The sequence below is a fragment of the Sporosarcina highlanderae genome, from assembly GCF_030433715.1.
Lineage (GTDB): Bacteria > Bacillota > Bacilli > Bacillales_A > Planococcaceae > Sporosarcina > Sporosarcina highlanderae.
Map to the genome: position 1 here is coordinate 1 of NZ_JAROCC010000004.1, position 57,671 is coordinate 57,671.

Annotated in this window: 64 protein-coding genes (1 of these 64 running past the window's edge); 7 read left to right on the top strand and 57 right to left on the bottom strand. The window is 41.5% G+C overall.

Annotated features, from left to right (window positions below; genetic code table 11):
* Positions 1–84 precede the first annotated feature (84 nt).
* The 3 genes from P5G49_RS06000 to P5G49_RS06010 form a co-directional block, all read right to left on the bottom strand.
* The gene (locus P5G49_RS06000; RefSeq protein ID WP_301242589.1) at positions 85–993 is read right to left on the bottom strand and encodes a deoxyribonuclease IV; all 909 of its coding nucleotides are present in this window, start codon (positions 991–993) and stop codon (positions 85–87) included.
* On the bottom strand, positions 983–2,284 hold the full coding sequence (locus P5G49_RS06005; RefSeq protein ID WP_301242590.1) for a DEAD/DEAH box helicase: 1,302 nt from the start codon (positions 2,282–2,284) through the stop codon (positions 983–985). Before P5G49_RS06005 ends, P5G49_RS06000 begins: the two co-directional genes overlap by 11 nt.
* 83 nt (positions 2,285–2,367) lie before the next feature.
* Positions 2,368–2,667, bottom strand: coding sequence for a hypothetical protein (locus tag P5G49_RS06010; RefSeq protein WP_301242591.1), 300 nt, complete (start codon positions 2,665–2,667; stop codon positions 2,368–2,370).
* On the opposite strand from P5G49_RS06010, the gene vrrA reads away from it, so the two are divergent.
* Positions 2,598–2,858: a VrrA/YqfQ family protein gene (gene vrrA / locus P5G49_RS17480; RefSeq protein WP_363322167.1), complete on the top strand. Its 261-nt coding sequence runs from the start codon at positions 2,598–2,600 to the stop codon at positions 2,856–2,858. The genes P5G49_RS06010 and vrrA overlap by 70 nt on opposite strands.
* 64 nt (positions 2,859–2,922) lie before the next feature.
* Entirely contained in the window at positions 2,923–3,903 is a 981-nt protein-coding gene (locus tag P5G49_RS06020; protein ID WP_301242593.1) for a 4-hydroxy-3-methylbut-2-enyl diphosphate reductase, read from the top strand.
* Between the two features lie 60 nt (positions 3,904–3,963).
* Here the strand turns inward: P5G49_RS06020 and P5G49_RS06025 are convergent, their stop codons facing one another.
* The 9 genes from P5G49_RS06025 to ccpN all read right to left on the bottom strand — a co-directional run bounded on the left by P5G49_RS06025 (position 3,964) and on the right by ccpN (position 12,862).
* The gene (locus P5G49_RS06025; protein WP_301242594.1) at positions 3,964–5,082 is read right to left on the bottom strand and encodes a Nif3-like dinuclear metal center hexameric protein; all 1,119 of its coding nucleotides are present in this window, start codon (positions 5,080–5,082) and stop codon (positions 3,964–3,966) included.
* Positions 5,079–5,777 (bottom strand): tRNA (adenine(22)-N(1))-methyltransferase, encoded by a 699-nt coding sequence (locus P5G49_RS06030; RefSeq protein WP_301242595.1) that lies wholly within the window; start codon positions 5,775–5,777, stop codon positions 5,079–5,081. The genes P5G49_RS06025 and P5G49_RS06030 overlap by 4 nt, the downstream gene beginning before the upstream one ends.
* Positions 5,778–5,913: 136 nt before the next feature.
* Positions 5,914–6,288, bottom strand: a complete 375-nt coding sequence (cccA, locus tag P5G49_RS06035; protein ID WP_301242596.1) for a cytochrome c550 — start codon at positions 6,286–6,288, stop codon at positions 5,914–5,916.
* Positions 6,289–6,451: 163 nt separating this feature from the next.
* A complete protein-coding gene (locus P5G49_RS06040; protein WP_301242597.1) occupies positions 6,452–7,591 on the bottom strand; it encodes an acyl-CoA dehydrogenase in 1,140 nt (379 codons plus the stop codon).
* A gap of 96 nt (positions 7,592–7,687) precedes the next feature.
* The gene (locus P5G49_RS06045; RefSeq protein ID WP_301242598.1) at positions 7,688–8,104 is read right to left on the bottom strand and encodes a hypothetical protein; all 417 of its coding nucleotides are present in this window, start codon (positions 8,102–8,104) and stop codon (positions 7,688–7,690) included.
* Positions 8,105–8,164: 60 nt separating this feature from the next.
* Positions 8,165–9,340, bottom strand: a complete 1,176-nt coding sequence (rpoD, locus tag P5G49_RS06050; protein ID WP_301242599.1) for an RNA polymerase sigma factor RpoD — start codon at positions 9,338–9,340, stop codon at positions 8,165–8,167.
* A gap of 35 nt (positions 9,341–9,375) precedes the next feature.
* Positions 9,376–11,190: a DNA primase gene (gene dnaG, locus P5G49_RS06055; RefSeq protein ID WP_301242600.1), complete on the bottom strand. Its 1,815-nt coding sequence runs from the start codon at positions 11,188–11,190 to the stop codon at positions 9,376–9,378.
* 189 nt (positions 11,191–11,379) lie between these two features.
* Positions 11,380–12,192: a pyruvate, water dikinase regulatory protein gene (locus P5G49_RS06060; RefSeq protein WP_301242601.1), complete on the bottom strand. Its 813-nt coding sequence runs from the start codon at positions 12,190–12,192 to the stop codon at positions 11,380–11,382.
* Between the two features lie 40 nt (positions 12,193–12,232).
* The gene (gene ccpN, locus P5G49_RS06065; protein ID WP_435877193.1) at positions 12,233–12,862 is read right to left on the bottom strand and encodes a transcriptional regulator CcpN; all 630 of its coding nucleotides are present in this window, start codon (positions 12,860–12,862) and stop codon (positions 12,233–12,235) included.
* A 517-nt stretch (positions 12,863–13,379) separates the two neighbouring features.
* Between ccpN and P5G49_RS06070 the strand changes: the two genes are divergently transcribed.
* Positions 13,380–13,799 carry a hypothetical protein gene (locus tag P5G49_RS06070; RefSeq protein WP_301242602.1) on the top strand — a complete coding sequence of 140 codons (420 nt, stop codon included), beginning with the start codon at positions 13,380–13,382 and terminating at the stop codon, positions 13,797–13,799.
* 1,027 nt (positions 13,800–14,826) lie between these two features.
* Positions 14,827–16,206: a glycine--tRNA ligase gene (locus P5G49_RS06075; protein ID WP_301242603.1), complete on the top strand. Its 1,380-nt coding sequence runs from the start codon at positions 14,827–14,829 to the stop codon at positions 16,204–16,206.
* A gap of 22 nt (positions 16,207–16,228) precedes the next feature.
* Here the strand turns inward: P5G49_RS06075 and recO are convergent, their stop codons facing one another.
* From recO to gpr, 25 genes are all read right to left on the bottom strand, one after another.
* On the bottom strand, positions 16,229–17,014 hold the full coding sequence (gene recO, locus P5G49_RS06080; RefSeq protein ID WP_301242604.1) for a DNA repair protein RecO: 786 nt from the start codon (positions 17,012–17,014) through the stop codon (positions 16,229–16,231).
* A gap of 26 nt (positions 17,015–17,040) precedes the next feature.
* Positions 17,041–17,955 (bottom strand): GTPase Era, encoded by a 915-nt coding sequence (era, locus tag P5G49_RS06085; protein ID WP_301242605.1) that lies wholly within the window; start codon positions 17,953–17,955, stop codon positions 17,041–17,043.
* Positions 17,936–18,349, bottom strand: coding sequence for a cytidine deaminase (locus P5G49_RS06090; protein ID WP_301242606.1), 414 nt, complete (start codon positions 18,347–18,349; stop codon positions 17,936–17,938). The genes era and P5G49_RS06090 overlap by 20 nt, the downstream gene beginning before the upstream one ends.
* Positions 18,350–18,373: 24 nt before the next feature.
* Positions 18,374–18,721 (bottom strand): diacylglycerol kinase family protein, encoded by a 348-nt coding sequence (locus tag P5G49_RS06095; protein WP_301242607.1) that lies wholly within the window; start codon positions 18,719–18,721, stop codon positions 18,374–18,376.
* A gap of 7 nt (positions 18,722–18,728) precedes the next feature.
* Entirely contained in the window at positions 18,729–19,202 is a 474-nt protein-coding gene (ybeY, locus tag P5G49_RS06100) for an rRNA maturation RNase YbeY (protein ID WP_301242844.1), read from the bottom strand.
* Positions 19,203–19,219: 17 nt separating this feature from the next.
* Positions 19,220–21,346 carry an HD family phosphohydrolase gene (locus tag P5G49_RS06105; RefSeq protein WP_301242608.1) on the bottom strand — a complete coding sequence of 709 codons (2,127 nt, stop codon included), beginning with the start codon at positions 21,344–21,346 and terminating at the stop codon, positions 19,220–19,222.
* Between the two features lie 66 nt (positions 21,347–21,412).
* Entirely contained in the window at positions 21,413–22,372 is a 960-nt protein-coding gene (locus P5G49_RS06110; protein ID WP_301242609.1) for a PhoH family protein, read from the bottom strand.
* Complete coding sequence (locus P5G49_RS06115) at positions 22,365–23,465, bottom strand: sporulation protein YqfD (RefSeq protein WP_301242845.1); 1,101 nt, start codon at positions 23,463–23,465, stop codon at positions 22,365–22,367. Before P5G49_RS06115 ends, P5G49_RS06110 begins: the two co-directional genes overlap by 8 nt.
* On the bottom strand, positions 23,455–23,712 hold the full coding sequence (locus tag P5G49_RS06120) for a hypothetical protein (RefSeq protein WP_301242610.1): 258 nt from the start codon (positions 23,710–23,712) through the stop codon (positions 23,455–23,457). The genes P5G49_RS06115 and P5G49_RS06120 overlap by 11 nt, the downstream gene beginning before the upstream one ends.
* 47 nt (positions 23,713–23,759) lie before the next feature.
* Positions 23,760–24,266 carry a hypothetical protein gene (locus P5G49_RS06125; RefSeq protein ID WP_301242611.1) on the bottom strand — a complete coding sequence of 169 codons (507 nt, stop codon included), beginning with the start codon at positions 24,264–24,266 and terminating at the stop codon, positions 23,760–23,762.
* Positions 24,267–24,303: 37 nt separating this feature from the next.
* Positions 24,304–25,314, bottom strand: coding sequence for a flotillin-like protein FloA (gene floA, locus P5G49_RS06130; protein WP_301242612.1), 1,011 nt, complete (start codon positions 25,312–25,314; stop codon positions 24,304–24,306).
* A complete protein-coding gene (locus P5G49_RS06135; RefSeq protein WP_301242613.1) occupies positions 25,307–26,650 on the bottom strand; it encodes an NfeD family protein in 1,344 nt (447 codons plus the stop codon). Before P5G49_RS06135 ends, floA begins: the two co-directional genes overlap by 8 nt.
* A gap of 244 nt (positions 26,651–26,894) precedes the next feature.
* Positions 26,895–27,068 (bottom strand): 30S ribosomal protein S21, encoded by a 174-nt coding sequence (gene rpsU / locus P5G49_RS06140; protein ID WP_009496905.1) that lies wholly within the window; start codon positions 27,066–27,068, stop codon positions 26,895–26,897.
* Between the two features lie 150 nt (positions 27,069–27,218).
* The gene (deoC, locus tag P5G49_RS06145; protein WP_301242614.1) at positions 27,219–27,890 is read right to left on the bottom strand and encodes a deoxyribose-phosphate aldolase; all 672 of its coding nucleotides are present in this window, start codon (positions 27,888–27,890) and stop codon (positions 27,219–27,221) included.
* Positions 27,891–27,998: 108 nt separating this feature from the next.
* Positions 27,999–29,345, bottom strand: coding sequence for a tRNA (N(6)-L-threonylcarbamoyladenosine(37)-C(2))-methylthiotransferase MtaB (gene mtaB, locus P5G49_RS06150; protein ID WP_301242615.1), 1,347 nt, complete (start codon positions 29,343–29,345; stop codon positions 27,999–28,001).
* Between the two features lie 16 nt (positions 29,346–29,361).
* A complete protein-coding gene (locus P5G49_RS06155) occupies positions 29,362–30,102 on the bottom strand; it encodes a 16S rRNA (uracil(1498)-N(3))-methyltransferase (protein ID WP_301242616.1) in 741 nt (246 codons plus the stop codon).
* Between the two features lie 3 nt (positions 30,103–30,105).
* Complete coding sequence (gene prmA / locus P5G49_RS06160) at positions 30,106–31,050, bottom strand: 50S ribosomal protein L11 methyltransferase (protein ID WP_301242617.1); 945 nt, start codon at positions 31,048–31,050, stop codon at positions 30,106–30,108.
* A gap of 15 nt (positions 31,051–31,065) precedes the next feature.
* Positions 31,066–32,193: a molecular chaperone DnaJ gene (dnaJ, locus tag P5G49_RS06165; protein WP_301242618.1), complete on the bottom strand. Its 1,128-nt coding sequence runs from the start codon at positions 32,191–32,193 to the stop codon at positions 31,066–31,068.
* Positions 32,194–32,345: 152 nt separating this feature from the next.
* Positions 32,346–34,184 carry a molecular chaperone DnaK gene (gene dnaK, locus P5G49_RS06170; RefSeq protein ID WP_301242619.1) on the bottom strand — a complete coding sequence of 613 codons (1,839 nt, stop codon included), beginning with the start codon at positions 34,182–34,184 and terminating at the stop codon, positions 32,346–32,348.
* Between the two features lie 44 nt (positions 34,185–34,228).
* Entirely contained in the window at positions 34,229–34,825 is a 597-nt protein-coding gene (gene grpE, locus P5G49_RS06175; RefSeq protein ID WP_301242620.1) for a nucleotide exchange factor GrpE, read from the bottom strand.
* A 28-nt stretch (positions 34,826–34,853) separates the two neighbouring features.
* Positions 34,854–35,879 (bottom strand): heat-inducible transcriptional repressor HrcA, encoded by a 1,026-nt coding sequence (hrcA, locus tag P5G49_RS06180; RefSeq protein ID WP_301242621.1) that lies wholly within the window; start codon positions 35,877–35,879, stop codon positions 34,854–34,856.
* A 96-nt stretch (positions 35,880–35,975) separates the two neighbouring features.
* Entirely contained in the window at positions 35,976–37,109 is a 1,134-nt protein-coding gene (gene hemW, locus P5G49_RS06185) for a radical SAM family heme chaperone HemW (RefSeq protein WP_301242622.1), read from the bottom strand.
* A 79-nt stretch (positions 37,110–37,188) separates the two neighbouring features.
* Positions 37,189–39,012 carry a translation elongation factor 4 gene (gene lepA / locus P5G49_RS06190; protein ID WP_301242623.1) on the bottom strand — a complete coding sequence of 608 codons (1,824 nt, stop codon included), beginning with the start codon at positions 39,010–39,012 and terminating at the stop codon, positions 37,189–37,191.
* 196 nt (positions 39,013–39,208) lie between these two features.
* Complete coding sequence (gene spoIIP / locus P5G49_RS06195) at positions 39,209–40,039, bottom strand: stage II sporulation protein P (protein WP_301242624.1); 831 nt, start codon at positions 40,037–40,039, stop codon at positions 39,209–39,211.
* A gap of 42 nt (positions 40,040–40,081) precedes the next feature.
* Complete coding sequence (gene gpr / locus P5G49_RS06200; RefSeq protein ID WP_301242625.1) at positions 40,082–41,125, bottom strand: GPR endopeptidase; 1,044 nt, start codon at positions 41,123–41,125, stop codon at positions 40,082–40,084.
* A 166-nt stretch (positions 41,126–41,291) separates the two neighbouring features.
* On the opposite strand from gpr, the gene rpsT reads away from it, so the two are divergent.
* On the top strand, positions 41,292–41,543 hold the full coding sequence (gene rpsT / locus P5G49_RS06205) for a 30S ribosomal protein S20 (RefSeq protein WP_301242626.1): 252 nt from the start codon (positions 41,292–41,294) through the stop codon (positions 41,541–41,543).
* A 47-nt stretch (positions 41,544–41,590) separates the two neighbouring features.
* Here the strand turns inward: rpsT and holA are convergent, their stop codons facing one another.
* On the bottom strand, positions 41,591–42,607 hold the full coding sequence (gene holA / locus P5G49_RS06210) for a DNA polymerase III subunit delta (protein ID WP_301242627.1): 1,017 nt from the start codon (positions 42,605–42,607) through the stop codon (positions 41,591–41,593).
* A 159-nt stretch (positions 42,608–42,766) separates the two neighbouring features.
* On the opposite strand from holA, the gene P5G49_RS06215 reads away from it, so the two are divergent.
* Positions 42,767–42,901, top strand: a complete 135-nt coding sequence (locus P5G49_RS06215; RefSeq protein WP_301242628.1) for a YqzM family protein — start codon at positions 42,767–42,769, stop codon at positions 42,899–42,901.
* A gap of 59 nt (positions 42,902–42,960) precedes the next feature.
* Here P5G49_RS06215 and P5G49_RS06220 read toward each other — a convergent pair whose 3' ends face one another.
* The 11 genes from P5G49_RS06220 to P5G49_RS06270 form a co-directional block, all read right to left on the bottom strand.
* Positions 42,961–45,252, bottom strand: coding sequence for a DNA internalization-related competence protein ComEC/Rec2 (locus tag P5G49_RS06220; RefSeq protein ID WP_301242629.1), 2,292 nt, complete (start codon positions 45,250–45,252; stop codon positions 42,961–42,963).
* Positions 45,249–45,704, bottom strand: coding sequence for a ComE operon protein 2 (locus tag P5G49_RS06225; protein WP_301242630.1), 456 nt, complete (start codon positions 45,702–45,704; stop codon positions 45,249–45,251). Before P5G49_RS06225 ends, P5G49_RS06220 begins: the two co-directional genes overlap by 4 nt.
* A 22-nt stretch (positions 45,705–45,726) precedes the next feature.
* Positions 45,727–46,389 (bottom strand): helix-hairpin-helix domain-containing protein, encoded by a 663-nt coding sequence (locus P5G49_RS06230; RefSeq protein ID WP_301242631.1) that lies wholly within the window; start codon positions 46,387–46,389, stop codon positions 45,727–45,729.
* Between the two features lie 67 nt (positions 46,390–46,456).
* Positions 46,457–47,203 carry a class I SAM-dependent DNA methyltransferase gene (locus P5G49_RS06235; protein ID WP_301242632.1) on the bottom strand — a complete coding sequence of 249 codons (747 nt, stop codon included), beginning with the start codon at positions 47,201–47,203 and terminating at the stop codon, positions 46,457–46,459.
* Complete coding sequence (gene rsfS / locus P5G49_RS06240; RefSeq protein ID WP_301242633.1) at positions 47,193–47,537, bottom strand: ribosome silencing factor; 345 nt, start codon at positions 47,535–47,537, stop codon at positions 47,193–47,195. The genes P5G49_RS06235 and rsfS overlap by 11 nt, the downstream gene beginning before the upstream one ends.
* A gap of 3 nt (positions 47,538–47,540) precedes the next feature.
* Positions 47,541–48,125 carry a bis(5'-nucleosyl)-tetraphosphatase (symmetrical) YqeK gene (yqeK, locus tag P5G49_RS06245; RefSeq protein WP_301242634.1) on the bottom strand — a complete coding sequence of 195 codons (585 nt, stop codon included), beginning with the start codon at positions 48,123–48,125 and terminating at the stop codon, positions 47,541–47,543.
* Positions 48,100–48,684, bottom strand: a complete 585-nt coding sequence (locus P5G49_RS06250; RefSeq protein WP_301242635.1) for a nicotinate-nucleotide adenylyltransferase — start codon at positions 48,682–48,684, stop codon at positions 48,100–48,102. The genes yqeK and P5G49_RS06250 overlap by 26 nt, the downstream gene beginning before the upstream one ends.
* 12 nt (positions 48,685–48,696) lie before the next feature.
* Positions 48,697–48,984, bottom strand: coding sequence for a ribosome assembly RNA-binding protein YhbY (gene yhbY / locus P5G49_RS06255; RefSeq protein WP_301242636.1), 288 nt, complete (start codon positions 48,982–48,984; stop codon positions 48,697–48,699).
* The gene (aroE, locus tag P5G49_RS06260) at positions 48,985–49,815 is read right to left on the bottom strand and encodes a shikimate dehydrogenase (protein WP_301242637.1); all 831 of its coding nucleotides are present in this window, start codon (positions 49,813–49,815) and stop codon (positions 48,985–48,987) included.
* 11 nt (positions 49,816–49,826) lie between these two features.
* On the bottom strand, positions 49,827–50,942 hold the full coding sequence (gene yqeH, locus P5G49_RS06265; protein ID WP_301242638.1) for a ribosome biogenesis GTPase YqeH: 1,116 nt from the start codon (positions 50,940–50,942) through the stop codon (positions 49,827–49,829).
* Positions 50,930–51,445 (bottom strand): YqeG family HAD IIIA-type phosphatase, encoded by a 516-nt coding sequence (locus tag P5G49_RS06270; protein ID WP_301242846.1) that lies wholly within the window; start codon positions 51,443–51,445, stop codon positions 50,930–50,932. The genes yqeH and P5G49_RS06270 overlap by 13 nt, the downstream gene beginning before the upstream one ends.
* A 168-nt stretch (positions 51,446–51,613) precedes the next feature.
* Here P5G49_RS06270 and sigK point away from each other — a divergent pair, with 168 nt between their 5' ends.
* Positions 51,614–52,315, top strand: a complete 702-nt coding sequence (gene sigK / locus P5G49_RS06275; protein ID WP_301242639.1) for an RNA polymerase sporulation sigma factor SigK — start codon at positions 51,614–51,616, stop codon at positions 52,313–52,315.
* A gap of 252 nt (positions 52,316–52,567) precedes the next feature.
* Here sigK and mtnN read toward each other — a convergent pair whose 3' ends face one another.
* The 8 genes from mtnN to ruvX form a co-directional block, all read right to left on the bottom strand.
* Positions 52,568–53,260: a 5'-methylthioadenosine/S-adenosylhomocysteine nucleosidase gene (gene mtnN, locus P5G49_RS06280; protein WP_301242640.1), complete on the bottom strand. Its 693-nt coding sequence runs from the start codon at positions 53,258–53,260 to the stop codon at positions 52,568–52,570.
* Between the two features lie 41 nt (positions 53,261–53,301).
* Positions 53,302–53,997: a YrrS family protein gene (locus P5G49_RS06285; protein ID WP_301242641.1), complete on the bottom strand. Its 696-nt coding sequence runs from the start codon at positions 53,995–53,997 to the stop codon at positions 53,302–53,304.
* A gap of 70 nt (positions 53,998–54,067) precedes the next feature.
* Positions 54,068–54,544, bottom strand: coding sequence for a transcription elongation factor GreA (greA, locus tag P5G49_RS06290; RefSeq protein WP_301242642.1), 477 nt, complete (start codon positions 54,542–54,544; stop codon positions 54,068–54,070).
* Positions 54,545–54,645: 101 nt separating this feature from the next.
* Positions 54,646–55,284, bottom strand: a complete 639-nt coding sequence (gene udk / locus P5G49_RS06295; RefSeq protein ID WP_301242643.1) for a uridine kinase — start codon at positions 55,282–55,284, stop codon at positions 54,646–54,648.
* Positions 55,285–55,315: 31 nt separating this feature from the next.
* Positions 55,316–55,960, bottom strand: a complete 645-nt coding sequence (locus tag P5G49_RS06300) for an O-methyltransferase (protein WP_301242644.1) — start codon at positions 55,958–55,960, stop codon at positions 55,316–55,318.
* Positions 55,961–55,984: 24 nt separating this feature from the next.
* Positions 55,985–57,109, bottom strand: coding sequence for an endolytic transglycosylase MltG (mltG, locus tag P5G49_RS06305; protein ID WP_301242645.1), 1,125 nt, complete (start codon positions 57,107–57,109; stop codon positions 55,985–55,987).
* Between the two features lie 110 nt (positions 57,110–57,219).
* On the bottom strand, positions 57,220–57,516 hold the full coding sequence (locus P5G49_RS06310; RefSeq protein ID WP_301242646.1) for a DUF1292 domain-containing protein: 297 nt from the start codon (positions 57,514–57,516) through the stop codon (positions 57,220–57,222).
* Between the two features lie 10 nt (positions 57,517–57,526).
* Positions 57,527–57,671, bottom strand: partial view of a Holliday junction resolvase RuvX gene (ruvX, locus tag P5G49_RS06315; RefSeq protein WP_301242647.1) — the end only. The gene runs 275 nt beyond the window's last position; 145 of the gene's 420 nt are visible here — the last part of the coding sequence; its start codon lies off the right edge, out of view; the stop codon is at positions 57,527–57,529.

A 57,671-nucleotide genomic window follows, 5' to 3' on the forward strand; every position in this document is an offset into this window, starting at 1 on the left:
ATCCAATACCCGTTCTGCACACATTTTCATCCTCTGTGGTGTAGTGCTGTTTTTGCGCTACATGGATGGCTAACGGGACATATTTTAAACTAATAAGAGTTCTCGTCGTTCTGGCTGGAATTGTTTCGCTTTCAACATTTCAATTTCCTGCTGATAAGGAGCCTTCTTGTTTTTAGCATCAGTTCCAACAAAAGGTGTTTCAAGGATTTTTGGAATCGCTCTGAAATCCGGATGATGAACAATATAGCTAAGTGCGTCAAAACCGATATGACCATGCCCTATATTCTCATGTCTATCTTTCATCGCACCACGCTCATTTTTACTGTCATTGACATGAATGACCGAAATTCGATCTTTACCAATGATCCGGTCAAATTCATCCAATACACCATCAAAATCATTGACGATATCATAGCCTGCGTCGTGGACGTGACACGTATCGAAACAGACGGAAAGCCGTTCGTTATTTTTTACACCATCGATGATTTTTGCGATTTCGTCAAAATTTCTTCCACACTCACTGCCCTTCCCTGCCATCGTTTCAAGCGCTATACGCACATTCGATGAGTTATCGGAGAGGACCTCATTCAACCCTTCAATAATCTTCGCAATTCCCATGTCAGCACCCGCACCAACATGCGCTCCAGGGTGAAGTACAATTTGGTCAGATCCAAGGGCAGCAGTTCTTTCTATTTCCATCTGAAGAAAGTCGACACCTAATCTGAAAGTTTCGGGTTTTGTTGTGTTACCGATATTGATGATGTACGGAGCGTGGACAACAATATTGGACAATCCATTTTCTTTCATATGCAAAAGTCCCTGTTCGATATTTAACTCTTCAATTGGTTTCCGTCGGGTATTTTGAGGAGCCCCTGTATAGATCATGAAAGTATTTGCCCCATATCCTAACGCTTCCTCACTCGAGCCTTCAAGCATTTTCTTTCCGTTCATAGAAACATGGGATCCTAATAATAACTGTTGATCATTTTCCATTTCTACGTTTCAATCTCCTTTCCCTTTTCTTGAACTTCTCTATCTCTTTTGTCATTTTCTTTTTGTAACCTGGTTTAACTTTGTCTGGTTTTCGAACATAAGAAGCAGCTTTTCGATCCAGTTCATCAACTTCTTTAACTCGTTTTTTCCTCGCATTTCGCTCTTTTACTTCAATCCATTCACCATTCTTCACGTCTTCATGTACAAACGGAATTCCCATCTTTTCAATCTGTACAATCTTGTCGTCCTCTGAAGGCTCATATAATGTTATGGCGATACCCTCAAGGCCCGCTCTCGCTGTTCTTCCGACACGGTGAATGAAAAACTCCAAGTCATCTGGAAGTTCGTAGTTAATGACATGGCTGACACCTGGAATATCGATCCCACGTGCAGCGAGATCAGTTGCGACGATATACTGGTACTCAAGGTCACGAATCTGCTTCATCATTCTAGTTCGTTCACGCGGAGACAAATCGCCGTGGATTCTTCCGGCCTTAATACCTTGCTCAGCAAGATAATTGGCAATTTCATCCGTATTCTGCTTCGTATTCGTGAAAACGATAGCTAAATATGGATTGATTGCATTTAAGACATGTAACAACTTTTTCTTCCGATCCATACTGCGAACTGGAACAAGAGAATATTGCATTCCCTCAGTCAAGGGTTTTTTATTTCCAATTTGCACATGAAGTGGATTCTCCATGTATTTTGCAAGGAACGGCTTTAATTTTTCTGGAATTGTAGCAGAAAAAACATACATTTCCAGGTTAGTTGGCATTTTCGATGCGAATTGATCGATATCTTCGATGAACCCCATGTCAAAGGCTAAATCTGCTTCGTCAATTACAAGAATTGTTGCCGTATGGATTGCCAATGCTCCATTTTCAGAAAGATCTCGAATCCTTCCTGGCGTTCCGACAATAATATGGGGCTTTGACTTCAACTTATCGATGGAACGTTGTTTATCAGTCCCCCCAATTAAGAGTGAAGTGCGTATCGCTGTGTTTTCAGTAATCTTGTTTAACTCTTCATATAATTGCATTGCAAGCTCTCTTGTCGGTGCAGTAATGACAGCTTGCAACTCATCTTTATGCTCGTCTAACCGTTCCACAATTGGTATAAGGAAACTATGTGATTTCCCTGTTCCTGTATGGGCTTGGCCAATTGCATTCGACCCCTTCAAAATTAATGGGATCATTTCCTTCTGTATTGGTGTAGGTTGTTTGAAACCTAAACGGTCAATAGCATCCCGAAGGAATGGTTTGAATTGATAATCAGTGAATTTAGACATTTATATGCCTCCTAACGTATTCCTATTGTAACAGATTTTCGTTCCATCGTATGTGTTTTTCGCATAGTATACAGTGTGAAAGTTCATATTGACCAAATGAAAGGGGTTATCCATGAGATACGAATCATTCTATCCATTTGCGCGCGGACAGTCTTCGCCGTACGCCTATAGGCAACCGATGTACGGTCAACAACAGATACCATACTTCGGCCAGTCGCCGAGACAACCTTTTCAGGGGTCTCCAATGGGAAATCAGTTTGGACCATCCATGCAACAAGGGCAAGGAATGAATACTTCCAAAATGGAAGCATACATGCAAACGGCCAACCGCTTTTTAACGACTGCTCAGCAATATGCTCCACTTGCTCAACAGATTGCGCCAATGTTCCAGAACCTTCCCGCCATGTGGAGATTATATAAAGGGTTCCAATCGTTGCCTTCTTCAGGATCTGCTGGTGCCGCCGGTGCTGCAACTGCCGCTTCAACCGCTGGTCTGCAAAATGCACCAATAGGTACACCAAGGCCGCCTGCCGGAACTTCCAACCCAAGGATTTTCCAGCCACCTAATTTATAATTTTGAAACAAGTGCCTAACTCCGCTATAATAGATATAGATCGCTTTTGAGGAGTGAGGAACGAATGATAGTAAAGAAGATTTCCCCGCGAGGCTATTGTTACGGGGTTGTTGATGCAATGGTGATAGCAAGAAACGCGGCACTCGACAAATCATTGCCGAGACCAATTTATATACTAGGCATGATTGTCCACAACAAGCACGTTACAGACGCATTTGAAGAGGACGGCATCATTACATTGGATGGAGATAACCGTTTGGAAATCCTTGAACAGGTTGAAACGGGCACAGTAATCTTCACGGCCCATGGCGTTTCCCCAGAAGTTAGGGAATTAGCACGCCGTAAAGGACTTGTCTCAATTGATGCCACCTGTCCGGACGTTACAGTCACTCACGATTTAATAAAAGAAAAAACCGATGAAGGATATGACATCATTTATATCGGCAAGAGACACCACCCTGAGCCTGAAGGTGCAATCGGCGTAGCCCCACATGCTGTCCATCTGATAGAAACTCTGGAAGATGTTGAAAACCTTGATGTTGAGAATGAGAAATTGCTTGTTACAAATCAGACAACAATGAGCCAATGGGATGTCGTCCATATTATGGAGGCATTGGAGGAAAAATTCCCTCATATTGAAGCTCATAAGGAGATATGCCTTGCTACCCAGGTTAGACAGGAAGCGGTCGCTGAGCAGGCTGGCGAATCCGATCTTCTTATCGTTGTCGGTGATCCGAAGAGTAATAACTCAAACAGACTGACGCAAGTTTCTGTTGAAATTGCCAATACGCCTTCATATCGTATTTCAGATGTTTCTGAGATTGATATTAATTGGTTAAAAGATGTTAAAACCGTTTCAGTGACCGCTGGAGCTTCTACTCCGACTATCATTGTTCGTGAAGTGATCAATTTCCTTGAAAGCTTCGATCCGGAAGATCCATCTACTCATACACCTGAACGTAAGTTCAAGTTAGAGAAGATCTTGCCGAAAATCAAAAATCCAGCACCTGTTAAACGAATTGAGCCTTACGTCATAACTGAATAAGGTAAATTAAGTGCTGTCCCACCATTACGGGCAGCACTTTTTCTTTTTCAGCAATAATTTTTAAATAAATCGGAACGGATTAGTATCAATTTCTGTTTGGATAAAGTTGACCTCATATCCTTTTTCCTTCGTAGCATGTTGCATATACTCTGCAACACCTTTAATCATTACCTTTTCTACATGATGCCCTGGATCGACAATTGCCAAACCCATCGACTCGGCATCTTGGGCACTATGAAAATCCATATCGCCCGTTACGAAAACATCTGCGCCTTTCCTTTTTGCCGCCTTAGTATATTTGCTTCCACTTCCACCTAAAACTGCGACTTTATGCACTGGCTTCCCGGGATTACCGACTACCCTAACAGCTGCAACGTTGAATGCCTCTTTTACATGGACTGCAAATTGGTCAAGATTCATTGTCTTGGGTAAATTTCCTACCCGACCAAGGCCGAATTCTTCGGTACGCTGATCCAGCACAAAGAAATCGTACGCTGGCTCCTCATACGGGTGCGCAGCAAGCATCGCTTTCAAGACTTTACCCCTAATCGGACCAGGAAGCACCACTTCGATTCGTTCCTCCGTGACCTCCTCCATTTTGCCGATTTCACCGATAAATGGATTGGCACCTGTCGACGGCATAAATCTGCCCGTTCCTGTAGAAGTGAAACTACAGCCCACATAATCACCAATTGCACCTGCCCCGGCCTGCGCCAAAACAGATCGCAGTTCATCCGCATGACTGACAGGACAAAAGACGGCCAATTTATACAAAGGATCGGAGACAGTCGGGCTCATTACTTCCAAGTCCTGTAATCCTAACTGGTTTGCAAGAAGGTCATTCACTCCTTTAGGTGCAACATCTAAGTTCGTATGTGCAGCATAAACAGAAATATCGTGTTTGATGCATTTTTCGATTAGACGACCTTGAGGTGTATCCGTCCATATCGTTTTCATAGGACTAAAAATTGGTGGATGGTGAGCAATTATTAAATTTGCCCCTTTCGCGATCGCTTCTTCAACTACAGCCTCATTGACATCCAATGTGACAAGCACATTATCAACTTGACGATTTAGCTGACCTATATGCAATCCAATCGGATCCCAATCTTCAGCAAACCGTTTCGGCGACCATTTCTCAAAAAGAGCTATAATTTCATGTCCGTTCACTTTTTTCAATTTGTCAAAACCCTCCCGGCCAACTCAATTTTCTTCCGCAATTGTTCCTTCCTCCGCTGGATTTCATCTGTATCGCCAGCCTTCTCCAACGAATCAAGAATCCTCTTCCACTCTGCTAATTCTCTCTCCCATTTCTCAACAAAAATAGGTGACTTATCTTCAAGTAAATATGGACCAAACTTCATTTCGAGCTCATCGTATTCTGCTTTTCCTCTTTCAAGTACAATAATTTCATAAATTTTGCCGTCTTCTTTTAGGATTTCTTCTTCAATAATGGTCCACCCGTTTTGTACGGCCCATTCACGGATTGACGAAGAATGAATATTCGGTTGTGTGATTATTCGTTTCACTTTACCGAGTTTGGCGTTGCCTTCCTGTAAGATTGATGCAATCAAAGGTCCACCCATACCGGCAATGGTAATCGTATCTACCCCATCGTTTTCCTCGACGGCTTGTAAGCCATTCCCTAAGCGAACAATAATATTATTTTCAAGTCCCTCTTTTTTTACATTTTTTTTAGCCGATTCAAAAGGACCTTTCACGACTTCTCCAGCTATCGCTTTTGAAATTATCCCAGTACGAATTAAATAACATGGCAAATAAGCATGATCGCTTCCAATATCGGCCAGTACCGCACCTGATTCAACAAATGAGGCGACTGCTGTAAGACGCTCGGATAGTTTGTCTGAATTCAATAAAACCCCGCCTTTCCAATATTTCCATTATACCCTGACATAGAAAATCTTTCACATTCCTGATATGTAGTTATTTGCCCAATTAAAAAGTCATCGAAACGGCAAGTTATTGCCAAGTTTCGATGACTTCCCGCTCTTATTTAAGTGTTAGAAGATAGTCTGCCAATTCATTGATTTGCTCATCAGAGAGTTTACCGCCAAATGCAGGCATCATTCCGCCACCAGCACCATTTTTAATGATATCATGAATCGTTTCTTTGGAGTCTTTTAGACCGTGTAGACTTGGTCCAACCCCACCAGTCAAATCGCCACCATGACAACTGATACATTGTCCTTGTGCAAAGCTTTCAGGATCAAAATCCTCTGTTGCCGCAGGTTCATTTGTTTTTCCCTCTTCACCTGCTCCAGCGATTTCTTTTTTCTGATCGATACCGTATAGGGACATGAAGAAAACAAGTCCTAATCCTAGCGCAAAAATCAGGATATAAGGCACTACAGGATTGCTTTTCATTGAATTACCCTCCTTCACCAGGAATTATTCTGTAAAATTATACAGTGCACATCTCATATTGTACTGTATCCTGTTGAAAACTGAAAGAGTAAACCCCATACATTTCTTCGTTTGTGACAATTTCGACAAACTTTTTCATAGTTTGGGAAATTTTATGTGAAAATCAACTAAGTAGAAGTCGTGAGATTACCATACGTTGCACTTCCGAAGTCCCTTCGCCAATTTCAAGCAGTTTTGCATCACGCATATAGCGTTCGACCTCGTACTCTTTCATGTATCCATATCCGCCGTGGATTTGAATTGCCTCGTCAGCAACTTCCATTGCGATTTCGGATGCATATAGCTTACACATCGCGGCTTCCTTCGTAAATGGTCTGCCTTGATCCTTCAGCCATGCCGCCTTGTATACCATGTTTCTTGCTAATTCTATTTTCATCGCCATATCCGCAAGTTTAAATTGTGTAACTTGGAATTCCGATAATGTCTTCCCAAACTGCTTGCGTTCTTTGGAATATTTCAATGCTCTGTCGAAAGCTGCCTGGGCTATACCAACAGCCATCGCACCGATTCCGATTCTTCCGCCATCCAATGTAACAAGGAATTGCCTGAAGCCATTCCCACGCTTTCCAAGCAGGTTTTCTTGCGGTACCCTTACATTATCAAGCACCAATTCAGTTGTATTTGAAGCATTTAAACCCATTTTTTCGTAGTTATCAATTACTTTAAAGCCTTCCGCAGCGGTTGGTACAATAATTGCACTTATTTCCTTCTTACCATTCTCTTGGCCTGTTATAGCTGTTAGGGCTAAGTGTTTCGCATGGCTCGCATTCGTAATATAAGCTTTAGAGCCGTTGATGACAAAATCATCTCCGTCTTCTTTTGCAGTTGTTTGAGTACCGCCTGCATCAGACCCTGCATTCGGTTCTGTAAGACCAAAAGCTCCGAAAGATTCACCTGTACAGATAGGAGTTAAATACTTCTGTTTTTGTTCTTCCGTTCCAAAAAGATGTAGAGGTGCCCCCCCTAAAGATATATGTGCGGAATATGTAATTCCTGTAGAGGCGCATGCACGGCTCAATTCCTCAGTTACAATAGCGAAACTTGTCGTATCGGCCCCTGCCCCGCCGTATTCCTCTGGAAACGGAAGCCCCATCATTCCCATTTCAGAAAGCTGTTTGAAAATCTCTATTGGAAATTCCTTTGTACGGTCACGTTCTATTGCACCTGGTGCAACAACTTCATCCGCAAATTCCCTCATCATCTTTCGAATCATTTGCTGTTCATCTGTCAAATCAAAATTCATATTATTCATCCCCTTTGTTGTGAACGCTTACATTTCTATTATACCGAAGTTCGAAGCATTATCACAATCATTCTTTCGAAGGATGATAGATTTAGACTAAAAAGCTCCGAACAAGTATAGGGCAATAAATAGGAGACCTGCAACTCCTGAAATTGTAAAATAGATCAATTTCAAGAATCTCCCCGCCACAATCCATAGTAAACAGTTAAAAGCCGAGAAAATAATCAGTAATGTTGACTGTCCCTCAAAAAAGACAGCACATACTATTAAACTAATCGCGAGTATTGTAAATGCAGAAAATATGTATAAAAGGTGGAAAAAGACAGAACTCATTTTCTTTTTCTTTTTCTTTTTTTCGTTCATAAGTATTGCGTCAGTAATATCTGGCGCCTGTTCCTGTTCCCCCTGGGTATAGAGAGTGATAAGAAAATCACAATAATGCTCGGGCAACATTTTATTTTCTTTCCAATAATTTATTTCAGTAATTATGATTTTTTTCCGCTCTGTACCCACAGAGTCTCCCCCTTGCCTTCAACAATAATAAAACGCATCGGCATAAAATGCCGATGCGGATCACTCCAAAAAGTCCTTCAATCTTTTACTGCGTGATGGGTGTCTAAGCTTACGAAGTGCTTTTGCTTCAATTTGACGAATTCGTTCACGTGTAACTCCGAAAACTTTTCCAACTTCTTCAAGAGTTCTTGTTCTGCCGTCATCCAAGCCGAAACGAAGTCTCAAAACATTTTCTTCACGGTCTGTAAGCGTGTCAAGAACATCTTCCAATTGCTCTTTAAGCAATTCATAAGCTGCGTGATCTGAAGGAGATTGGGCTTCAGAGTCTTCAATAAAATCGCCTAAATGAGAGTCATCTTCTTCACCAATCGGTGTTTCGAGTGAAACCGGCTCTTGTGCAATCTTTAAAATTTCCCGGACTTTTTCAGCCGTTAAATCCATTTCCTCTCCGATTTCCTCAGGCGAAGGCTCTCGCCCAAGGTCTTGTAGCAATTGACGTTGTACTCGAATTAATTTGTTGATGGTTTCCACCATATGGACGGGGATACGAATTGTACGCGCTTGGTCGGCGATAGCACGTGTGATGGCTTGACGAATCCACCATGTTGCATACGTACTGAATTTGAATCCTTTCGTATGATCAAACTTCTCAACCGCTTTTATGAGACCCATATTCCCTTCTTGAATTAAGTCAAGGAACAGCATTCCACGGCCAACATACCTTTTCGCGATACTGACTACAAGACGAAGGTTGGCTTCTGCAAGTTTTTTCTTTGCATTTTCACCCTTCTCGACAATTTCCAAAAGCTCCGAATCAGGAGTTTTCATCTCGGCTAATTTTTCTTCCGCCTCCACGCCTTCTTTGATGGCGATCGCCAATTTAACTTCTTCATTACCTGTTAGCAAATCAACACGGCCAATTTCTTTCAAGTACATCCGTACAGGGTCATTGATTTTAACTCCAGGAGGGACGCTTAAGTCATTAAGGTCAAATTGCTCTTCATCTTTTCCGGCATCTTCTTCGTCATCTTTTCTGTCCATTTCGATACCTGCCGCCTCGATTTGATCAAGGAATTCCTCAAATTGTTCTGGTTCCATCTCAAATACAGAAAGTTTATCCGTTACCTCTTCAAGGGTCAGTTCCCCTGCTTTTTTACCAGCTTCAAGTAAGCCTGCTTTCACTTCATCTAAAGTCATCTCGTGTTCCATCTCTCCAGATTGTTCTTTTTTAGTCATAATACCCGTTCCTCCTTAATTCACCAGAATACGGCCTACATTGCCGATAATGATTTCCGGAGCTGCATTATTTCCCTGGCCAGCTCCAGTGCCCGGGTATGATCGTTCATCTTTTCCGCTTCTTTTTGTTCGTGCATCATCTCGTCAATGCATCTTCTAATTTTATGTTTTTCGAGATGGTGTATGCAATCACGGATCTCTTGCTCAGCAAATTCTGGATCCCTATCAAGCAGTGCCGCTTCCATGACGATTTTTCGGAGTTCACGATCCTCCAAAGACTCTGCGAATCTGTGGAAATCCGGCTCACCCGATTGTTCATAAAAGCCAGCTAATTTCACAAAGATCGTGGTGTATACTTCTTGTAAGAAAAGATCTTGATGATTTTCACGAATCCTATCAAATAAATTACCGTCATTTAACAGATGGCATAATAAGAGTCGTTCTGCACGATCAATGCCGCTTTGCTGTCGTTCCGGCATTTTAACTGCAATCCGAGTGGCTTGTCCACTTAGTTGATTCGACTTTTCCTGTTTTGCCTGCTGACCGACTTTTTTTATTAATTGTTCATTTAAAGCGCTCGACGACACCCCAGTTTCGGTTGATAATTGACGTATCATTAAATCACGTTCCACTGGTGATACTTTCGGAGCAAGCTCTTCTATCACTTCATGAATATATTGCAACACATCATTTTCATGGGATAAATTCTTTGACCTTTTGTAGTAGGCCATAATGAACGACATATATGAATGAGGATTCCCCAATACTTTTTCAGTAAATGCTTCTCCACCATTTACAGAAATATACTCATCCGGATCCATTTTCCCCGGCAAAAGGGCAATTTGTGCATTTAGACCTTTTTGTGCTGAAAGGAGAGCAAACCTTTTGGCGGCCTCCCAGCCGGCGTCATCGCCATCACAACAGATGATAAGTTGATTGGCAATTCTTTTCAATTTTGTTAGGTGCGTGTCAGACAAGGATGTACCCATGACTGCAACGCTATTCATGATTCCGACTTTTTCTGCGGCAATCGTGTCCATAAAACCTTCGAACAGTATTACTTTACCCGATTTCCGGACATTAAGACGTGCATGATGAAAATTATAAAGCAAATGACTTTTTTCAAAAATGGGTGTTTCCGGGCTATTCAAGTACTTTGCTTCCTCTTTGGACTCTGATAAAATTCTTCCGGAAAAACCAACTACATTTCCATTATCGTCATGTAATGGGAACATAATACGTCCTCGGAATCTATCGAAATACCCAGTCCCGTCATTTTTCATAACACAAAGTCCGGCGCGCTCCATCTCCTTCATCTCAAATTTCTTCCGCTGTAGAAGCTGGGTTAGCACTTCCCGGTCATCAAGCGACCATCCTATACCATACTTTTCGATAAGTTCACGGGAAAATCCTCTTTGTTCCAAATAATATAATGCTTTTTCACCCTCCACTGTATTTAGCAATAAATGACTATAAAAATTCGCCGCAAGTGCATGGGCGTCAATCATATGCTGAAAGTCACTTGTCTTCCCATATCTTGAACGGTCGCCAACTGATATTTCCAACTCAACGCCGACCCGCTCTGCAAGTTTGGAAACTGCTTCTGTAAACGGACTGTTTTCAATATCCATGACGAATGTTATAGCATTGCCACTAGCTCCACAGCCAAAGCAATGAAACAATTGTTTATCTTCAGCTACCGAAAAGGATGGTGTGCTTTCACCGTGAAACGGACATAACCCAAACCAATTCTTTCCCCTTTTCGTCAGTTGAACATATTCACCGATTAAGTCGACTATGTCTGTCTTGGATCGGATTTCTTCAATTGTTTCTTCGGGAATTTTAGACATCGTATCACCATTCCCCTCTTACATACTTCTATTCGGGATAGTTTTCATAAATCCTGCTTATTCGACAAAAAAAGTTATTATAATTACATCCTTAACAAATTCTATAAAATTTACACCCAGTTTACTATTGTACACAATCCGCAAAAAAGAACCAACCATTTCTCATCGGGTGGTCCTTCTTTTCATATTTTATCGTCTTGAAGATAGTTCGCTTAAAATCAGGTTTGCAGTTTCTTCTACAGCCCGATTAGACACATCAATCACTTTACAGCCAATTTTTGAAACTACAGTCTCAAAATGGTCAAGTTCTTGTTTAATCCGATCGATTCGCGCATAATTTGCATCGTCCTTCAATCCAAGAGCAATCAGTCTTTCTTTACGGATAGAATTTAATACATTCGGTGAAATGACCAAACCAAAGCATTTCTTCGGGTCGATCTTATATAATTCCTCCGGTGGATCTACTTCAGGAACAAGTGGAACATTCGCCACTTTAAAACTGCGATGTGCAAGATATTGGGATAGCGGGGTCTTTGAAGTTCTAGACACTCCGACTAAAACAATGTCAGCTTTCAACACGCCTCTTGGGTCTCGCCCGTCATCGTATTTCACCGCAAATTCTATCGCTTCGATCTTTTTGAAATAATCTTCATCCAACTGACGGACTAACCCGGGTTCCTCTTTTGGTTTTTCATTGAGCGAGTGACCGATCCCTTGAACAATCGGTCCTAATAAATCTATGCAAGTTAATCCATTTAGTTGGCATTCCTGTTTAAGTTTCTCACGCATGGAGCCCTTCACCAAAGTATAGATGATAATGGCTTGTTGTTGTTTAGCCAAATACGCTATTTCTCGCAGTTGGGATTTATCTTCAACATGCGAAAAACGTTTCATCGATACAGTTTCAAGGTCCTGTCTGAACTGGCACGCTGCTGCCTTGGCAACTAAGTCTGCTGTCTCACCGACTGAATCGGAAACGATGAACAATGTTAACTTTCTCATTGTATCACTCCTTTTTCATTATGCTCTAAAGGCACACCGCTTATAATTCATGTTCTTCTGCAAGTGAAAGGAAAGCCCGTGTAATATTTGTCTTTGTGATTCTTCCAACCACTTCCAGTCCTTCCGCTCTAACGTAAATAACAGGAAGTGAATCTATTTGTTGATCAATCATTTTTTTCGCCGCTTGAATTAGTGAATCCTGCTTTTTACAATATGTAATATTTGGCATTCTCGTCATAATGACATGTACCGGGATTTTATCAAGTTCACTGTTACCAAGACTTGTTCTTAATAGATCCTTTCTGGATAGGACACCCGTTAGAAACGAGTTTTGATCCACAACAAACAAGGTGCCTACATCATCCAAAAACATTTGGCAGATAGCGTCATAGACTGTAACATTTTCATGCACAACAACAGGAATGGATTGGAAGTCACCGACCTTCATCCCAATCATGCCATCCGCTATTGATTGGGCCGGTTTTTTCCCAGAATAGAAATAGCCGACACGCGGCCGTGCATCCAAATAACCCGCCATCGTTAAAATTGCTAAATCAGGCCGTATCGTTGCTCTAGCTAGATTTAGCCTTTCAGCTATCTGTTCACCAGTAATAGGACCATCTAATTTTACAATTTCAAGGATTTCCGTCTGGCGCTTATTCAATTCCATATGAATCACCGCCCTAATCGTTCGATAATAGATACTTGAATAGTATAGCATTTTACAACAATAATTCCTAACTCAATGGCTTGATACACGTTGATTTCCGCTTCAGGCGGACGCTTTCCGCCGGCATGGCTTGAGCCTCCTCGGTCGCGAAAAGCGTGCGCCCTGCGGGGTCTCAAGGCTCATGCTTTTCCGGCAGGAGTCGCCGCCTTCCGCTCCAATCAACTGGAGACACCTAAAACTAGGTTCTAAAACAATGAGAACTGGTACTTGAAAACGAACAAACCTAACGTAACAGTCAAAGATACTGGAGAAGGTTTGCACTTAACACTTTACAAATCTACTGGAGCTAGTACTGATCCTTGGACGTTGCAATTTGCACGTAGCCTTAACTTGAAAACCTTTGATAAAATTAGATATTATGAAGGGGAAATACCAATAGCTCCTTAAGAAGGTTCATTAATTCCTCTATAATAAAACAAGGTCAAGGGAGGAACTACACATGGAAAGGCACCCTACGATGACTATTTGGAAACCTACTAAAGATTTTGCCGAAGAAATGGGTAAGGCAGTTAAATACAACTTAAGAGTTGAACCTAAAAAAGGGCTAGTCATAACACTGTGTGATATAAGGAAAATGGAGGTGGATTTTGTTTATGATAGCGGAGTGGAATTTATGGGTGATAGAGTAGTATCTTTTAGATATACTAGTGAGATTCCTATGTCTTACCTTGATTACCCCAAGGAAAATGTTAGGAATCAATTCGGCCTCATCCTTTTTAAAGCGTTAGACTCTGATTATATAGACAGATTTAAACCCTTTTTTCCAGACGATTTAGCACATCGTTTAGAACATCATATTTATCCAGTAGACACAGGGATAATTGAGGTAATTTGTGACTATGAGCCGAGGGTTGTTTTAAATAAGGACACCCGTTAATTGAAAATTTTTAAAGTTACTTTAAATCATTTTGTATAAATTCGGGTGCATTAGTGAACGGTACCAGGTTCTGAAACAATTCCAATTTCAATGAGGACCTGGTACCCGACACTAACTGTAGTAGAAATACAGTTTAGTTTTAGTGGAAAACGTTTGAATCTCCTTTCCTTTTGGAGTCTTGATACATTCGGTAATGGAATCCTTTTGAACGTCCATTCCAGATGCGCGTTCAATGATTACTTCCGTTATAACCATCCATTTTATCATAAGAATAGGTAATGGTATTCTTGTCTTTGACAGTTGCTACAAGTTGATTATTTTCATTGTACTTGTATTCTGTAAATCCAGCATCACTGGTTTGAGTTGTTATTTTGGATACCCGATTTCCAGCTTTATCAACAAGAATGAAGGGAACCCAAAATAGAGTTTCTAATAATTTCTCTTTGTAAATCAACTTTAAAATTTTACAGAGTCTAACAATTTAAAAGAAGACATTGAACTGTGCAAATCAGATAATTTTCCAATACACTCGCCATTATTTAAACAATTAAAAGCAGCATAGGGTTACCAACTTTAAGTTGGATTCCAATTGATTGTAGTGCAGATTGGCGACTCCAGCGAACGCCGTAACGAAGAACGGCGTTTGCGAGCACAAGCGTAGCGTTGCGAGCAGGAAGCCGTGCCCGCGGAAAGCATCCAATCGGAACGGAAATCAATGGTGATATATATATTTTTCTGTTTTTGCACCCTATTATTTTTGTTTAATGGCTATTTGATTTGCAGGTTAACATGAAGCGTGCTACACTATTACTGAATTAAATAGGCGAGGAAAGGCCTATAAGTAATGCCACCAAAGCGAACGGGGATAGTGGAAGCCCGTAACGGCATGAAACGGCAGCCTGGAGCTTGAAATTGTTAAAGTGGGTTGTTTTTACAACCAATCGAGGTGGAACCGCGGGTCATTATGCACTCGTCCTCGGACTCTATGTCCGGGGATGGGTGCTTATTTTAATTGGAGGGATTTTTTATGTTGACAATGGAACAAATTGTAAATTTATCGAAACAAAGAGGATTTGTCTTTCCTGGCTCCGATATTTATGGAGGTTTGGCAAATACATGGGATTACGGTCCTCTTGGGATTGCTTTGAAGAATAACATTAAGCGTGCTTGGTGGCAGAAATTCGTTCAGGAATCCCCTTATAACGAAGGCCTTGACGCTGCTATTCTGATGAATCCTAAAGTGTGGGCTGCTTCAGGTCATATCGGTAATTTCAATGATCCGATGATCGATTGTAAGAAATGTAAAACTCGTCACCGCGCTGACAAGTTGATCGAAGACGCGTTGGATGAAAAAGGGATTGAACTTGTAGTAGACGGAATGCCATTTGAAAAAATGGAAGAGCTGATCCAAGAACATACTATCATCTGCCCAAGCTGTGGCGCAATGGACTATACGGGAATCCGCCAGTTCAATCTGATGTTCAAAACTTCACAAGGTGTAACGGATTCATCCGCAAACGAAATCTATCTACGCCCAGAAACGGCGCAAGGGATATTCGTCAACTTTAAAAACGTACAGCGTTCCATGCGCAAAAAGATGCCATTCGGAATTGCACAGATTGGTAAAAGCTTTAGGAATGAAATCACACCTGGTAACTTCACATTCCGTACACGCGAATTCGAACAAATGGAATTGGAATTCTTCTGTAAACCAGGCGAAGACATGAAATGGTATGAATACTGGAGAGACTTCTCTGAGAAATGGCTATTGGACCTTGGCTTAACAGTCGAAAACATGCGTCTTCGCGAACATAGTTCAGATGAGCTTTCGCATTACTCGAAGGGCACAGTAGATATTGAATACAAATTCCCATTTGGCTGGGGAGAGTTATGGGGAATCGCAAACCGAACGGATTTCGACTTATCCAGACACATGGAACATTCCGGTGAAGATTTCCATTATCAAGATCCGGTTACAAACGAAAAGTTCATCCCTTACTGCATTGAGCCATCTCTTGGAGCGGACCGTGTCACTTTGGCGTTCCTATGTGATGCGTTTGACGAAGAGGAACTTGAGGGTGACGACAAACGTACTGTAATGCGCTTCCACCCTGCACTGGCCCCTATTAAAGCGGCTGTCCTTCCGTTATCGAAGAAGTTAGCTGAGGGTGCAGATGAAGTGTATGCAGAGCTTCGTAAACACTTTGCTGTCCAGTACGACGATTCCCAGTCAATCGGCCGCCGTTACCGCCGACAAGATGAAATCGGTACACCATTCTGCATCACGTATGACTTCGATTCCGAAGAAGATCGTCAAGTAACTGTAAGACACCGCGACTCAATGGAACAAGTCCGTATGCCAATCGCAGATGTAAAAGCATACATTGAAAAGCATTTAGTATTTTAATAACAAAAACCACGGGAAAAGGTTATTCGCCTTCATCTCGTGGTTTTTCTTTTTGTGGTAATAATTCCGGGGTTCTTTCTAATTGATCGAGAAATGACCTTGACTTCAAACGGACGCCGACTTGCTCATCATAGACTGTACGAACAATCTTTTTCATAAATTGCTTAGTCGCTTTTTTCAATTTCAACGAACCGACCTGCTCAATCGGAACCGTGTAAAAGGTTCGGATCAATCTCAGTTGCGTCGGAGTAATCCGAATAAGATATGGATCGATTTGAAAACAACGATGACAGAGAAACCCGATTTCTTGGAATGAAAATGCGAATTCACCCTCAGTAGAACCGCAATTCGCGCACTGGTGAAGGACAGGATGCACACCTGCGACAGGCAGCATCTTCCATTCAACAAATAGCGATATTGCTTCAGGATCATATTGTTCATTGATCGCATGAAGCGCATCATGCAGCAAGCCAAAAACGTTTGGACTTGCCCCCCGATCTTCTGTCAGTCTATCGATTAACTCAACAATATAACTTGCATACGCAGTCGCTTCAAGATCTTCCCGGATATGTCGCATGGAATCAATCGGTTCGCCCTGCTCAAGCGTCCCCATTCCACGTCCTGAACGTAATAGATAAAATCCATATGTGAATGTTTGTGTGACGGCGGCTAAACGACTCGCAGGCTTTTTTGCGCCTCTTGCCATTGCCGTCATTTTTCCTGCTTCGCGGGTATAAAGCGTTACGATTTTATTCGCTTCACCATAGGGCATGCTTTTTAGAATGATCCCTTCCCATTTATTCAGCAAGACCGTCACCTCTTTTCATTAGCCGATCAATACTCGTCTTCCCTGAAACCGAATTCACGCAATTGTCCTGATTTATTGCGCCAGTCCTTCTGCACTTTCACCCAAAGTTCCAAAAAGACTTTAGAACCAAGGAGCATTTCGATATCATGTCTTGCCTTCGTTCCAATCTCTTTAAGTAGTGAACCTTTTTTACCAATCACAATTCCCTTTTGAGAATCACGTTCAACGATGATTGTTGCCGCGACATCGACTAAACCGCGGGCTTCATCACGTTCAATCTTCTCTATGACAACCGCCACCGAATGTGGAATTTCCTCGCGTGTAAGATGCAGGACTTTTTCCCGGATCAATTCTGAAATGATGAATCGCTCTGGATGATCTGTCACTTGGTCATCAGGATAATATTTTGGTCCTTCCGGCAAATACTTTGTCAATGTTTCCATTAGTCTTTCAACGTTATTCCCATTTAGGGCGGAAAGTGGAACTACTTCAGCGAAGTCATAAACTTCAGTATATGAGGTGATTGTTGCCAATAAATCATCCGGATGAACCAAATCAATTTTATTGATAATTAAAAAGACAGGTGTTTTCGTATTCTCCAATAAATCGATTATGAATCTGTCACCACCGCCTATCGGCTCATTGGCATTCACCATGAACATGATGACATCTACTTCCTTCAATGTATTCCGTGCGGATTTCACCATAAAATCACCTAACTTATGCTTCGGCTTATGGATACCCGGTGTATCGATGAAAATCAGTTGCGATTCATCAGTAGTGACGACGCCTTGAACTTTATTTCTTGTCGTCTGTGGTTTATCGCTCATGATCGCAATTTTCTGTCCGACAACACGATTTAGGAAAGTAGATTTACCAACATTCGGACGTCCGATGATTGAAATGAATCCTGATTTTAATTTATTGCTGTCCTTCTGCATACTCTAAATCCTCCTTGGAAAACGCGCCAGGGAGTAATTCTCCAACTGTTGTCGACTGGACAATCCCTTTTAAGTTCGTCAAATAGACTGGCATTGAGTGATCACAGAACTCCGCAATAACCTGCCTGCATGCACCACATGGTGAAACGGGGCCTTCCGTGTCAGCAACAACCGCTAATGCCTTGAATTTCGTGACGCCTTCAGAGATAGCTTTGAAGAATGCAGTCCGTTCAGCACAGTTCGTCATACTGTATGCCGAGTTTTCAATATTACAGCCATGGTACACTCGGCCATCCTCACTTAATAGTGCTGCTCCTACTGGAAATTTCGAATAAGGCACATACGCTTTTTCGCGTGCAAGTTTTGCTTCTTTCATTAATTTATCTTTGTCCATAATTTCACTCCTAAAAATTAATTTTCATAACCATTTTGGGATGAATATGATCATTGCAATGATTGCACTACAAATCGCAAATACCAATACCGCACCAGATGCAAGATCCTTGGCCTGTTTGGCAAGCGGATGGAAGTCATCAGTTACGAGATCCACAGTCCGTTCAATTGCAGTGTTCATCAACTCCAGGGCAATCATTCCCCCGATGAGAATTATAATGGTCAACCACTCCAACTTAGATAGCCCCGTAAGTACTCCCCCAAAAATTACACCAAGGGCGGCAATGCAATGGAATTTCATATTACGTTCAGCGCTGAAACCGTGTTGAATCCCTTTTAAAGCATAATGAAACGATTTGAAGAAAGGATGCATATCTTACTCACCTTTCAAGGCCAAACGAAGAAAGGATATCCTTCTGCCTTCCAAACATTTTCTTTTCATCTTCTTCCGTCAGATGATCGTATCCAAGTAGATGTAGGAAACCATGCAGGGCTAAAAATCCAATTTCACGGCGCTCATCATGGCCATAATCCGCAGCTTGTCGTTTTGCAGTTTCAACCGAAATAATAATGTCTCCAAGCACGATTGGCATATCATCTTCCTGTACAATTGCAACCTCGCCCTCTGACATTTCTTCAAGAGCGAAAGATATCACATCGGTCGCTTTGTCTTTTCCTCTGTATTCGGCGTTTATTTCACGTATTTCTTCGTCTGTCATGAATGTGATAGAAATCTCCGGATTCCCTGAAAGCTCCTCCATTTTGGCTGCGTGATTCAACACATCCTGAATTAGCTCTAAAATATCACCGGTCACGTTCTCTGTCCTGTCGTCGAAATAAATATCCAACATTATTTTGCCTGCCTCCTTGGTTATTCCGGGTATTCAATCCGGCTATGGAATATGCCGTTCAACGTCTCACAAATGACGTTTTCGATTGTTTTCAATTCCCTCATGGACAAATCGCATTCATCGAATTGGCCATCATTTAATTTACCCACAATAATTGATTTGACCAATTTCGCAATTTTATCTGGTGTAGGTTCCTTCAAGGAACGAACCGCAGCTTCAACGCTATCCGCAATTGAAATGATTGCGATTTCCTTCGTCTGCGGCTTCGGTCCAGGATAGCGGAAATCGTCCTCCACTACATCTTGTCCCAATTCCTTCGCCTTTACAAAAAAGAATTTCAAAAAGCTTGTTCCATGATGCTGTCTAGCAATATCAACGATTTCAGCAGGCATTTTATGCTTCGCTAATAAATCAGCTCCATCGGTAGCATGAGCAATAATGATATCACGGCTCTTTTCAGGTGGCAAAGCATCATGTGGATTCGTGGTACCATGTTGGTTCTCGATGAAGAAGTTCGCTCTGACTGTTTTCCCGATATCATGATAGTAACTTCCAACCCGTGCTAACAAGCCATTAGCCCCAACAGATTCACAGGCGGCGTCAGCAAGATTGGCAACCATGACGCTATGATGGTATGTACCGGGTGTTTCAGTAAGGACCTTCTTCAGTAAAGGGTGATTAGGATTTGACAATTCGATCAGCCTCATATCGGAAAGCAATCCAAACGCCGTTTCAAAGAATGGCATAAGTCCAATGGTCAAAGCACCTGATAATATTCCAGACGTCAAGGCGACAATAAGATAAAATATCAATTCCGATAGGGCATATGTAGACTGTGTCATTAATAAATAGAATCCTATGAATAAAATATTGGATGCACCGACAGCAAGACTCGTCCTTAGAATATTTGACCTTCTACCATTATTACCAAGGACATATATGCTAATTATCCCCCCAAAGAGGATATATAAGACAATTTCCATTTGCATGATTGAAGCAAATCCTTCATGCAGCATGATTCCTGCAGTTGCTGCAGTTACAATTGTCATCATGAAAGCAAGGCGTTCATTCGTCAACAATTTCACAAGAAGTGGGGCCAAGGCGGTTGGGAATAAAAAAGCCACTTGGACATCAAACTCTTTATCTATCAAGCCAATAAGTTTCATCATGACCACTAAAATGAAGAAAACGGTATAGACAATCAGTAATGACTTTTTCTTCTTATTATTCCTTTCCTGCCAAGTCATGAAATGCATATAGATTATCGCCGACACAAACAACACGAATAAGCTTAATCCTACTATCGGTTTAAAAGAGGATTGATTCGTCAATAGACCCGCTAACTCTAACTGTCTATATATTTCGGAATCAATGAACTGACCTTCACGCACAATAACTTGTCCTTGCAGAATCCTTTTCGATTCAACTGCATTCTTTTCCTCTTCTATCCGTTTATCAGTCAACTCTTTATTAATCGTTTCAGTCTCGACAACTAAGGATCTTCCAAGCGTAATAAGGGTTTGCAAAACAGTTGGTCTAATTGCATCGGATAAACGAAGTTTCCTCTCAACTTCGTACCTAACCGTGGAAAGATCTCCACTTCGAATCGGTTTCGACAATTCATCACCAATTATTGCGGAAACTTCCATTTGCATTTTCCTTAAGTCCGCAATGTTTTCATTGAGCAAGCTACCTATTGCTTCATTGGTCAGTCTTAAGCCCGGCTCTTCTTCTTCTAATTTGGATAACTTCGCACGAATTTCTTTTATTTGTTCATTTCGGGATTTTACCAATATAGACTCATCATCAGGGTCAGGGACATTTGCTTGCTTTGCTTCTATGATAATATCAAAAAGCTGCGATGCGATGGCTTGCCTGTTTTTCGAAATATCTTCATTGAATTGATAAAACGGTGGTACTTCGGCTTCAATTCTACGTTTCTCCTGCTCGGTTTTCACGGTATCCTCGACTGTTTTTAAGGATCTAATCGTTTTCGGAGAAATTTTGAATTCATGCAGTTCATACGTTTCCTGCTTTACCCCGCCATACATTAACGAAAAAAGCGCAATAGCCGCGAGGATGACGACGAATAAAGAAAGGTATTTGAACTTCAGTGACTTGAAAAGATTCACCAATGATTTGAACACGAATGATCCCCCCTGCCCTTATATCTCTTTTCTGCCATTTATTGAAATGTTGAAAGAGCAGCCACTTTAGGATGACTGCTCATTTTCATAAGCTTCAATGATTTTTGCAACAATAGGATGGCGTACAACATCACCCTGTTCAAGATACTGGAAGTGTATATCGGATACATTTTTCAAGATCGACTCCGCGGCATTGAGCCCTGATCCTATTCCCTTAGGCAGGTCAATCTGAGTTTTGTCTCCTGTAATCACCATTTTGGAACCAAATCCGAGACGTGTCAGGAACATTTTCATTTGAGCCTTTGTTGTATTCTGTGCTTCATCAAGGATGACGAAAGCATCATCCAGTGTACGTCCTCTCATATAGGCCAGGGGAGCAATTTCAATAACACCCCGTTCCATTAGCCGTTCAGTATGTTCCGCCCCTAATACGTCATGCAGAGCGTCGTAGAGCGGACGCAAATATGGATCGACCTTCTCTTTTAAATCCCCTGGAAGGAAACCAAGACTTTCTCCGGCTTCTACTGCTGGTCTCGTCAATATTATCCGTTTGACAGAACCAGTTTTCATCGCTTGCACAGCAAGGACTACAGCAAGATATGTTTTTCCAGTACCTGCAGGACCAATACAGAAAACAAGATCATTTTTCCGAATGGCGTGGATATACTCACGCTGTCCAATAGTCTTCGCACGAATTGCTTTGCCCTTCGTAGTCCTCGCTACTTCTTCATCATATAATTCAGCGAAATATTCAATCGTCCCATTTTTCACCATTTCAATAGCAGTGGAAATATCGCGTAAATTAATGTTGATTCCTTTTCGTATAACCTTCAAGAGCTGCTCAAGTAGGAACTTTCCTGCCACGATATCCTTTTCTTCACCTGCCAAGGAAATTGTATCACCACGTGTCAGGATAGAGATATTCATCGACTCTTCAATCATTTTTAAATTCTGATCAGAAATACCTAAAAGCATAACTGCTTCATTCGGTTCCTCAATGTGAAGTTGGATCACTTGTTCACTCAATAGTTTCAGTCTCCTTGGGAATTGGTCTTTTAACCGCTATATTTTCATTCATCAAAAATAATATAGTCCCCTCAACTGTATCATTTCCGAACGTCAAGTGTAAAATGTTTTCTTCTTTAATAATGAGGTCAGACTTTGAATCATTTAAAATTTTGTGTTTTATTAACGGAAGGATGATGGATTCCCCCATTTCTTCCTTCAATTCAAATTGTTCAATTCGATCCTCTCGGATATGTTCAGTTTTTATAAATGACCTGAAAGATGGCAATTCCCCCTTGTTCCATACAATCGGAGATTGCCAATGTATGATCACGCTTTCCTCGCCCAATAATTGATAATCGATTGTTTTCGGGATTTTAAAAGTATACTCTGACCAAAAATCAGCAAACACTAAGCCTTCCGCTCCTACGACCGTCTTTTTGCCCCCCTGCTCCAGTATGCCTGTCGCAAGCAAATCTCCTTTCTTCACGGTTTGAAAGACATGTGCGACTCTTTCCCCTCTGCTCAATCGAAAACTTGTAATAACCCCGCCAGTCCTGGCAATCAAATCGGAAGGGGGGCCTTCTTTTTCAATTTTATCGTTTAATTTCGGGGATAACATTGGAATGATTGTCAATGTACTTCCGGACCTTTTGAATCTCACCCAGGAGAGTGATGGATCGTCGAGCATTAAAGCCCGCCTAATTTCTCCTTCATCAGGAATAGTGGAAAGCGGCCGAAATTTTGAGATTGACGCCTTTTCCAATTTTATTTCAATTCGTTCTGCCACTTCCGGCATTTCAGAAACAATCTCTATTTCCCACAGAAATAAGGATGCGATTATAGGGATGATACATGCAATCAAAAATCGGAAGGAAGTAAAAAGGCGCCTTTCCACCGAGCCCTCATCAGGCCTATTTATAGATACTTTCATCTTGAATCGGCGTCTATTTCTCCTTATGAACTGAATACCTTTCTTATCGGTTTGAAATCGTATTGTAGCACCGGATTCTGTTATACCTGTAATCCTGACCCCAGACCTTGCAAGGAAGCTTAAAAACCTGGATGGATCAGTTTTGCCCGTTAAAATGACTTCAAATCTTTTATGAATCATAGGCACCCTGTCCATCCTTGATTTCCTTTATGTTCACCGTTGAAATCGTCTCAAAAGAGAATACCGCTAATTCTTCCGATAACGTTTCTACGATGAGATCTTCCCCGGTTGCTTCAATGATGTGATCACCACTTCGGACTGCCGCGTAATCGGGTCCTAATTTCAATAGAGAATAAGGGCCCGTGATACGGATAAATGCAAATTCATCAATTGTTACTGAAGAGTTCATTTTAAAAAGTTTTTTCATGATAAAACCCCCTATCCAAGCCTATGATTTGGATAGGGGGTCGATGATTATTGTTTTGATTTTGGTGGTCCTAAAATTTCGGAGAAGATGATTCCCTTAATGAGGTCCTGCTCATCTCGCGGAATCATATTACTGTTTTCAACTGGTTTTTCCCACACAAAATCGCCCTGATGCGTGGAAAGTCTACCCCGGTGGGCATTCGTTTCAGACTTCTTTTCCCGCTCTTTTCGTTGAAAGGACACCGGAGCTTCTATAGGTTTCGCTTGGCCAACAACCTTTTTCGGCATTGCTGCCGGCTCAGTCTGCCTGCTTGGCGGTTCATCGATTTCTGTTTGAAATTCTCGTTGAATTTCTTTATACATCTCTTGCGATATCTCTTTTAACCTTCGCATCGGATCTTGTGTATGTGTATCCGGTTTTGCAGATGGCCATTGTGGCTGTTGCGATTGTGCAGAGGGCCGTCTATTTTGTGTCTTCGGTGGTTCACCAGGTTTTTTCCCTTTAAAGATCATACTGATGAGTCCCAAGACAGCTGCTATTACTAATGTCTCCATCTGTGCATCCCCTTTCCGGGAATTTTATGCTCAAACGTCACTCTTTCTTTGTATCCGGCCTTGGCTGATCCCCACCGATTTTGCTGATAGAATCACGCATTCCTGTATCTGCTTGGATATTTTTATAGTTCATGTAATCCATGATGCCGATATTTCCTGAGCGAAGCGCTTCTGCCATTGCAAGAGGAACTTCAGCCTCAGCCCCGACCACTTTCGCGCGCATCTCTTGGACTTTCGCTTTCATTTCCTGCTCGTTCGCAACAGCCATCGCACGGCGTTCTTCTGCTTTCGCTTGTGCAATATTCTTATCAGCCATCGCTTGTTCAGTTTGAAGTTCAGCACCGATATTTTTACCGATATCAACGTCCGCAATATCGATGGAAAGGATTTCGAAAGCTGTTCCAGAGTCAAGGCCTTTTGCTAATACTGTTTGAGAAATCAAATCAGGGTTTTCAAGAACTTTTGCATGATCCACTGAAGAACCGATTGTAGATACGATACCTTCACCTACACGCGCAACAACAGTTTCTTCACCTGCACCACCGACAAGTCTGTCAATGTTGGCACGTACTGTAATACGCGCTTTTGCCTTGACCTCAATCCCGTTCATAGCTACACCAGCAATGAACGGTGTTTCAATAACTTTTGGATTAACGGACATTTGAACCGCTTCAAGAACGTCACGCCCTGCAAGGTCGATTGCCGCAGCACGTTCAAATGATAACTCGATATTCGCACGATGTGCAGCAATCAACGCATTGACGACACGGTCAACGTTACCACCAGCAAGATAATGGCTCTCAAGCTGATTGATAGAAACATTCAAACCCGCTTTATGAGCCTTGATAAGCGGATTTACGACCCTACTTGGAATAACTCGACGTAGACGCATACCAATTAATGTGAAAATACTTACCCGTACACCTGCCGCTAATGCGGAAATCCACAATGTAACTGGGACAAGCGTGAAAAACACGGATAATAAGATAATTATTCCGATGATGATCGCGACAGTTGCAATGAAACTACCACTTGCTAATTCAATCATTCTTCATTTCCCCCTTCTCTTCAAATTCCCTTACTACAATACGGGAACCTTCAACCTTCACTATAATAACATGTTTACCTTTGTCGATGTAGCTTCCTTGTGAAACAACATCGATTCGTTCTCCATCAAGCTCAACCGTTCCTGCTGGTCTGAGAGGAGTGATGGTCGTGCCCTTCTTTCCTAATAATTCTGTCCGATTAACGTTCGAAACATACCCACTTTCGGTATCTGTCGAATCCATCAACACCATCTTATTAAGCAAATGCAATCTTTTTCCGAAAAACTTCATTATGATCACCATCCCAGTAACGGCAACAGCAATCGCGATCAAGACGGCATAAGCCATAGACATCGGATTACCGCCCGCCATAATGATACTTGCAACAATTGCAACTGCACCGAGTGTCCCAGCGATACCACCCGGGAGGAAAAGCTCCAGTATGATTAGGATCACACCGATACCAAAAAGAATCAGCGTCTCATATCCTGCCAATCCGGCGATAAGATGTCCGAAAAAGAATAGCAGTAAAGATGTAATCGCCATCGTTCCGGGTACTCCGAAACCAGGTGAATAGAGTTCCACGACAAGTCCCAGTCCCGCGATTGACAGCAAGATCGGTACAACAAAAGGATGTGTAATGAAGCGTACAATCCCTTCAGCGAAAGACACTTTCGTCGAAATGATTTCAGCATCAGACAATCCAGTCACATTTAATAGCTCGTTGAACGAGGTAACAGTGCCTTCACTGTAACCCACTTCCGGGTCAGCAGCTTCTTTCGCTGTCAATGTTAGAAATTCACCTTTCCCGGCACGATACATCGACATATCGATGTCGGCGTCAGCCATTGCTAATGCATATTCCGTCTTGCGTTTTTTCGATTCAGCAGCATTTATCATTTCAGCCTTCCACATGCTTTGCGCTTTTTCACTCGCTGCATTTCCAGCCGAATCGACAACCCCAGAGGAACCAATCAAACCATTCGGGGACATATAAATTTTATCCGAATACAGGGCGATGAGCGCACCTGCAGATATGGCTCTGTAATTGATGTATGCAATTATTTCCATCTCGGTATTATTCATCAATTGTCCAATCTGCCCCGCTGCGTCCGTATGACCTCCAAGTGTATCAATTTCCAAAATGATTGTTTTGGCTCCAGCATCTTCCGCTTCCTTGAAAGAACGTTTCAAATAAGCATATAGGCCTTTTTCAACTGCATCATCAATTTTCACGTGGTACACTTTTTCAACCGCGGCTGATGTCTGTAAAAAAGGAACAGAAAAAATGGATAGAAATAAAATGAACAGGATGAACTTTCCTATCATTTTATGCATCTTTATGTTCACCTCTTTCTCTACTTACAATTATACCTTCTTTACGTATGAGAGTGGTATTAAGTTTCACTCTACAATATAATTTTTAAATATTATTTTGTAAGGCACTCGTTTATCTTGAACAGCGCTCTCCCCAAATCTTTTTCTTCTTTTCTTTTAAGCGCAATAAAAAACCGGAAATTCCAAAGGAAGTTCCGGTTTCAAAATAAACATGCTTAAATTGTTAGTTCAATATGGACAGATATTAGAATTTACGCTTACGAGCAGCCTCAGACTTCTTTTTACGTTTGACACTTGGTTTCTCGTAGAACTCACGCTTTCTTACCTCTTGTATTGTACCACTTTTTGATACAGTACGTTTGAAGCGGCGAAGAGCATCTTCAAGCGATTCATTTTTGCGAACGACAGTTTTCGTCATATCTCTTGTCCCTCCCTCCGAGCACACTTCGAAACAAGGTGATACCCTTGTACTAAAAAATTATAGCGTACTATTACAAAACGGTCAATAAAAAACTTTCAAAATATCTATCCAAAATAGGTAAATGCCCTTTTAGACTTCCTAAACCTATCAATAATCAGAGTCGCTTTGCAAACCTTGCATGATTTTAACGCCTGAACTAGCACCAATCCGTGTTGCGCCGGCATTAATCATCTTTTGCATATCCTCAAAACTACGAACTCCTCCGGAAGCCTTTACACCCATTTCCGGACCAACAACTCCACGCATCAATTTGACATCTTCTTCAGTGGCACCACCTGTTGAGAAGCCCGTTGATGTTTTAACGAAATCGGCCCCTGCTGCACGTGACAATTCACATGCCTTCCGTTTTTCCTGGTCAGTAAGCAATGATGTTTCAATGATTACTTTTACAATCGCTTTACCTTTTGCAGCGTCTACTACGCCTGCAATGTCTTGACCAACTGTATCATCATCTCCGCTTTTTAGCGCACCGATATTTATAACCATATCGATTTCAGTGGCACCTTTTTCGATTGCATCTTTCGTTTCAAATGCCTTTACTTCAGTTGTAGAAGCACCAAGTGGGAATCCAATGACTGTACAAACTTCTACGTCTGTTCCTTTCAGAATTTCCGAAGCGGTTTTTACCCATGCTGGATTGACACAAACTGATGCGAATGAATAGGTTTTCGCCTCTTCACATAAGGAAATGATCTCTTCTTTTTTTGCATCTGCCTTCAATAGTGTATGATCAATATATGCTGCGTAATTTTTATTCAATGTATAATATCCTCCTTGGGTTGTATGTACCTCTTACATCATAGCAAAAATAAATTCTCACCGCATTAAAAAACAGTCCACCCGTAAGGATAGACTGTTTTGCATGAATTATACAAGCGCTTCGTCTGATTCAAACTCAACAACACGGACGAATTGACCCTCGTTATAAGGATAACCTGCTTTTACGATCTTCACTTTAACAATTTTCCCGACCATTGACTCATCCGCAGGGAAAACGACTTTCAAATAATTATCAGTGTACCCTTCATACAAGCCACTTTCCGGATCAAGTTTATATTTCTCTTCAGGAATGACTTCAAGAACTTCATCTTCGAATTGGGATGCGTACTGCTTTGCCAATTGATCGTTCAATTCGATTAAACGGTGAACACGGTCGTTTTTAACATCTTCATCAATTTGGTCTTCCATACGAGCAGCAGGTGTTCCAGTCCGTTTCGAATATGGGAATACGTGTAATTCAGAGAATCTGTGATCTCGAATGAAATTATACGTATCCATGAATTCCTCTTCAGTCTCACCTGGGAAACCAACGATGACATCGGATGTAATGGCAAGATTCGGCAATGCCTCACGTAGACGATCTAAACGTTCTGCGAAAAACTCCATCGTATATTTTCTTCTCATACGTTTTAACACTGTATTTGATCCCGATTGTATCGGGATATGCAGATGGCGCACAATTATGGAAGAATTTCGAAGTACATCAATCACTTCATCAGTCAATTGACTTGCTTCGATAGAACTGATACGAAGTCTTTTCAAGCCTTTTACTTTCGTTTCAAGATCGCGTAGGAGGCGGGCAAGGTTATAGTCTTTCAGATCTTCACCGTAGCCACCTGTATGGATTCCCGTAAGGACGATTTCCAGATAACCGGCATCAACAAGCTGTTGGGCTTGTCGGATGACTTCTTCAGGATCCCTTGAACGCATCAGGCCACGTGCCCAAGGAATAATACAGAAGGTGCAAAAGTTATTGCACCCTTCCTGGATTTTCAGGGATGCACGTGTACGGTCTGTAAAAGCAGGCACATCAAGTTCTTCGTAAACCCGGTTTTTCATAATATTGCGAACCGCATTGATCGGTTGACGCTCACTTCGGTACTCATCGATAAGACCTAACAACTTCGTACGATCCTGTGTACCGACGACAATATCAACTCCAGGTATGGCCATAATTTCAGCCGGAGAAGTTTGGGCATAGCACCCCGTAACACAAATAACCGCATCCGGGTTACGGCGGACTGCCCTACGGATGACTTGGCGGCTCTTCTTATCGCCAGTATTCGTGACCGTACATGTATTGATAACATAGACGTCTGCATTTTTCTCGAAATCGGAACGCTCGTAGCCTACTTCCTTGAAAAGTTGCCAGATCGCTTCCGTTTCATAATGATTCACTTTGCAGCCTAATGTATGAAATGCAACAGAAGACACTAGCTGCTCACCTCTTTCATTCAAATTCATAAGACATGGCGGACAATAGATATAAAGGTGCTGTTTCCGTCCTTAGTATCCGGGGTCCCAATGAAACCGAGAGAAACTTAGCAGTTACAAGCGCATCAGCTTCTTTTCTGGATAGACCGCCTTCAGGCCCGAAAACAACTAATACCGTTTGTTTATGATACACGTTTTTAAGCCTATCTGCAATCCTATTGGGCTCAACGCTTTTTGCATCCTCTTCATCAGCAAATAACCGAATATCATAGTTTTTGGATTCAAGTAAAAGCTGTTTGAATGAGAGAGGAGCTTGCACTTCCGGTATAAACGTCCGGTGACATTGCTCTGCTGCTTCTTTTGCGATTTTACTTAATCGCTCCACTTTCTTATCACCTTTTTTACTATCCCACTTTACGATAGAACGTTCCGCTTCAAACGGAATAATTGCTCGCATACCAAGCTCTGTTCCCTTTTGGACAATCAAGTCAAGCTTATCCCCTTTTGGTAAACCGCATGCAATGGTCACTTCAACCGGCATTTCATTGGATGTGAGAGGACCTTCCTTACGACTGATAACGACACCATCGGAAAGTAGGTCAATGATCTCCGAGACAAATGCCTCACCATTAGTGACTGCGATGATGCGATTTCCGACATCCATCCGCATGACCTTGACGATATGTTTACCGTCTCCTCCTTGAATCTTGGCGGTTCCATCTATACCGAAAGGAGAGTCAAGAAAATAGCGTTGCAACCCTTACACACTCCTTTTGGATGCGATAATTGCAACCCAGTCTTCCATTAATACTGATTCGACAATTTCAAAACCTTTTTCTATAAGGTCATCCCTTACAAGATCACGTTTCTGTGCAATGATTCCTGATACGATAAATAATCCATTTTCAGGTAAAATGGAATAAGCATCTCCTGAAAACGTCATGATTACTTCAGCAAGAATATTGGCGACGATTATTGACGCAGGTTCCTTCACTGAATCTAACAGATTACCGTGGGTTACTTCAACAATGTTTTGGACATTGTTCAATTCAATATTTTCCTTCGCGGCAGTTACCGCCACTTCATCGAGATCTAATGCATGGACATGCGATGCACCTAAAAGGGCCGCACCGATTGACAGAACACCTGAACCGGTTCCAACGTCGATGACAGAGTCACCTTTTCCGACGTATTTTTCGAGAGCTTGTAGACAGAGGACTGTTGTAGGGTGAGTTCCAGTTCCGAATGCCATCCCCGGATCCAATTCAATGATCAATTCATCGGATTCAACAGGCTGATAATCTTCCCAAGTGGGAACGATTGTGAACCGGCTTGAGATTTTTACAGGGTGGTAATACTTCTTCCAAGCTGTAGCCCAATCCTCTTCATCCACTTCACTAGTTTGAACCAAATTAATGCCGACATCCAAGCCATACTCGACTAATTTGTCTACGGATTCACTAATTTCTTTTACGGTTTCTATCAAAAAGCTGTTCGTTGGCAAATAAGCTTTGACGATGACTCCCTCGGCAGGGAAATCCTCTTTTTTTAACTCATAGATTTCACCGAAACGATCTTCATGGATGCGATCGGGTTCATTGGAATCTTCGATAATAACTCCACTTGCCCCTGCCTCATGCAAGATATTGGCAACCGCTTCGGTCGCTTCATGTGTTGTATGGATGGAGATTTCAGACCACTTCAACTACATTCATCCCTTTCAGTCGCCTTTTAATGTACGTTTGATTTTATCAAAAAGAGAGCTTGAATACTCATCCGGTGAGTTTCCTCCGATTGAAGCGAATTCACGAAGTAGTTCCTTTTGTTTTTCAGTCATTTTCTTAGGTGTAACTACCTTTATTATTACATGTTGGTCCCCTTGCCCATGACCATGGACGTTTTTTACACCTTTTCCACGTAAGCGGAAATTCGTTCCTGTTTGTGTTCCTGCAGGCACTTTCAATTTAACGTTTCCATGTACAGTCGGAACTTCGATTTCATCCCCAAGAGCCAATTGCGGGAATGTAACAGGCACCTCAAGGTAGATATCATCACCTTCTCGAACAAAAGTTTCATGTTCTCTAACCCTAAAAACGATGTATAAGTCCCCGGAAGGTCCTCCATTTACACCCGCTTCCCCTTGACCGGATACGCGTAGTTGCTGACCGTCATCGACACCTGCAGGTATTGTCACTTTAATTTTCTTCCGTTTCGTCACTCTACCTGAACCATGGCATGTATTACATTTTTCAGGGATGATTTTCCCGGTACCTTGACAATGTGGGCATGTGCGACGATTTACCATCTGACCTAAAGGTGTATTTTGTGTGACTGAAATTTGTCCAGATCCACTACAGTGTGAACATGTATTGACGGGGGTTCCTTTTTTAGCACCTGTTCCGTCACATGTATCACATGTCTCTTCCCTAGGCAATTCAATTTCTGTGTCTTTACCAAAAACCGCCTCCATGAAATCGATGGTCATCGTATACTGAAGATCACTGCCTTTCCTTGGGGCATTTGGATCACGACGTCTTGTGCTTCCTCCACCGAAGAACGTGCTGAAAATGTCTTCAAATCCGAATCCATCTGCCGATCCTCCGCCGCCAAAACCGCCAAAACCTTGATTTGGATCCGCATGGCCGAATCTGTCGTAATTTGCACGTTTGCTCTCGTCACTCAACGTCTCAAACGCTTCCGTAACCTCTTTAAATTTCTCTTCTGCCCCTGCTTCTTTATTCAAGTCAGGGTGATATTGTTTCGATAGTTTCCTATACGCTTTCCTGATTTCTTCTTTGCTTGCTGTTTTCGATACACCAAGCACTTCGTAAAAGTCTCTTTTACTCATTATTCCACACTCCCATAAATCAATCGACTGGCCTTTATTTATCTAATTCAGCTAAATGCTCGACTTATTGTAACACGTGAATAACCTTTACCAAAAGAAAAAGCCAAAGCCGGAATATCGGACTTTGACTTTTCCGTCAATCGATCGTTCAATTAGTTTTTCTTATCTTCGTCAACTTCTTCAAAATCAGCATCTACAACGCCATCATCTTTCGGCTGACTGCCTGCTTCGTTAGCTTCACCTTGAGTTTGCGCCTCAGCAGCAGCTTGTTCGTATAATTTCATCGTCATTTGTTGAACGATTTCTTCCAAAGCTGTTTTCTTCGTACGCATATCTTCCAAGTTGTTAGCTTCAATTGCAGCTTTCAGTTCTTCTTTTGCATCTTCAACTTTTTTCACTTCATCTTCGGATACTTTGCCTTCGAGATCTTTCAATGTCTTTTCAGCCATGAATACAAGTTGGTCTGCATCATTTCTCAAATCTGCTTCTTCTTTACGTTTCTTGTCATCATCAGCATTCGCTTCCGCATCTTTCACCATACGCTCGATTTCTTCATCAGAGAGACCTGAACTGGATTGAATTGTGATGTTTTGCTCTTTTTGAGTACCAAGATCTTTCGCTTTAACTGTTACGATACCGTTTTTATCAATATCAAAAGTTACTTCAATTTGTGGAATTCCACGTGGAGCTGGTGGAATATCAGTCAATTGGAAGCGGCCAAGTGTTTTGTTGTCCGCCGCCATCGGACGCTCACCTTGCAAGACATGGATGTCAACAGCTGGTTGGTTGTCTGCGGCTGTCGAGAACACTTGTGACTTACTTGTAGGGATTGTCGTGTTTCTTTCGATCAATTTTGTAAAGACACTGCCCATTGTTTCAATACCAAGTGATAATGGTGTTACGTCTAATAAAACGACATCTTTCACATCACCACGGATAATTGAACCTTGAACAGCAGCACCCATTGCGACAACTTCGTCCGGGTTAACGCCTTTAAATGGTTCCTTACCAGTTTCTTTTTTGATAGCTTCCTGAACCGCAGGAATACGTGTCGAACCACCAACAAGGATGACGCGGTCGATTTCGGATGGTGATAGGTCAGCGTCTTTCATTGCTTGACGTGTAGGCACCATAGAGCGTTCCACAAGGTGCGCTGTCAATTCATCGAATTTAGCACGAGTCAATGAAATTTCAAGGTGCAATGGTCCGGCTTCTCCCGCTGTAATGAACGGCAAGGAAATTTGTGTTGATGTTACACCAGAAAGATCTTTCTTCGCTTTTTCTGCTGCATCTTTCAAACGTTGCATTGCCATTTTGTCTTTTGAAAGGTCGATTGCGTTTTCTTTACGGAATTCTTGTACTAGGTACTCGATGATAACATCATCAAAGTCGTCCCCGCCCAATTTATTGTCCCCAGCTGTTGCACGTACTTGGAATACACCGTCGCCTAACTCAAGGATTGAAACGTCAAATGTACCACCGCCAAGGTCGTATACAAGAATTGTTTCATCCTCGTCTGTCTTGTCTAAACCGTATGCCAACGCTGCAGCTGTAGGCTCGTTGATAATACGCTCAACTTCAAGTCCTGCAATTGTTCCTGCATCCTTAGTTGCTTGACGCTGTGAATCATTGAAATAAGCAGGTACAGTAATGACAGCTTTTGTCACTTTTTCACCTAAGTATTCTTCCGCATAGCCCTTCATGTATTGAAGGATCATCGCTGAAACTTCTTGTGGTGTGTATTCTTTATCTTCAACTTTCACTTTATAATCAGAGCCCATATGTCTCTTAACGGACATGATCGTATTCGGGTTTGTAATGGATTGACGCTTAGCTACTTCGCCGACTTGGCGTTCACCGTTTTTAAAAGCTACAACAGAAGGAGATGTCCGGTTTCCTTCTGGATTCGGAATTACTTTCGCTTCTCCACCTTCATATACTGCAACTACAGAGTTTGTTGTTCCTAAGTCAATACCGATAATTTTGCTCATTTGTATTCCTCCTTGAATAAATGCATCTCAACAAATTTAAATACTTATTCGTTCACTTTGACCATTGAAGGTCGTAGCACTCGATCTTTTAACATATACCCCTTCTGAAGTTCCTCAAGCACGATTCCTGAAGGCTTATCAGGTTCGCTACCAGTCATTACTGCTTGATGGAAGTTAGGGTCGAACTCCTTGTCTAACGTCTCAATCTCAACAAGCCCTTCACCTTCAAGTGCTTCGACAAGGTTTCGATAAATCATATCCATACCTGTCATAATTGACTGTGCTTCATCAGTTTTTGTTTCAACGGCAAGTGCACGCGCGAAATTATCAAGTACAGGCAACAGATTTGTCAGTAAGCTTTGTGCTTTGTACTTGTTCAATGCTTCCTTATCAAGGGTTGCTCTTCTTTTTGCATTTTCAAAATCAGCAAGCACTCGAAGCAATTTGTTTTCCTCTTCATGCAATTTCGCTTCCAATTCACTTATCTTTTGATCTTTTTCATCGCTTTCTTCATTTGCCTCTTCAGAACTTTCATTGGAAGTGGTAACCGTTTCTTCTGCCGCATCCAAGGTTGCCGTTTCAGCACTTACTTCCTCGGACTCAGTAGTTTCTTTTTCAACTTCATTCATTTTCTCAGTCACAAATCTTTCCTCCTATCCGATCCGATACTCATTTACCCATTTTATCCAATGCCTGAGATAAGTTGTAACTCAAGATATCGAGCATCGTAATGACCTTTCCGTAATCCATCCGCTTCGGCCCAATAATTGCAATGGAACCGGCCATATTATTCTTCGCAGAGTAATTCGCAGTGATCACACTGCAATCTTCCATCGCATCATGGTTATTTTCCGAACCGATCCTTACATGAATTCCCTTCGTGTCATCTTGGAAAAATGTCAACGCAGGTGTTCCATTCTCAATCAACTCGAAAAACATCTTCATTTTATGAAGATCATTGAATTCCGGCTGTTTCATCATATTCATTTTTCCGCCGAAATACAGGCGTTCTTCAGGTTTGATTGTCATCGCCCTTTGAAATGAAGAGAAGAGTTCTCCCGCATGATGGACATGCTGTTCGAAAACTGTTTTCGCTTCCCGGGCAAGCTTGTTCTGAAGGAAGCTCAAAGGCGTTCCGACAAGCCTTTCATTTAAAATATTTACCATCTTCTCAATATCCGAAGCAACCATGCCTTTAGGCACATCAAAAATCCGGTTTTCAACATGGCCGTTATCCGTGACAATAATGGCCACGGCCTTTGTTTCGTCCAAAGGAACAATTGAAAACTTCTTAACCGAATGCATTGATGTGTCAGGGCCTAATAGGATTGACGTATAATTTGTCAACTCAGATATGATTTTAGCGGAATTGCGGATCAGCTCTTCGGTTTCCACTACCTTGTCTTGGAAGAGAGAACGTATTTGAACACTATCTTCCAATGTCAATTTTTCCGGTGTCAACAAATGGTCGACGTAGAAACGGTAACCTTTTTCGGAAGGAACCCTGCCCGATGAAGTATGGGTTTTTTCAAGATAGCCAAGCTCTTCCAAGTCTGCCATATCATTACGGATGGTAGCGGGACTAAATGGGGCTTCCGGTTTTTTAGATAACTGCCTTGATCCGACAGGTTGAGCGGATTCGATGAAATCGTTAACCGTCAGTTGCAATATAAGCAATTGTCTGTTTGTCAACATTAATCATCACTCCTGTTAGCACTCTTTACAAGCGAGTGCTAAAGCTATTCATAATTTATCAAATCAGTTTAACGGTGTCAACGAATTAACTCCTGATCACTTAAGAAATTCCTGGAATACTTCATTACCCCTGAAAATACCTTTTCGAGTCAGTTTTAAACTATCTTCGGCAACTTCAACAAGCCCCTTATTGGAGAGGTCTTCGATGACTACTCCATAAACTTCAAGTAGCGTTTTTCCGAATTTAGTTTCAAATGAATTGAACGGGACGCCCGCAGTTTTACGAAGTCCAAGGAACATTTCCTCTTCCATTGATTCGATTTTAGTGACTTCGTGCTGATTAATGATAGGGCGAGTTCCGTTATCCGCGTTTTCCATATACTTTTTTAGTGGACCAATATTCGCATACCTTTTCCCTTTCAAATAACCATGGGCACCAGCACCAATCCCGGCATACTCATCATTCTCCCAATAGATAAGATTATGTATGGATTCTTTTCCAGGAATCGAAAAATTACTGATTTCGTATTGTTGTCTTTTAGCAGCTTCCATACGATCGATAAGCATGGAAAACATAGACGTTTCAATGTCTTCACCAGGTAATGGCAGCTTCCCTTTATTCATCAGATTATAGAAAACCGTTTTCGGTTCGACGATGAGAGAGTACCCTGAATAATGCGGAAGTTCAAGTGATAGTGCCTTATCAAGTGTATCCTCCCATTGTTTGCTGGTTTGTCCAGGCAGCCCATAGATTAGATCTATGCTTATATTTTCAAATCCTAATTGACGAGCTTCCTTGATCACCTTTAACGGATCATCCGCACCATGTGTCCTGCCTATCCTTTTCAAGAGCTCTGTGTCAAACGATTGGACGCCAATGCTCAGACGATCCACACGGCCATTTTTCAGGACGGAAAGTTTACCGCTTGTCAATTCATCAGGATTTGCTTCTGTTGAAAACTCTTTTAGGGAACCTATATCAACGTATTGATGGATAATTTCAAGTAAGCGATCCAATTGTTTTTCAGACAATGATGTTGGGGTCCCGCCACCTAAGAAAACCGTTTCAAGGTTTTTAAATGAGTGTCCTTCTTCAACAAGAATCGATAATTCATTTCCAATCGATTCAATATATTCGTCAACCGGTTGGTTTTTAAAAAATACTTTATTAAAATCGCAGTAATGGCAAATTTGATGGCAGAAAGGAATATGAATATACATGCCTCGCATTTGTTGTGTCCCCTTTCTATCGGCAATGCCGTTCGTGCAAAAAAGGAGCCCGATTTGGACTCCTTTTAATTTTTCACTATCAGTCTTCGTCCATTTTCAATACAGCCATGAATGCTTCTTGCGGCACTTCTACCGAGCCGACTTGTTTCATCCGCTTCTTACCTTCTTTTTGCTTTTCAAGCAATTTACGTTTACGGGAGATGTCACCGCCGTAACATTTGGCAAGAACGTTTTTACCAATCGATTTGATTGTTGAACGAGCTACAATCTTTTGACCGATTGCGGCTTGGACAGGCACCTCAAATTGTTGACGCGGGATAAGATTTTTCAGTTTTTCTACGATTGCTTTGCCACGCTCGTAGCTGAAGTCGCGATGGACAATGAAACTGAGTGCGTCAACCTGCTCGCCATTCAATAAGATGTCCATTTTAACAAGCTTCGATGTTTTATAGCCGATCAGTTCATAGTCGAATGACGCATAACCTTTCGTGCTGGATTTCAATTGATCGAAAAAGTCATATACGATTTCTGCAAGCGGCAATTCATAAATGATATTTACCCGTGATGCATCCAAATAATCCATCGTTATGAAGTTTCCTCGTTTTTGCTGGCATAATTCCATCACAGAACCAACATAATCGTTCGGCACCATAATTGAAGCTTTCACATAAGGTTCTTCAACATGATCGATTTTTTGTGCATCCGGCATCATGGAAGGATTGTCGACTTTCAATTCTTTTCCGTCTGTCGTTACGACATTGTAAACAACACTTGGTGCTGTAGTAATCAAATCAATTTTAAACTCACGCTCAATCCGCTCCTGGATGATTTCCATATGAAGTAGTCCAAGGAATCCACATCGATATCCGAAACCAAGTGCCTGGGACGTTTCTGCTTCATATTCCAAAGCGGAGTCATTCAGTTCAAGCTTTTCAAGCGCTTCACGTAAATCAACATACTTAGACGAGTCAATCGGATAAAGTCCACAGAACACCATCGGATTCAGTCGACGATAACCCGGTAGCGGCTCACTTGCCGGCGTTTTTGCATTAGTGATTGTATCACCGACACGTGTATCTCCAACATTTTTGATAGCCGCGGAAAGGAAGCCGACATCCCCGACAGACAATTCGTCCCGTAAGGAAATATTCGGTGTAAATACGCCCGTTTCAATAACTTCGAATTCTTTACCGGTTGCCATCATGCGAATTTTGTCGCCTGGTTTGACGGTTCCTTCAACAATCCGAATATTGACGATAACACCTTTATATTGATCATAATGCGAGTCGAAAATCAATGCTTTCAACGGTGCTTGAGGATCCCCCGTAGGTGCGGGCACTTTCTCGACAATTTGCTCAAGAATTTCTTCTATTCCGATGCCAGCTTTCGCAGAAGCATGGACTGCCTCAGAAGCATCCAAGCCGATGACATCTTCAATTTCCTGTTTCACTTTATCTGGATCTGCTGCAGGCAAATCAATTTTATTGATAACAGGTAAAATTTCCAGGTCATTGTCCAATGCTAAATAAACGTTAGCTAACGTTTGAGCTTCAATTCCTTGGGCTGCGTCAACGACAAGTAGGGCCCCCTCACATGCTGCAAGGCTTCGTGAGACTTCATACGTAAAGTCGACGTGTCCTGGAGTGTCGATCAAGTGAAACGTATAATCCTCGCCATTTTTCGCCGTGTATGATAATTGCACTGCGTTCAACTTAATCGTGATTCCACGTTCGCGCTCCAAGTCCATTGAATCCAATGTCTGTGATTTCATTTCCCGCGAACTTACTGTTTCTGTCTTTTCCAACAATCGATCAGCCAACGTCGATTTCCCGTGATCGATATGGGCAATGATAGAGAAATTTCTAATGTTTTTTTGACGTGCCAATCTTTCCTCATGATTCATCTGTCAGTTCACTCCTATATAAGCTATTTGCATTATAGCAAATAACTGATAAACATGTTACTTATTCTTATTCCCCGAATTATATCAGTCACGCTCAACTAATTAATTCTAACAGATGACTTCATTTTGATAAAGTTTGACATCATTGAAAACAAAAAAGCTTCATGGTAGTTATTCCATGAAGCCGAACTATTATTCATTTTTCTTCAACCTCAGTATTTGCAAGTAATTCTACAATAGCCTCTGCAATTACTGCAATCGTCCGATTCAATTCATCTTCGGAATTCCCGACTCCTCCAAGCTCAACAAGGATTAGTTTCGGGTGAAGATCCTGATTATACTTCCCGTCAACACCCGCTCCTCCTTTAGATATTACATTTCTTGTAATACCAGGTATGCGTTTTTCCATCTCCTGTTTTAAACGGTTTGTCGTCTCTTCGTTTTTCTTATAATTGGGATTATCCAAACCTAATACAAATGCCACTTTTGCGTACTTTTGATTTTCATGTATAATTGTCGTTTTATCCGGACCGACTGAGTCTCGATGAATATCAATTATTAAATCATATTCCTTTTCAGATAGCCGGTTTTTTACATATGGTCTAATCTCGGCATAAGCGCGTGCATGCGACACCATCTTTTTCAATGTATCGGTTTCTATACCGTTCATTTCGAGTGAACTCTTAAGCTTATCACCCATCTTCATCACATTTTCGGTCTGATGGTTTACTGTGATCTTGCCATCCACCGCTTGTGTGATCGGTTTATACGCCTCGTCAGCATGGGTGAAATAGAGCAATACTTTCCCCGGCGTCATTTCCACTTCCTTAATGATTTCTGGTTCAGGTACAGGTTCGGGTTTCAATTTCTCTTCCTCAACGATATTGGAGGCGTAAACAATTAATGCATTATCCTTGATGATTTTTGAGTTTGTTATTTTCGATTCTTCCGGTATGAATTGAATTATGACCGGGAAAAGGAAAAGAGCGAATACGATTACAGTCCATATTTGCAAGTTTTTTTTCATGAGTCATCCCCCCGTCTTCAACTATATGCACGGGGGGAATGGTCAATGACTTGTTTTAAGCTCTTCGACCCAATCACTTATGGATTCGGTTAAAATTTCTGCATAAAGGGATGCCCAAGAGTCAATCTCTTTCGGCGAAATAAATGTATTCAAGTCGTGGTTAGATAATACCTCTTCAAACAATTGAACTCTTTCCTCATGCGGCCATGATGTCCAATCCCCGAATATAGGGATGAGCTTCGTTCGATCCGCATCCTTATTCGGAGTATGCAGCCAATTTGAAACGGATAACCTTGAGGAAGGATGGCTTTCTTCTTCAATTTTTGAAGCGATGTAACTAAATAATGTATTGATTGCGTCAGCAATTAATACCGGACCATCTACAACTGTCGGAATACCAATTGCAATTACCGGGATCCCTAACGTCTCCTTCGATAACTCTTTTCGGCTATTTCCCACTCCTGAACCTGGATGTATCCCTGTGTCCGTCATTTGAATTGTTTTACATAACCGGGAACTGTCCCTTGCGGCTAAGGCATCTACAACTATCAATACATCAGGTTTGATTTCATGTACTAACGCTTTGACGAAGTCAGCTGTCTCCAACCCCGTTTGGACTGTTACGCCTGGTGCATAGACAAATAGTTCACTGCCTTCGTCTGAATAATACATAGGAACAATTTCTTTTAGACGATCCATTGTAAGTGGTCCAACGGCGTCTGGAGTCACTTCCCTATTTCCTAACCCAATTAAAAGAATTTTACCGGTTTTCAAATTGGGGACTTCTGCGGTCATTTCGGTCAGTTTCGATTTGAGCATATCCCCCATTTCCTTTAGACCTTCTCGATCAGTATGCGTCAAGGTAGGGTTGGTTAATGTTAAATAGGTACCTCTTTTTTTACCTATTCTTTTTTCACCTTCCGCATTGATTTTGACGGAGGTTAAAATCACTCTGCCTTTTCTTGTTTCATCGAATTGGATGCCTTCGGATTCCTTTAATTTGTCTTTTTCTTTTTCCGTTCGATGTCGAACCATTTCTTCGTTTTCGACTAAAAGGTCGGTTCGGTAAAAATCATATTTATCCATTGTCATCACCTCAACATGCAGTTTGCACGTTGTGTCAAGGAAATATTCTTTGCATATTTTTATTGCGTTCTTGCAGTGATTTTGCTAAAATGTTAATGTTGTAAAGAGAATCCGAAAGCTAAGTATGGAAACACTCTTGCCTTACCTGAAATTGGAGGTGAATGGAATGCCAAACATCAAAGGTGCAATTAAGCGCGTTAAACAAAGTGCCGCTGCGAATGAACAGAACTCACAAGTTAAATCTGCAATGCGTACTGCTGTACGTAAAGCTGACACTGCGCTCATCAATAAAGAAGAGAACGCTGCAGAACTTTTGAAAGACGCAGTTAAGAAGTTAGATACTGCTGCTCGTAAAGGTTTAATCCACAAAAATACAGCAGCTCGTCAAAAAGCTCGTCTTACAAAAAAAGCTCTATAAGAAATTAGGCTGTCCATTTCATTTTGAAATTGGACAGCCTTTTCTATTTATCCCTTTAATGGTTCCATGAGGAAGATTTCTAAGACTCTTTCTCTTTTGCCGCTTGTGGATTTTAGTTGGTAGTCGATGTGGGCGAGTTTCTCTAAAATCAGTAATAACCTTTCCATTTTTGGGATGCTTCGATTTTCCATGACGAGTTTGACGCGGTATGGATGGACGTTCAATGTTTTGGCTATTTGTTGTTGATGATAACCTTTTTTCGCTAATGAAGCGACATGGATCATTAATCTGATTTGACCTGCGATTAGGGACGTGAGCATAATCGGTTCTTCTCCGTTTCTAAGCAAGTCATGGTAGATTTTAATTGTTTCTTTAACGTTTCCGTTCATATATGCATCTGTCAATCGAAAGACGTCCATTTCGGGTAATCTTGGAACGAGCAATTCGACGACTTCTTTAGTTACTTCGCCTTTTCCATCCAGATACATTGCAATTTTTGCAAGTTCTGAAGATAGTGCCAAGAGACTGTCTCCCGTCATATCGATCAGTAGCTGTGCGATTTCGGTGCTTATTTTAACACCGAATGAACCCGCTTCATTTTGAATCCATGTTGTCAAATCACGGCCAACCAGCGGCATCGCTTCGACGACAGATGATTTTTGCATCATGAGCTTAGTGATTTTCTTCCGGCCATCAAGTTTTTCATAAGGTGCCAAAAAAACGACTGATGCTGTAGGAGAGGGATTTAAGAGCCACTCTTCTAATAATGCGATATTATGTACGACCTTCTCTTTTGTTTTATCCGCAGCTTTTAGGAATGAGGCATTATTTGCGATGATTAATTTTCTTTCTATAAGGAATGGCAGTGTGTCGGCCTCTTCAATTACTGCCTCAATCGGCGTCTCATCCAAATCAAATCTGACGACAGAGTCTTCCTCTCCATCTGGCAAGGCTTGAATTAGCCTCTTAATTGTCTCATCTATTAAATGTCTTTCGACACCCATCAACAGGTAAACAGGTTCAATTTTACCTTCGCTAATACTCTTCCAGATTGCATTTACCATTCAATTCCCTCCAATCACTCACCTTTTCCCATTATACATCACCATTTCACGACTATGAACAATTTGTGTCGATTGTCATAAACCCGGCATAATACAACCTTTGATATAGATTTTTTATGAGTTATCATCTATACTATAAAGGAATTAGGAGGTGTAGCAATGAATGAGTTTGAACAAGACGTACAGTCCAAACGCAATGATTTAATTGACTCAGGTATTGGATTCATTGTAGCTTTCGTGGCTTTTTCTGCAATTTTCGTTGTTGCTACAATCATAGACGTCGTCGCACGTTAATCGTCTACGGAGAGACGGATAGCCCATTCTTAATCGGAATGGACATGTCCGTCTTTTTCTTATCTTGAAGTTGTTATGAAATATGTACCCTTCCTGACTGTAACTGTAATGGTACCATTTTCCGCAGTTGATAGAGTTGGCAAATTATACTTTTCAAATGTGTCAAGTACCTCTAAGTGTGGGTGGCCGTATCGGTTATTTCTTCCATAAGAAAGTATAGTAAGAACTGGCTGCAAAGTGTTGATAAATACATCAGAGCTTGATGTTCGGCTGCCATGATGACCCGCTTTTAGTATTAATTTCCCCCAATCGGATCTTCCATAGTTCCTAATAATCCTTTTTTCCCCATCGATCTCTAAATCACCCGTAAAAAGAAATGATGCACCAACGGTTTCCATTAAGAGAACAAGCGAACTATCATTCCCTTTGTATTTACCCTTTGCGGGTGCAATGTAGTTGAAAACAGTAGAACCGTCCTTCCAACCAATTCCTTCGTTCATCGCGAAAATCGGAATTCCCTTTTTCATAGCTATATGAAGCACTTTCTCCATCGTCGGCTCCTTTTCACTGTTAGGCGAGATGTGAATTTCTTTTACTGTAATTTCCTCAAGTAGCTCATCTGCTCCCTCTATATGATCACTATCCGCATGAGTAAGGATCAATTTATCTATTTTATTAATGCCTCTTCCCTTTAAAAAAGGAACGACGATTTTCCCACCAACCTCAAAGTCCTTCTCGGGTGAACGCCAATTACGTTCACCAAAGTTTATAGTTCCTCCAGTATCTATAACGTAGACTTTTCGTTTTCGTGGCAACTCAATCAGAATTGCATCCCCTTGTCCGACGTCAAGGAAAGTGACCTTCAATGTTGGATCGGTATAGGGGTATATATGAAGGATTAAGGCTGGAACAAGTATAAACCAAATGGCCAAAATAGGTTTTCTTCCACTTTCAATTGAGATAAAAAAGAGAATCGTTCCTACTACGGCCAAAACGGACAATACAGCGGTTGGTTTACCCGGAACCCACATCTGATAAGGTAAAGAAGATAAGAACTCCGTAAAATACCCAAGCCAATTTCGGATTGGTTCATAAATATTAAAAATGATTCCCGCAATCCAAGGCGACAAGTACGTTAAAATAAGTAATAGAATATTGCCTGGCAAAATGATGACAGAGTAGATTGGGACATAAATCAAATTCACGACAAAAGACGACAGTGACAATTCGTAAAAATGATGTAAAAGAACAGGATATAAAGCCAATTGGGTAATTGTTGTAACAAGAAAAGAAATGGCTAATCCGGATTTCTGACGTGAAAGGATTCTTGTTGAATAGACTAACGAGAAAGCAGCCAAATAAGATAGCTGAAACCCTGGTTGGAACACGACATTCGGCCGCAAAAGGATAAAACAGCATGCACTCATAGCGAGTGCGTCATCCATTCGTATCCTAAAACGTCCCGTTGCCGTCAAAAGAATCAGAACCGTAACGGAAACAGCACGCCAAACCGATGGTGCCCCTCCAGCCATAACTGCATACAAAGGCAATAGTGTGATGATTAGCGTATCTACTGTTTGCTTTCGTATTGACAACCTGATCAGTAGACCTCTTAAGAGAAAAGTCAATAATCCAACATGAAGACCAGATATAGCAAACAGGTGAGTAATTCCTAACGTCCTGTAACTCGCAGCTAAATCTTCGTCCATCCCACTCCTGTCTCCGATTAGTAAAGATTCAGCTTCCACAACGAGGCTATCCGGAAAGGTCTCCCTAATATGATTCTTAACTTGCCACCTACGCTCCGAGAGTACTGTCCGTAAACCTGTATTTCTCTGATAGTTAATCAACTCACTGGATTCGAACATGCCTGATGCACCATTCGCTTTTAAGTAGTTCTCCATATTGAACGAATAGTGATGGGCAGCGGGGGGCAAGTCCTCGAAAGCCCCATATAAAGTGAATCGATACGACGGAATGTGGATTTCCTGAAACTGAGTTTTCTGTCTTTCATTAATGAATTTCAGCCTAACGTAGATGGTCTCATGGGAATCGGTCTTTGCAAAGCCTTTCAGAACACCACCATCTATTTTTAGCTGATCGGTCCAAGTGAGTGTTAACGTTATGGGAGGGCCAGCTTGTTTAAGCTCGGGTATTTGTACGGAAATGAAAAAATAGGAAATGAGCGAAGCTGCTAATGCAAGAAATGGGGTTAAATAATCCTTTTTTCTACGAAGAAAGATGGGGATAAGAAGAAGATTCAGAAATAAAACTTGTACCGGACCGTATGCAGCAAACGCCGACACGGCAACCGGTATACAAACATAAATAGGACGAATACTACCAATCAATTGCCGAATAGGTCATCCACCCTTCTATTAAATGGGATATGGTTTACCTCAACTCCTGCTTGTTCAAAGAGTTTTATCGCATATTCATTATTTCTATAGTCTTTAGCATAATTAACGGTTCGGATTCCCGATTGAATGATTGCTTTGGAACATTGCAAGCATGGGAAGTGGGTGACATAAATGCTCGCCCCATCTACTGGACTACCATACTTAGCACATTGCAACAATGCATTCATTTCAGCATGGATTGTGCGAACGCAATGATTATCGATGACATAGCATCCGTGGTCAATACAATGGTCTCCACCAGAAATGGATCCGTTGTAGCCACCTGCAATAATTCTATTTTCCCTAACAATTGTCGCTCCAACTGCAAGTCTTGTACAAGTACTTCTAACCGCAAGCAAATGGCATTGTGCCATAAAAAATTGATCCCATGTCATACGCTCCATATGTATGCCTCCAAACTATTTCTTACTTAGTTGAAATAAACGACTCAAGATTTTCGAATGTCTTTTGACCGATTCCTGATACATCCATAATCGATTCAGGAGATTTAAAAGGTCCATTTTCCTCGCGATATTTTACGATCGCGGCAGCTTTTGATGGCCCGATTCCGGGTATCGTCATTAACTCCTGTATATCAGCAAGATTAATATTCACTCTTCCGGACGTCTGTCCGTTACTCAAATCAGGCATTGAAAGATTTTTAGAATTATAAAAATCAACTTCTTCGCCTATCCGAGGTACATAAATGAAAAATTCATCCGGCAATTTCATCGCATGGTTCAACATCCGGGAGTCCGCCTCCGGCAAATAACCGCCCGCTGCATGTATTGCATCGATGAGTCGATCGCCTTCGAATAGGGAATAGACACCTGGATATTTAACTGCACCTTGAATATCGACCATGATGTAAATCGGTGAAATTTCAACCTCGCTAACAGATTGCTCTTCTTCAGGGAGTTCTGCATTTAAAACATTGTAAGTTGGGGATTGTCCGCTCGCTAAAATCGATTGATTATCAGCCTGTCCTCGGGGAAAGAACAGTATTGCGGAAAGTACAGCGATTGCTGCAATGGGGGTGATGATCCTGCGCCATTTACCGGAAGAGAACGAAGTAAACAGTATTGTCACCCTTTCTTCGAGGCTTCCATATGGAGTCATATACCACTATAAACGAAAACTTCCTAAAAAGGAAGTTTCATTTACGCACTTGATAAAATATTCTTTCACTTTCTTCGTGCGGCGGCTCATCTTCCCAATCTGCAAAAATGCGTTCAATCGTAAAATTAGCTTCCCGCAATAAATCCACGTACTCATTAACATGGAACGTCCTCTGTTGATGACTCTCATCAAAACGGCGATAAAGACCATTTTCCTCTTTGACGAAGAAAGCTAGCTCAGAGTATACAGAGTGCTCTGCATCTCCTTCCTCCGTTTCCCAGATGTAAGCAATCCGATCATTGTCAAAAGTAAAAGGTCCTTCCATGAAAATGACATCGGTTTTAAAGATGGAATGCACATCAAACATTAACAAACCACCATTTTTCAATACCGAATGAACGCCCTTAAAGGTTTGAAGAACACTTTCGCGATCAGGCAAATAGTTTAAGGAATCTATCGCGATGACAGCAGCATCATATTCCGGTGCACCTTCGATTTCTTGCATTGGCTGTTCCACAAACTCGATTTCGGTAGACAGATCACCTGCCCTTTTCTTCGCCACTGAAAGCATGTCCTTCGAAAGATCTATTCCTGTAACTTCAGCGCCCGCTTTTGCAAGCTTCACGGAAAGTAAACCAGTTCCACAGCCGATATCTATGATTTTACGCTCTTTTAGCCCGTTCAACGGCAAGGAAAGTAACTCTACATAAGAATCATATGGGATGTCAGACATCAATTCATCATAAACATGTGCGAAGTTTGTATAGGCTTCTTTATTGCTCATCGGCCATTTTCAGTAAAGGGGCGTCTCCCCATAATTTTTCCAAATTATAATAGCCACGCTCATCTTTATGGAATACATGAACAACTACATCCCCTAAATCCACTAATACCCATCTTCCAGTTTCCAGGCCTTCTACTCTTTTCACTTCAAAGTTATTTTCTGAAGCCTTATCAGCAACTTCTCTTGCAATTGCTTGAACTTGACGTTCGGAGTTCGCATGACAGATGACGAATTGGTCAGCTATAAGTGAAATGCCCTCCATATTTAATACGACTATCTCCTGTGCGTGCTTGTCGTCTACCGCTTTATATGCAATTTCCAGTAATGTTGTCATATTTCACGTTTCCTTTCGTAGTTGACTGTTCATTTTTTGTACGTGCTCATTATAGCATTCAAAAGAGTCTGGGAAAACAGTTGCCTGCTTTTCAACGAGATAGCCTATTGAATGGACGATACATGATTTCATCGCTCTATCAATCGAAATTTCAGTTGTCTTCCGAAGCTCTTCAATCCCTAAGAAGTTCCGTCCCGGTTCTATCAGATCAGCGATATAAATGATTTTCTCAAGTTTGGACATTCCTGCCCTTCCTGTTGTATGGTAACGGATAGCGTTCAGTATATCCGAATCATCTATCCCGAATTCATCTCTTGCGATTACCGCTCCTGCTGCAGCATGCCAAATCACATGATGAAAAGACAGAAGTCTTGAATCTTCACTATTTTCTTCTATAATTTTTCGCATATCCGCGGGTTCCATGTATTTTGCAACGTCATGTAACAATGCAGCTAATTCTGCCTTTTCAACTGAAACTCCAAAATGATTAGATAGTTTTTTTGCCGTTTCAGTAACTCTAATCACATGTTCGAACCGTTTTATCGGCAATCTTTTCTCAAGGTCATTTAGTATTTGTTGGGTTTCCATAGAGTCCCTCCAAACGGATAAAATTTTCAACCTTTTCCGGAACAAGAAATCGTATCGTCCCGTTTGACTCGACCCTTTTCCGAACGAGCGTAGATGAAAGTTCAATTTCAGGTATTTGAACCATGGTTATCGGAAAAACAGTTTTCCCACTTGTACCCGGTCTGCCTACGCCGACAAACTCAAGCATTTTCACTAACTCTTCAATTTTATACCACTTCGGCAGCATATCGATCATATCGCCACCTATTATAAAATAGAAGGCACTTTCTGGTTCTTGCTCCTTTAGACGTTTCATCGTCTCATAAGTGTATGAGACCCCACCTTGTTCAACTTCAAATGCTGAAGCAAACAAACCGCTTGTCCCTTCAACAGCAAGCTCTACCATACGAAGACGCTGCTCAGGGGTCGCGTCTGAAGGGTTCGACTTATGTGGCGGGATAGAAGTAGGCATAAGCCTAACCTCATCAAGCCCCAATGCGTGTTTCACTTCATTCGCGATAATCAGATGTCCAAGATGCGGAGGGTTAAACGTACCTCCCAACAGTCCAACCTTTTTCATAGACCGCGCTCCTTAAGGAAGGACAATCCGTTTTTTCTCTTTTGACTCTTTATAAAGAACAAGTATTTTTCCAATCACTTGTGCCACTTCAATCCCAGCTTCTTCAAGCTTTGTAGCAATTTCCTTCTTGTCCTCTTCACAATTTTGAAGAATGCTTACTTTGATCAATTCCCTTGCCTCAAGAGCTTCCTCAATTTGTTTTATGATTTGTTCTGTCAAACCGCCTTTTCCAATTTGGAAAATAGGTTGAAGATGATGTGCTTCACTACGTAAATAACTTTTTTGTTTTCCAGATAACATTTAATTTCCTCCAAGTTTTGTTGAAATTGACTGAATCATTTTCTTTGTGTCAGGCGTTATACCTGTCCATAACTCAAATGCCAATGCACCCTGATGGACGAACATTCCAATGCCGTTCAATGTTCTTCCGCCCGCAATACGTGCAATACGCAGAAAATCAGTTTCCAAAGGGTTATAGATGATGTCCGTAACAATCGTTCCGTCAGAAATGCCGGAAGGATCCAATGGAATTCCGCTTTGGGCAAAATTCATGCCGACAGACGTCGTTTGAACAATCAACCCAAATTTGTCGAGCAATGATTCGGCATCCTTAAATGATAAGGCAGAACTCCTAGAAAAACCACTGGATAACCGATGGGCTTTTTCAAAGGTTCTATTTGTAAATGTGATTGGACCAAAACCGGCGTCTTCAAGCGCAAAGGAAATACCGCTTGCCGCTCCTCCTGCCCCGATAACAAGTACATTACCGATAGTTTCCCCACAATCGTAGACTTCTTGCAATGAACGGACAAATCCTTGTCCATCGGTATTCATGCCGTAAAGAGTGCCGTCTTCAAGAACTTTAACTGTATTTACAGCGTTCATCCGTCTTGCTGTTTCGTCTAATTTATCTATAAAAGGAATGATGGCAGTTTTATGGGGAACTGTTACATTCCAGCCGCTACATCCTAATTTTTTAAGACTTTCAACAGCTTCTTTTAGTTGATCTACCTTAACATGGACCGGTATATAGGATGCATTAATCCCATTTTCCCTGAACCATGCATCATGCATTTCAGGGGACATTGATTGGGCAATTGGGTCACCGATAACTGCATACCACTTTTTCATCATCTGCCCCCTTATATAAGTGATGGACGTAGAACCACATCAACGCCCCTGGGTGCGTGTACGGCTACAACAACACCGGGATGTTGCACAGTAATCCAGCCGAGGCCTGAAATGACAAGATCGATTTTCGGTTTTTTAATTGAAAACTCATGTCTTACAAGAGGCGGCATTTTTTCAAGTGATTCTCCGCTTGGCGGGGATAATAAATCACCCAAATGAGTAGCGTACAATGAATCAGCATTTTCCAACTTTGTACGATGAATTGGCAGTTCATTCGAAATATGGATTGTGAAGGATGCTCGTTCACCCTTTATGAAATCAAATCTTGCAAGCCCGCCGATATATAACGTCTGTTCCGCATTCAATTGGAATACCTTTGGCTTCAATTCTTTTTTCGGAGTAATCGCCTTCAGATCCTTGGCATCCAAATGATGAGCCATTTGATGATCGTTAATAATTCCTGGCGTATCATAAATAGCCTTGCCGTCATCAAGAGGAATCTCAACTAAGTCAAGCGTTGTCCCTGGGAAATGTGACGTCGTAATAACCTCACCTACACCTGTTGCATTCTTGATGATGCGATTAATAAACGTTGACTTTCCAACGTTCGTACAACCAACAACATAGACATCTTTCCCTTTTCTATATTTATCGATTGCCTCCATGGCTTCTTCCATGCCGTGCCCTTTATGAGCAGAGATAAGCAATACATCGATTGGTTTAAGACCCAACTTTGCAGCTTCAGCTTTCATCCAATTAATAAGTCTGTTACGGTTGATCGATTTAGGAAGGACATCGGATTTATTGCCGATGAGCAAAATGTCCTTATTGCCTACGAAGCGTTGCAAGCCGTTTATCCAGCTGCCATTAAAATCAAAGATATCTACAATTTTAATAACAAGTCCATCTTTGCTTCCAATACCATTCAAAATCTTGAGGAAATCGTCACCAGATAATGAGACAGGCTGCAATTCATTGTAATTGCGAAGTCGGAAACAACGTTTACAAATGACCTCTTCCTTCTCCAAAGATGATGCTGGAGCGAAGCCTTCCTTTTTCGGATCCTCCGTTTGAATTTCTATTCCACAACCTATACATTTAAGTTGTTCCAACCTTATTCCTCCCATTCAATCTTTCCAAGACGTTTAAGTCTTGCCATGATTCTTCTTTCAATCATCCTGTTGAACTTTGTAATGAAACCATCTGAGTTGGCTACCGGGACAACAAGAATCGTACGTAGGCCGAATCGATTGCCTCCTAATACATCTGTCATCAGCTGATCTCCCACCATTACAACCTCTTCTTTTTTCAAACCCATCTGGGCAAGTGCCTTTTTAAAGTTCTTTGCCAATGGTTTACGGGCATCGCAAATGAACGGTGTACCAAGTGGATCGCAGAATGTCTTCACACGGTCTTGATTGTTATTCGAAAGAATCGTCACTTGCAGACCCGCTTTTTGCATCATCGTCATCCAGTCCGAAATTTCAGGAGTCGCCTCCGGCCTGTCCCATTCGACAAGTGTATTATCCAAATCGGTGATGATGCCTTTAATTCCTTTTTCAATTAGTTTATCCGGAGATATTTGAAAGATGTCTTTCACATACTCATCCGGCAAAAAGTAATTATACAATTTATTCACTCCGTTATCTCTCCAATTCAAAATCGATTATACCATAACAGAAGCCTTTCACATGTATTGTAAGAGAGGCAAATCCTTTTCGGAACATTGCCTCACCTCCCGAATTAATACAAGCCGTCAGCGCATATGCTGTCATATAACGACACAGGAGGTGGACCGATGAGCGGATTTGTTATGACACTCGTCCAACTGTGGGTCGAAATCCCGGCAATGGTCGGCTATATCCGGGGGCAGGCATTCCGTCGCCCGTTATCCAAGGCGGAAGAGGCGGATTGTTTGCAGCGATTGGCAGAAGGCGATGAAAGCGCAAGAGATGAGCTGATAGAAAGGAATATGCGCCTCGTCGCTCACGTAGTTAAAAAATTCCATCCAAAACATGAACAACTCGACGATTACATTTCAATCGGTACGATTGGGCTTATGAAAGCTGTGAACAGTTTTACACTCGACCGTAAAACGAAATTAGCGACATACGCGGCCCGTTGTATTGAAAATGAAATACTCATGTATTTACGAACCCAGAAAAAAGTGCAAAAAGATGTATCGCTCTTTGATCCAATCGGGACAGATAAAGATGGCCAATCCCTTCAAATAGCAGATTTATTGCAGACCGAAGAAGAAGCGCCAATCGAAACAGTCCAACAGAAGGAGCTGAAGGAACGACTTTATCGTCATCTTGGTAAATTAGATGGAAGGGAGCTTGAAATCATACAAAGGCGATATGGATTATTGGATGATCAGCCGATGACCCAAAAGGACATTGCCCAGCAGCTCAATATATCGAGAAGCTATGTCTCCCGTATCGAGAAAAGAGCCATTGTAAAATTGTATCAGCTATTTGCTCATGAATACAACGAATGAACCGAAGAGAAGCCATAATTTCTGAAATTGAAAAGGCGTTTCCTTACACAGGGCCCCCGGCCGTGTGATAGGAAACGCCATTTTACTACATTTTGTTTTTTTGCATTCAGGAAATCAGTCCGCACTAACCTCACGAGCGATTACGACTGCAATCACTGTGGATAAGAAAAACACTCCAGCCATTAGATAAAACATCTAACATAACCTCCTTCAAAACAATGTATACCTTATTTCCATCTTACCATATATCAATTATAATTTCGATATGACATGCATGACAATTTCAGAAGAATGTTTTGCTGCAAGCGGCAGGAATTCGTCAAATGTAAGAGAAGATTCCTTTCCAGCAATATCGGATAATGCTCGGATCACAACAAATGGCGTTCCGAACTGATGACAAACTTGTGCCACCGCCGCTGCCTCCATTTCAGCTGCTATCATTTTTGGAAACTGACCTTTTACAAGACTGACTCGAATACTATCACTCATGAACACATCGCCTGAAGCAATCAACCCTGTTGCATGTGCATGTTCGCCAATTTCTTCAACAGCTTCCCTCGCAATTTGGATAAGCCTCGGATCTGCTGGATATGACGGCGGCATTCCCGGTACTTGGCCGATTTCATACCCAAAAGCAGTTGCATCCACATCGTGATGCCTTACTTCATCAGAGATGACAACCGTGCCCACTTCAAGTGATTCAGAGAAGCCGCCTGCCGATCCTGTATTAAGGATTGCATCAGGTTTATATAGCTGAATAAGCAATGTCGTTGCTATTGCCGCATTCACTTTTCCGATTCCACTTTTAACAAGAACAATATCACGATTATCGATTTTGCCTTCTATGAACTCGCATCCGGCAATTACATTCGTTTGATAGGACTCGATTTTACCTCTTAAGATTTCAACTTCTTCTTCCATTGCACCGATAATTGCTATTTTCATCTAGTTGCCCTCCGACTGTAATTCAGTTCAATTTCAATACTTCAATACTCGAAATCCAATGTGTTTAATATATCCATTTTGACAGGCTGCCAGCCTTGCCCATCCACCCATTCAATATAGACACGGAATTTTTCTGATTTGTCCCTTGTGGAAACAATCCCAATCGACTTTTGGGGCCCTCCGCCATTTTTAATCATCCAATAGATTAAAGATTCTTTAGGAAGTTTAGTAGCATAGGCAATCGCATCTTTCTTTTCTTCCCAGTCAACTGAATCCTCTTTATAGATGGAAACATGCTCACCTGTTTGGACGGTTCCAATTGGCTTCCAGGAGGCATCAATTATAGTTTCTACAACTATCTCCTCATCATTCGGGACAATTGTTACGGTATCTTCACTTTCATCTTTACCGTCAGATTCTCCGTTATCTGATTTACCTGAATCTGTTCCATCGTCATTCGATTCGCTGTCATTTGATTCTTCTTCATCATCTGCCGGTAATCCACTTTCACCGTCATCATTGGTACCATCTTCATTCGAGTTTTCGATGTTCTCTTGTGTTTCTGTATTTGCTATGTTTTCCTTGCCTTCATCGTCTTTACTATTAGTAAAAATATTGAACCCAACAATCAATATCAATATGACAACAAGTCCAATCATACTATTTAATAATTGGTTGCCTCGGTTCTTTCTTTTCTTCCTATGCATTCGTGAGAAATTTGAATTATTGCCATTCATCTAACCGTCCTCCTTTCATGAAATGGATAAAAGTGAAAAACCGCCCTCGATTGAAGGCGGCCATTTGAGGTCACTTTATTTCAACAATAACGACCGACATTTCTCCTCCTGGAGTCACAATCTTAACTTCATCGCCTTTTTTACGGCCAATTAATCCTTTTGCGATTGGTGAATCATTAGAAATCAATCCTTCAATTGGATTAGCTTCTGCAGAGCCGACGATCGTGTATGTCTCTTCATCACCATCCGGCAACTCTTTAAATGTAACCGTTTTCCCAAGTTGTACTTCGTCAGTATTCAATTCGCTTTCTGTAATAATGACACTGTTACGTATCATCGATTCAAGTGTGGAAATCTTTCCTTCAACAAATGCCTGATCTTCTTTCGCGGAATCATACTCCGAGTTTTCCGAAAGGTCACCGAAGCTACGCGCAACTTTGATACGTTCCACTACTTCCTTCCGTTTTACAGTCTTTAAAAATTCAAGCTCTTCTTCAAGCTTTTTTTTGCCTGATACTGTCATTGGGTATTTTTTCTCTGATACCATTTTACAACACTCCTCATATTCCTGTTCATAAAAACACTATGCCGCTCCTTCAAGAGGTATGCGACATAGGGCCATTTATATTGAATTCTGACTTTATCATATTACAATTCCGTGCCGTATTCAAGAATTGTTTTTATTTTCGTTACCATTAGATCGATAGCAACTTCATTATGTCCGCCTTCAGGGATGATGATATCTGCATATCGTTTAGTCGGTTCTATGAATTGATTGTGCATTGGTCGAACCACTGATAAGTATTGGTCTATAACTGAGTCGATCGTTCTGCCTCTTTCGTTAATATCTCGCATAAGTCGCCTAATAATGCGTAAATCAGCATCTGTATCAACGAAAAGTTTAATATCCATCAGTTCGCGTAGCCTTTCATCCTCAAGGACTAAAATTCCTTCAAGGATGATAACATCCTTTGGCTCGATCGTTATTTTCTCATCAGATCTCGTATGCAATGCATAATCATACACAGGCTTTTCAATTGCTTCCCGATCTAAAAGTTTACCGATATGATCAATCAACAAATCCGTGTCGAACGCTAACGGATGATCGTAATTTGTGAGTAGTCTTTCATTAAACTCCAGATGGGATTGGTCCTTATAGTAATAGTCCTGTTCAATGACAACAACAGAGTGTTCCTTGAACACATTATAAATACGGTTCGTAACACTGGTCTTTCCCGAACCCGATCCACCGGCTATGCCAATGACAAGAGGTTTTCTCTTATCCATTTCTTTTCCTCCCTCAACTACAGGGCAACCCCTAGTCCCTCTTTTTTACAGCAATCAGAATTCCGTCACCTACGGGAAGTAATGACGTTTCATACTCAGGATGCCCCATGATCCAAGTAGTGAATTCCTTTAGATTTCGAATCATCGTTCGGTTTCGTTTCGGCAATTCTGCATCCGGAATCAGTACAGCACCATGCATAAACATATTATCACAATAAATGACACCGCCGGGTGCAACATGCTTAGAATACTTCTCAAAAAAACGTTTATATTGACCCTTTGCAGCATCAATGAATAGTGCATCATAATGATATTCAGGAATAACTTCATCATCCATAAGCAAAGCATCGCCTTCTATGATGGTAATCCGATCACCGTATCCGCTTCGCGCGATATACCGGACCGCATTTTCATACCTATCCTTGTCCCGTTCAATAGTTACGATTGAAACTTCCTTTAATGCAGATACCATCCGGATAGCAGAATAGCCTATTGCGCTTCCGATTTCAAGTATAAACTTTGGTTGTTGGATACGTAGAAGGCCGACAAACGTGTCAATCCCGCTTCGATCCATAATCGGTATCCTATTTTCCTCCGCAAATTGTTCCATTTCTTGTATCAACGGACTCTCTTTTTCCGTCAAACTGGAAATATAAGTGGCATACTCATTCACCATTGTCACGTCCATTCTTTCTTCGGTTCAATCGCCAGATAAGTGTTCTGCTCGGTTTTTCAAATGCTCTTCATAAGTCTTTGCGAAATGATTTTTCCCTTCCTTATCCGCAAGGAAGTAGAAATAATCCGTAATTGACGGGTCAACTACTGCTTCAATTGAAGACTTACCGGAATTTGCAATGGGTCCTGGAGGAAGCCCAGTATGTTTATATGTGTTATATGGATCATCAACTTCCAAATCGGAAAATAGAACACGATCCTTATGAACACCTAAAGCATACAAAACCGTAGGATCTGTCTGAAGGGGCATCCCTTCATCCAATCTATTGTAGAAGACACTTGCAATCGTCTCACGATCAGTTTTAGCCGTGGCTTCCTTTTCAAGTAAACTTGCGAAAGTAAGTAACCAATGGACCGACTTTCCATTCGACTCTAAATATGCAAAGTAAGGTGTAATGTTTGAAGATGTCGCTTCTAACATCGTAGTGACAACTGTTTCAACAGAAGGCTTTTGCTCATAGAATGGATATGTCGCAGGATACAGATAACCTTCGAGTGGATATCTTACATTTTCAGCTAATATCTCTTCAGTAAGGATTTTAGGGTATCTACCCATAAGGTCAGCGATTATCTGCTCGTTATTCACATAATCAAGGAACTCCTTAGCAGGGATTCCGGCTCGTTTTTCGACTACCTTTGCAATCTGATCCAATGTCAAGCCTTCCGGTACCGTCATCGTAAAGATTGGCGTCCTGTAGACTTTACCTGTTTTAAGGCTTCGGATTAATTCATCTAAAGTCATTGCTTTAGTCAATCCATATGAACCCGCTTGAAATTGTGATTCGTTGTTAAATTTTGCGTAATACTTGAAAACTTTCGCATTCCTGACAAGACCTTTTTTCTCTAAAAGTTCGGCAATCGATGTTAATCCCGATCCTATCGGCACCTCAACTTCAATCACTTCTTCGGAATCAGGGTCTACAGGCTGAAGTGCCTCGCTTATGTATTTATAAACCGCACGGCCTCCAAGAAGCCCGCCGATAAGGATTAACAATGCGAGAACAAACACGATGCGTCTTACAATTTTAACTTCTTTTTTTTGTTCGAGCATCTTTTCAAACATCGCTTCTTTTTTTGAACCATTATCCATTCTTCCTTACCCCATTTCGAACTGTATATCTATTGAACTTATACATGCAAAAAGTTCTTGACAGTGAAAAAACGGAATGGCCTGCACCATTCCGTCCGTGCACATATGAATTACTCTTCTTCCTCGTCTTCTTCAGCAAGGAAAGTGTTTAACATTTCTTCGATCATATCCCACTCTTCATCAGTTTCGATTGGCAATAACTCACCGTCTTCGTTATCTTCTGATGGGATAAAGGCAGAAGCATGGATTTCAACTTCATCATCTTCGCCGACTTCATCTTCACCTAAGATGTGGTAAAGGACATATGATTTACCGAAGTCTTCCGAATCGAATGTGAATATAACTTCACATACGTGCTCTACACCGTGCTCATCTACTACCGTCATTGTTTCTTGTCCATGTTCCATATAAGTCACCTCATCTATTTTTTGAATCAAGATACCCTTGAAGTATCATGACTGCCGCCATCTTATCGATGACTGTCTTCCTTTTCTTTCTGCTGACATCCGCTTCAATAAGCATCCGCTCCGCCGCCATTGTCGTTAGCCTCTCATCCCAAAGC

Bases quoted from the DNA above. Each gene is read 5' to 3' on its own strand.
- greA (WP_301242642.1), bottom strand. From the start codon at position 54,544: ATGGTATCAGAGAAAAAATACCCAATGACAGTATCAGGCAAAAAAAAG.
- dnaG (WP_301242600.1), bottom strand. From the start codon at position 11,190: ATGTCTAAAATTCCCGAAGAAACAATTGAAGAAATCCGATCCAAGACA.
- era (WP_301242605.1), bottom strand. From the start codon at position 17,955: ATGCAGAAGGACAGCAATAAATTAAAATCAGGATTCATTTCAATCATC.
- rsfS (WP_301242633.1), bottom strand. From the start codon at position 47,537: ATGACAACATTACTGGAAATTGCATATAAAGCGGTAGACGACAAGCAC.
- P5G49_RS06115 (WP_301242845.1), bottom strand. From the start codon at position 23,465: ATGATTCATAAAAGATTTGAAGTCATTTTAACGGGCAAAACTGATCCA.
- P5G49_RS06285 (WP_301242641.1), bottom strand. From the start codon at position 53,997: ATGAATGGCAATAATTCAAATTTCTCACGAATGCATAGGAAGAAAAGA.
- P5G49_RS06040 (WP_301242597.1), bottom strand. From the start codon at position 7,591: ATGAATTTTGATTTGACAGATGAACAGCAAATGATTCGAAAGATGATG.
- rpsU (WP_009496905.1), bottom strand. From the start codon at position 27,068: ATGACGAAAACTGTCGTTCGCAAAAATGAATCGCTTGAAGATGCTCTT.
- P5G49_RS06000 (WP_301242589.1), bottom strand. From the start codon at position 993: ATGGAAAATGATCAACAGTTATTATTAGGATCCCATGTTTCTATGAAC.
- yhbY (WP_301242636.1), bottom strand. From the start codon at position 48,984: ATGTTATCTGGAAAACAAAAAAGTTATTTACGTAGTGAAGCACATCAT.
- rpoD (WP_301242599.1), bottom strand. From the start codon at position 9,340: ATGACTAAAAAAGAACAATCTGGAGAGATGGAACACGAGATGACTTTA.
- P5G49_RS06125 (WP_301242611.1), bottom strand. From the start codon at position 24,266: ATGGAGACATTAGTAATAGCAGCTGTCTTGGGACTCATCAGTATGATC.
- P5G49_RS06300 (WP_301242644.1), bottom strand. From the start codon at position 55,960: ATGGTGAATGAGTATGCCACTTATATTTCCAGTTTGACGGAAAAAGAG.
- P5G49_RS06020 (WP_301242593.1), top strand. From the start codon at position 2,923: ATGATAGTAAAGAAGATTTCCCCGCGAGGCTATTGTTACGGGGTTGTT.
- udk (WP_301242643.1), bottom strand. From the start codon at position 55,284: ATGGATAAGAGAAAACCTCTTGTCATTGGCATAGCCGGTGGATCGGGT.
- P5G49_RS06090 (WP_301242606.1), bottom strand. From the start codon at position 18,349: ATGGACAAAGATAAATTAATGAAAGAAGCAAAACTTGCACGCGAAAAA.
- rpsT (WP_301242626.1), top strand. From the start codon at position 41,292: ATGCCAAACATCAAAGGTGCAATTAAGCGCGTTAAACAAAGTGCCGCT.
- aroE (WP_301242637.1), bottom strand. From the start codon at position 49,815: ATGAAAAAGTGGTATGCAGTTATCGGTGACCCAATTGCCCAATCAATG.
- dnaJ (WP_301242618.1), bottom strand. From the start codon at position 32,193: ATGAGTAAAAGAGACTTTTACGAAGTGCTTGGTGTATCGAAAACAGCA.
- P5G49_RS06250 (WP_301242635.1), bottom strand. From the start codon at position 48,684: ATGAAAAAGGTTGGACTGTTGGGAGGTACGTTTAACCCTCCGCATCTT.
- P5G49_RS06060 (WP_301242601.1), bottom strand. From the start codon at position 12,192: ATGAGAAAGTTAACATTGTTCATCGTTTCCGATTCAGTCGGTGAGACA.
- P5G49_RS06120 (WP_301242610.1), bottom strand. From the start codon at position 23,712: ATGAAAAAACTTTTTAAAATGAACTCTTCAGTAACAATTGATGAATTT.
- spoIIP (WP_301242624.1), bottom strand. From the start codon at position 40,039: ATGAAAAAAAACTTGCAAATATGGACTGTAATCGTATTCGCTCTTTTC.
- yqeH (WP_301242638.1), bottom strand. From the start codon at position 50,942: ATGGGAGGAATAAGGTTGGAACAACTTAAATGTATAGGTTGTGGAATA.
- sigK (WP_301242639.1), top strand. From the start codon at position 51,614: ATGAGCGGATTTGTTATGACACTCGTCCAACTGTGGGTCGAAATCCCG.
- P5G49_RS06095 (WP_301242607.1), bottom strand. From the start codon at position 18,721: ATGCATCCTTTCTTCAAATCGTTTCATTATGCTTTAAAAGGGATTCAA.
- P5G49_RS06005 (WP_301242590.1), bottom strand. From the start codon at position 2,284: ATGTCTAAATTCACTGATTATCAATTCAAACCATTCCTTCGGGATGCT.
- P5G49_RS06225 (WP_301242630.1), bottom strand. From the start codon at position 45,704: ATGGAGCGTATGACATGGGATCAATTTTTTATGGCACAATGCCATTTG.
- cccA (WP_301242596.1), bottom strand. From the start codon at position 6,288: ATGAAAAGCAATCCTGTAGTGCCTTATATCCTGATTTTTGCGCTAGGA.
- P5G49_RS06310 (WP_301242646.1), bottom strand. From the start codon at position 57,516: ATGGAACATGGACAAGAAACAATGACGGTAGTAGATGAGCACGGTGTA.
- holA (WP_301242627.1), bottom strand. From the start codon at position 42,607: ATGGTAAATGCAATCTGGAAGAGTATTAGCGAAGGTAAAATTGAACCT.
- P5G49_RS06070 (WP_301242602.1), top strand. From the start codon at position 13,380: ATGACTATTTGGAAACCTACTAAAGATTTTGCCGAAGAAATGGGTAAG.
- P5G49_RS06215 (WP_301242628.1), top strand. From the start codon at position 42,767: ATGAATGAGTTTGAACAAGACGTACAGTCCAAACGCAATGATTTAATT.
- vrrA (WP_363322167.1), top strand. From the start codon at position 2,598: ATGCAAACGGCCAACCGCTTTTTAACGACTGCTCAGCAATATGCTCCA.
- P5G49_RS06135 (WP_301242613.1), bottom strand. From the start codon at position 26,650: ATGCATAAAATGATAGGAAAGTTCATCCTGTTCATTTTATTTCTATCC.
- dnaK (WP_301242619.1), bottom strand. From the start codon at position 34,184: ATGAGCAAAATTATCGGTATTGACTTAGGAACAACAAACTCTGTAGTT.
- mtnN (WP_301242640.1), bottom strand. From the start codon at position 53,260: ATGAAAATAGCAATTATCGGTGCAATGGAAGAAGAAGTTGAAATCTTA.
- yqeK (WP_301242634.1), bottom strand. From the start codon at position 48,125: ATGGAAACCCAACAAATACTAAATGACCTTGAGAAAAGATTGCCGATA.
- P5G49_RS06235 (WP_301242632.1), bottom strand. From the start codon at position 47,203: ATGAGCAATAAAGAAGCCTATACAAACTTCGCACATGTTTATGATGAA.
- mltG (WP_301242645.1), bottom strand. From the start codon at position 57,109: ATGGATAATGGTTCAAAAAAAGAAGCGATGTTTGAAAAGATGCTCGAA.
- gpr (WP_301242625.1), bottom strand. From the start codon at position 41,125: ATGGATAAATATGATTTTTACCGAACCGACCTTTTAGTCGAAAACGAA.
- hrcA (WP_301242621.1), bottom strand. From the start codon at position 35,879: ATGTTGACAAACAGACAATTGCTTATATTGCAACTGACGGTTAACGAT.
- lepA (WP_301242623.1), bottom strand. From the start codon at position 39,012: ATGAATCATGAGGAAAGATTGGCACGTCAAAAAAACATTAGAAATTTC.
- ccpN (WP_435877193.1), bottom strand. From the start codon at position 12,862: ATGGAATTGAATAAGCGCCAGACGGAAATCCTTGAAATTGTAAAATTA.
- P5G49_RS06075 (WP_301242603.1), top strand. From the start codon at position 14,827: ATGTTGACAATGGAACAAATTGTAAATTTATCGAAACAAAGAGGATTT.
- floA (WP_301242612.1), bottom strand. From the start codon at position 25,314: ATGATTGAATTAGCAAGTGGTAGTTTCATTGCAACTGTCGCGATCATC.
- hemW (WP_301242622.1), bottom strand. From the start codon at position 37,109: ATGCGAGGCATGTATATTCATATTCCTTTCTGCCATCAAATTTGCCAT.